The sequence below is a fragment of the Sutcliffiella deserti genome (assembly GCF_020037475.1).
Lineage (GTDB): Bacteria > Bacillota > Bacilli > Bacillales > Bacillaceae_I > Sutcliffiella_A > Sutcliffiella_A deserti.
The window spans coordinates 1037392-1095062 of the sequence record NZ_JAIQDB010000001.1 but is presented as its reverse complement, the minus strand read 5'-3'; the positions used below and the strand labels follow the sequence as shown (position 1 = coordinate 1095062).

At 38.1% G+C, this 57671-nt stretch carries 59 protein-coding genes and 1 riboswitch (2 of these 60 only partly in view); of the genes, 38 read left to right on the top strand and 21 right to left on the bottom strand.

Annotation, left to right across the window (positions count from 1 at the left end):
* Window positions 1-208: the 3' portion of a DinB family protein gene (locus K9B36_RS05310; RefSeq protein ID WP_223700938.1), read on the top strand. Its footprint begins 284 nt before the window's first position; the window shows 208 of its 492 coding nt (coding positions 285-492); its start codon lies beyond the left edge, outside the window; it ends in the stop codon at window positions 206-208.
* 116 nt (window positions 209-324) lie between these two features.
* On the opposite strand, the gene K9B36_RS05305 is transcribed toward K9B36_RS05310, so the two are convergent.
* Window positions 325-633, bottom strand: coding sequence for a putative periplasmic lipoprotein (locus K9B36_RS05305; protein ID WP_223700937.1), 309 nt, complete (start codon window positions 631-633; stop codon window positions 325-327).
* Window positions 634-811: 178 nt separating this feature from the next.
* Here K9B36_RS05305 and K9B36_RS05300 point away from each other — a divergent pair, with 178 nt between their 5' ends.
* Entirely contained in the window at window positions 812-1669 is an 858-nt protein-coding gene (locus tag K9B36_RS05300) for a VOC family protein (RefSeq protein ID WP_223701010.1), read from the top strand.
* Window positions 1670-1738: 69 nt separating this feature from the next.
* Here the strand turns inward: K9B36_RS05300 and K9B36_RS05295 are convergent, their stop codons facing one another.
* Window positions 1739-1918: a hypothetical protein gene (locus K9B36_RS05295; RefSeq protein WP_223700936.1), complete on the bottom strand. Its 180-nt coding sequence runs from the start codon at window positions 1916-1918 to the stop codon at window positions 1739-1741.
* A gap of 154 nt (window positions 1919-2072) precedes the next feature.
* On the opposite strand from K9B36_RS05295, the gene K9B36_RS05290 reads away from it, so the two are divergent.
* Window positions 2073-2765 (top strand): DUF1538 domain-containing protein, encoded by a 693-nt coding sequence (locus tag K9B36_RS05290; RefSeq protein WP_223700935.1) that lies wholly within the window; start codon window positions 2073-2075, stop codon window positions 2763-2765.
* A complete protein-coding gene (locus K9B36_RS05285) occupies window positions 2762-3484 on the top strand; it encodes a DUF1538 domain-containing protein (RefSeq protein ID WP_223700934.1) in 723 nt (240 codons plus the stop codon). Before K9B36_RS05290 ends, K9B36_RS05285 begins: the two co-directional genes overlap by 4 nt.
* Before the next feature lie 676 nt (window positions 3485-4160).
* Here K9B36_RS05285 and K9B36_RS05280 read toward each other — a convergent pair.
* A complete protein-coding gene (locus K9B36_RS05280) occupies window positions 4161-5129 on the bottom strand; it encodes a ring-cleaving dioxygenase (protein ID WP_223700933.1) in 969 nt (322 codons plus the stop codon).
* A 202-nt stretch (window positions 5130-5331) separates the two neighbouring features.
* Here K9B36_RS05280 and K9B36_RS05275 point away from each other — a divergent pair, with 202 nt between their 5' ends.
* The 3 genes from K9B36_RS05275 to proC all read left to right on the top strand — a co-directional run bounded on the left by K9B36_RS05275 (window position 5332) and on the right by proC (window position 8617).
* On the top strand, window positions 5332-6600 hold the full coding sequence (locus tag K9B36_RS05275; protein ID WP_223700932.1) for a hemolysin family protein: 1269 nt from the start codon (window positions 5332-5334) through the stop codon (window positions 6598-6600).
* 141 nt (window positions 6601-6741) lie between these two features.
* Entirely contained in the window at window positions 6742-7725 is a 984-nt protein-coding gene (locus tag K9B36_RS16960) for a sodium:calcium antiporter (protein WP_223700931.1), read from the top strand.
* Window positions 7726-7801: 76 nt separating this feature from the next.
* Entirely contained in the window at window positions 7802-8617 is an 816-nt protein-coding gene (gene proC / locus K9B36_RS05265) for a pyrroline-5-carboxylate reductase (protein ID WP_399201353.1), read from the top strand.
* Window positions 8618-8689: 72 nt separating this feature from the next.
* On the opposite strand, the gene msrB is transcribed toward proC, so the two are convergent.
* On the bottom strand, window positions 8690-9823 hold the full coding sequence (msrB, locus tag K9B36_RS05260; protein ID WP_223700929.1) for a peptide-methionine (R)-S-oxide reductase MsrB: 1134 nt from the start codon (window positions 9821-9823) through the stop codon (window positions 8690-8692).
* Window positions 9824-10049: 226 nt separating this feature from the next.
* Between msrB and K9B36_RS05255 the strand changes: the two genes are divergently transcribed.
* Window positions 10050-11114: an SDR family oxidoreductase gene (locus K9B36_RS05255; protein WP_223700928.1), complete on the top strand. Its 1065-nt coding sequence runs from the start codon at window positions 10050-10052 to the stop codon at window positions 11112-11114.
* Between the two features lie 40 nt (window positions 11115-11154).
* Here K9B36_RS05255 and K9B36_RS05250 read toward each other — a convergent pair whose 3' ends face one another.
* Both K9B36_RS05250 and K9B36_RS05245 read right to left on the bottom strand, forming a co-directional pair.
* The gene (locus K9B36_RS05250) at window positions 11155-11532 is read right to left on the bottom strand and encodes an RDD family protein (protein WP_223700927.1); all 378 of its coding nucleotides are present in this window, start codon (window positions 11530-11532) and stop codon (window positions 11155-11157) included.
* Window positions 11533-11792: 260 nt separating this feature from the next.
* A complete protein-coding gene (locus K9B36_RS05245; protein ID WP_223700926.1) occupies window positions 11793-12041 on the bottom strand; it encodes a hypothetical protein in 249 nt (82 codons plus the stop codon).
* A 191-nt stretch (window positions 12042-12232) separates the two neighbouring features.
* On the opposite strand from K9B36_RS05245, the gene K9B36_RS05240 reads away from it, so the two are divergent.
* Both K9B36_RS05240 and crcB read left to right on the top strand, forming a co-directional pair.
* Window positions 12233-12631: a fluoride efflux transporter FluC gene (locus tag K9B36_RS05240; protein WP_223700925.1), complete on the top strand. Its 399-nt coding sequence runs from the start codon at window positions 12233-12235 to the stop codon at window positions 12629-12631.
* A 4-nt stretch (window positions 12632-12635) separates the two neighbouring features.
* Complete coding sequence (crcB, locus tag K9B36_RS05235) at window positions 12636-13022, top strand: fluoride efflux transporter CrcB (protein WP_223700924.1); 387 nt, start codon at window positions 12636-12638, stop codon at window positions 13020-13022.
* Between the two features lie 136 nt (window positions 13023-13158).
* Here crcB and K9B36_RS05230 read toward each other — a convergent pair whose 3' ends face one another.
* Window positions 13159-14445: a LytS/YhcK type 5TM receptor domain-containing protein gene (locus K9B36_RS05230; RefSeq protein ID WP_223700923.1), complete on the bottom strand. Its 1287-nt coding sequence runs from the start codon at window positions 14443-14445 to the stop codon at window positions 13159-13161.
* A 111-nt stretch (window positions 14446-14556) separates the two neighbouring features.
* Between K9B36_RS05230 and K9B36_RS05225 the strand changes: the two genes are divergently transcribed.
* Window positions 14557-14847, top strand: a complete 291-nt coding sequence (locus tag K9B36_RS05225; protein WP_223700922.1) for a hypothetical protein — start codon at window positions 14557-14559, stop codon at window positions 14845-14847.
* A gap of 15 nt (window positions 14848-14862) precedes the next feature.
* On the opposite strand, the gene K9B36_RS05220 is transcribed toward K9B36_RS05225, so the two are convergent.
* Complete coding sequence (locus tag K9B36_RS05220) at window positions 14863-15369, bottom strand: MerR family transcriptional regulator (RefSeq protein WP_223700921.1); 507 nt, start codon at window positions 15367-15369, stop codon at window positions 14863-14865.
* A 291-nt stretch (window positions 15370-15660) separates the two neighbouring features.
* On the opposite strand from K9B36_RS05220, the gene K9B36_RS05215 reads away from it, so the two are divergent.
* From K9B36_RS05215 to wrbA, 4 genes are all read left to right on the top strand, one after another.
* The gene (locus K9B36_RS05215) at window positions 15661-16962 is read left to right on the top strand and encodes a helix-turn-helix transcriptional regulator (RefSeq protein WP_223700920.1); all 1302 of its coding nucleotides are present in this window, start codon (window positions 15661-15663) and stop codon (window positions 16960-16962) included.
* A gap of 129 nt (window positions 16963-17091) precedes the next feature.
* Entirely contained in the window at window positions 17092-17241 is a 150-nt protein-coding gene (locus tag K9B36_RS05210; RefSeq protein ID WP_223700919.1) for a hypothetical protein, read from the top strand.
* A 199-nt stretch (window positions 17242-17440) separates the two neighbouring features.
* Window positions 17441-19366 (top strand): S8 family serine peptidase, encoded by a 1926-nt coding sequence (locus K9B36_RS05205; protein ID WP_223700918.1) that lies wholly within the window; start codon window positions 17441-17443, stop codon window positions 19364-19366.
* A 235-nt stretch (window positions 19367-19601) separates the two neighbouring features.
* A complete protein-coding gene (gene wrbA, locus K9B36_RS05200; RefSeq protein WP_223700917.1) occupies window positions 19602-20213 on the top strand; it encodes an NAD(P)H:quinone oxidoreductase in 612 nt (203 codons plus the stop codon).
* A gap of 22 nt (window positions 20214-20235) precedes the next feature.
* Here the strand turns inward: wrbA and K9B36_RS05195 are convergent, their stop codons facing one another.
* Entirely contained in the window at window positions 20236-20583 is a 348-nt protein-coding gene (locus K9B36_RS05195) for a hypothetical protein (RefSeq protein WP_223700916.1), read from the bottom strand.
* A gap of 122 nt (window positions 20584-20705) precedes the next feature.
* Between K9B36_RS05195 and K9B36_RS05190 the strand changes: the two genes are divergently transcribed.
* Window positions 20706-21536 (top strand): aldo/keto reductase, encoded by an 831-nt coding sequence (locus K9B36_RS05190; RefSeq protein WP_223700915.1) that lies wholly within the window; start codon window positions 20706-20708, stop codon window positions 21534-21536.
* A 92-nt stretch (window positions 21537-21628) separates the two neighbouring features.
* Here the strand turns inward: K9B36_RS05190 and K9B36_RS05185 are convergent, their stop codons facing one another.
* Entirely contained in the window at window positions 21629-22411 is a 783-nt protein-coding gene (locus K9B36_RS05185) for a FixH family protein (RefSeq protein WP_223700914.1), read from the bottom strand.
* A 154-nt stretch (window positions 22412-22565) separates the two neighbouring features.
* Here K9B36_RS05185 and K9B36_RS05180 point away from each other — a divergent pair, with 154 nt between their 5' ends.
* A complete protein-coding gene (locus tag K9B36_RS05180) occupies window positions 22566-22988 on the top strand; it encodes a GNAT family N-acetyltransferase (protein ID WP_223700913.1) in 423 nt (140 codons plus the stop codon).
* Window positions 22989-23003: 15 nt separating this feature from the next.
* Here the strand turns inward: K9B36_RS05180 and K9B36_RS05175 are convergent, their stop codons facing one another.
* A complete protein-coding gene (locus K9B36_RS05175) occupies window positions 23004-23897 on the bottom strand; it encodes an RluA family pseudouridine synthase (RefSeq protein ID WP_223700912.1) in 894 nt (297 codons plus the stop codon).
* 272 nt (window positions 23898-24169) lie between these two features.
* On the opposite strand from K9B36_RS05175, the gene K9B36_RS05170 reads away from it, so the two are divergent.
* A complete protein-coding gene (locus K9B36_RS05170; RefSeq protein WP_223700911.1) occupies window positions 24170-24583 on the top strand; it encodes a DUF5365 family protein in 414 nt (137 codons plus the stop codon).
* Between the two features lie 21 nt (window positions 24584-24604).
* Here the strand turns inward: K9B36_RS05170 and K9B36_RS05165 are convergent, their stop codons facing one another.
* Entirely contained in the window at window positions 24605-25087 is a 483-nt protein-coding gene (locus K9B36_RS05165; RefSeq protein WP_223700910.1) for a thioredoxin family protein, read from the bottom strand.
* A 2-nt stretch (window positions 25088-25089) separates the two neighbouring features.
* The gene (locus tag K9B36_RS05160) at window positions 25090-25524 is read right to left on the bottom strand and encodes a disulfide oxidoreductase (RefSeq protein ID WP_223700909.1); all 435 of its coding nucleotides are present in this window, start codon (window positions 25522-25524) and stop codon (window positions 25090-25092) included.
* A 202-nt stretch (window positions 25525-25726) separates the two neighbouring features.
* Between K9B36_RS05160 and K9B36_RS05155 the strand changes: the two genes are divergently transcribed.
* The 3 genes from K9B36_RS05155 (at window position 25727) to K9B36_RS05145 (ending at window position 30634) form a co-directional block, all read left to right on the top strand.
* Window positions 25727-26020 carry a thiamine-binding protein gene (locus K9B36_RS05155; RefSeq protein ID WP_223700908.1) on the top strand — a complete coding sequence of 98 codons (294 nt, stop codon included), beginning with the start codon at window positions 25727-25729 and terminating at the stop codon, window positions 26018-26020.
* A 1004-nt stretch (window positions 26021-27024) separates the two neighbouring features.
* Window positions 27025-28707 carry a glycoside hydrolase family 13 protein gene (locus tag K9B36_RS05150; RefSeq protein ID WP_223700907.1) on the top strand — a complete coding sequence of 561 codons (1683 nt, stop codon included), beginning with the start codon at window positions 27025-27027 and terminating at the stop codon, window positions 28705-28707.
* 427 nt (window positions 28708-29134) lie between these two features.
* Window positions 29135-30634 carry a bifunctional GNAT family N-acetyltransferase/carbon-nitrogen hydrolase family protein gene (locus K9B36_RS05145; RefSeq protein ID WP_223701009.1) on the top strand — a complete coding sequence of 500 codons (1500 nt, stop codon included), beginning with the start codon at window positions 29135-29137 and terminating at the stop codon, window positions 30632-30634.
* 148 nt (window positions 30635-30782) lie between these two features.
* Here the strand turns inward: K9B36_RS05145 and K9B36_RS05140 are convergent, their stop codons facing one another.
* Window positions 30783-31214: a DUF4395 domain-containing protein gene (locus K9B36_RS05140; protein WP_223700906.1), complete on the bottom strand. Its 432-nt coding sequence runs from the start codon at window positions 31212-31214 to the stop codon at window positions 30783-30785.
* Between the two features lie 226 nt (window positions 31215-31440).
* Here K9B36_RS05140 and K9B36_RS05135 point away from each other — a divergent pair, with 226 nt between their 5' ends.
* The 10 genes from K9B36_RS05135 to K9B36_RS05090 all read left to right on the top strand — a co-directional run bounded on the left by K9B36_RS05135 (window position 31441) and on the right by K9B36_RS05090 (window position 42512).
* The gene (locus K9B36_RS05135; RefSeq protein WP_223700905.1) at window positions 31441-32082 is read left to right on the top strand and encodes a hypothetical protein; all 642 of its coding nucleotides are present in this window, start codon (window positions 31441-31443) and stop codon (window positions 32080-32082) included.
* A gap of 43 nt (window positions 32083-32125) precedes the next feature.
* Window positions 32126-32752 (top strand): hypothetical protein, encoded by a 627-nt coding sequence (locus tag K9B36_RS05130; RefSeq protein WP_223700904.1) that lies wholly within the window; start codon window positions 32126-32128, stop codon window positions 32750-32752.
* A 143-nt stretch (window positions 32753-32895) separates the two neighbouring features.
* Window positions 32896-33798 (top strand): AEC family transporter, encoded by a 903-nt coding sequence (locus K9B36_RS05125; protein ID WP_223700903.1) that lies wholly within the window; start codon window positions 32896-32898, stop codon window positions 33796-33798.
* An 82-nt stretch (window positions 33799-33880) separates the two neighbouring features.
* Window positions 33881-35371, top strand: coding sequence for a glycerol kinase GlpK (glpK, locus tag K9B36_RS05120; RefSeq protein WP_223700902.1), 1491 nt, complete (start codon window positions 33881-33883; stop codon window positions 35369-35371).
* Window positions 35372-35529: 158 nt separating this feature from the next.
* Window positions 35530-37200: a glycerol-3-phosphate dehydrogenase/oxidase gene (locus K9B36_RS05115; protein WP_399201343.1), complete on the top strand. Its 1671-nt coding sequence runs from the start codon at window positions 35530-35532 to the stop codon at window positions 37198-37200.
* A 195-nt stretch (window positions 37201-37395) separates the two neighbouring features.
* Window positions 37396-39153 carry a phospho-sugar mutase gene (locus tag K9B36_RS05110; protein ID WP_223700901.1) on the top strand — a complete coding sequence of 586 codons (1758 nt, stop codon included), beginning with the start codon at window positions 37396-37398 and terminating at the stop codon, window positions 39151-39153.
* Window positions 39154-39399: 246 nt separating this feature from the next.
* The gene (locus tag K9B36_RS05105; RefSeq protein ID WP_223701007.1) at window positions 39400-40539 is read left to right on the top strand and encodes a GAF domain-containing sensor histidine kinase; all 1140 of its coding nucleotides are present in this window, start codon (window positions 39400-39402) and stop codon (window positions 40537-40539) included.
* Window positions 40536-41171, top strand: a complete 636-nt coding sequence (locus tag K9B36_RS05100) for a response regulator (RefSeq protein WP_223700900.1) — start codon at window positions 40536-40538, stop codon at window positions 41169-41171. Before K9B36_RS05105 ends, K9B36_RS05100 begins: the two co-directional genes overlap by 4 nt.
* Window positions 41172-41310: 139 nt before the next feature.
* On the top strand, window positions 41311-41850 hold the full coding sequence (locus K9B36_RS05095; protein ID WP_223700899.1) for an NADPH-dependent FMN reductase: 540 nt from the start codon (window positions 41311-41313) through the stop codon (window positions 41848-41850).
* A 200-nt stretch (window positions 41851-42050) separates the two neighbouring features.
* Window positions 42051-42512, top strand: a complete 462-nt coding sequence (locus tag K9B36_RS05090; protein ID WP_223700898.1) for an SAM-dependent methyltransferase — start codon at window positions 42051-42053, stop codon at window positions 42510-42512.
* Between the two features lie 178 nt (window positions 42513-42690).
* Here K9B36_RS05090 and K9B36_RS05085 read toward each other — a convergent pair whose 3' ends face one another.
* Window positions 42691-42954: a YhdB family protein gene (locus K9B36_RS05085; protein WP_223700897.1), complete on the bottom strand. Its 264-nt coding sequence runs from the start codon at window positions 42952-42954 to the stop codon at window positions 42691-42693.
* Between the two features lie 137 nt (window positions 42955-43091).
* On the opposite strand from K9B36_RS05085, the gene K9B36_RS05080 reads away from it, so the two are divergent.
* Window positions 43092-44108 carry a M14 family zinc carboxypeptidase gene (locus K9B36_RS05080; protein WP_223700896.1) on the top strand — a complete coding sequence of 339 codons (1017 nt, stop codon included), beginning with the start codon at window positions 43092-43094 and terminating at the stop codon, window positions 44106-44108.
* A gap of 167 nt (window positions 44109-44275) precedes the next feature.
* Window positions 44276-44440, top strand: a riboswitch (M-box (ykoK) riboswitch).
* Between the two features lie 221 nt (window positions 44441-44661).
* The gene (mgtE, locus tag K9B36_RS05075; RefSeq protein ID WP_223700895.1) at window positions 44662-46026 is read left to right on the top strand and encodes a magnesium transporter; all 1365 of its coding nucleotides are present in this window, start codon (window positions 44662-44664) and stop codon (window positions 46024-46026) included.
* A gap of 184 nt (window positions 46027-46210) precedes the next feature.
* On the opposite strand, the gene K9B36_RS05070 is transcribed toward mgtE, so the two are convergent.
* Window positions 46211-47068: a sulfite exporter TauE/SafE family protein gene (locus K9B36_RS05070; protein ID WP_223700894.1), complete on the bottom strand. Its 858-nt coding sequence runs from the start codon at window positions 47066-47068 to the stop codon at window positions 46211-46213.
* A 153-nt stretch (window positions 47069-47221) separates the two neighbouring features.
* Between K9B36_RS05070 and K9B36_RS05065 the strand changes: the two genes are divergently transcribed.
* Window positions 47222-48637 carry a SpoVR family protein gene (locus tag K9B36_RS05065; RefSeq protein ID WP_223700893.1) on the top strand — a complete coding sequence of 472 codons (1416 nt, stop codon included), beginning with the start codon at window positions 47222-47224 and terminating at the stop codon, window positions 48635-48637.
* 283 nt (window positions 48638-48920) lie between these two features.
* Complete coding sequence (locus tag K9B36_RS05060; protein WP_223700892.1) at window positions 48921-49505, top strand: YdhK family protein; 585 nt, start codon at window positions 48921-48923, stop codon at window positions 49503-49505.
* Window positions 49506-49905: 400 nt separating this feature from the next.
* On the opposite strand, the gene K9B36_RS05055 is transcribed toward K9B36_RS05060, so the two are convergent.
* From K9B36_RS05055 to K9B36_RS05035, 5 genes are all read right to left on the bottom strand, one after another.
* The gene (locus K9B36_RS05055) at window positions 49906-50565 is read right to left on the bottom strand and encodes a ferric reductase-like transmembrane domain-containing protein (protein WP_223700891.1); all 660 of its coding nucleotides are present in this window, start codon (window positions 50563-50565) and stop codon (window positions 49906-49908) included.
* Entirely contained in the window at window positions 50558-51490 is a 933-nt protein-coding gene (locus tag K9B36_RS05050) for a F510_1955 family glycosylhydrolase (protein ID WP_223700890.1), read from the bottom strand. Before K9B36_RS05050 ends, K9B36_RS05055 begins: the two co-directional genes overlap by 8 nt.
* 21 nt (window positions 51491-51511) lie before the next feature.
* Window positions 51512-52207: a response regulator transcription factor gene (locus K9B36_RS05045; RefSeq protein WP_223700889.1), complete on the bottom strand. Its 696-nt coding sequence runs from the start codon at window positions 52205-52207 to the stop codon at window positions 51512-51514.
* Entirely contained in the window at window positions 52204-53565 is a 1362-nt protein-coding gene (locus K9B36_RS05040; protein WP_223700888.1) for a sensor histidine kinase, read from the bottom strand. The genes K9B36_RS05045 and K9B36_RS05040 overlap by 4 nt, the downstream gene beginning before the upstream one ends.
* A gap of 189 nt (window positions 53566-53754) precedes the next feature.
* A complete protein-coding gene (locus tag K9B36_RS05035) occupies window positions 53755-54039 on the bottom strand; it encodes a four-helix bundle copper-binding protein (protein ID WP_223701006.1) in 285 nt (94 codons plus the stop codon).
* Between the two features lie 399 nt (window positions 54040-54438).
* On the opposite strand from K9B36_RS05035, the gene K9B36_RS05030 reads away from it, so the two are divergent.
* The 3 genes in view from K9B36_RS05030 to K9B36_RS05020 are tightly spaced (at most 15 nt apart) and all read left to right on the top strand, a layout consistent with a single transcriptional unit that may run on beyond the window.
* The gene (locus tag K9B36_RS05030) at window positions 54439-55191 is read left to right on the top strand and encodes a DeoR/GlpR family DNA-binding transcription regulator (protein ID WP_223700887.1); all 753 of its coding nucleotides are present in this window, start codon (window positions 54439-54441) and stop codon (window positions 55189-55191) included.
* The gene (gene pfkB / locus K9B36_RS05025) at window positions 55188-56099 is read left to right on the top strand and encodes a 1-phosphofructokinase (protein WP_223700886.1); all 912 of its coding nucleotides are present in this window, start codon (window positions 55188-55190) and stop codon (window positions 56097-56099) included. Before K9B36_RS05030 ends, pfkB begins: the two co-directional genes overlap by 4 nt.
* Before the next feature lie 15 nt (window positions 56100-56114).
* A protein-coding gene (locus tag K9B36_RS05020) for a PTS fructose transporter subunit IIABC (RefSeq protein ID WP_223700885.1) crosses the window boundary here: on the top strand, window positions 56115-57671 show its 5' portion. Its footprint extends 315 nt past the window's final position; the window shows 1557 of its 1872 coding nt (coding positions 1-1557); the start codon lies at window positions 56115-56117; its stop codon lies beyond the right edge, outside the window.

Sequence of the window (57671 nt, the reverse complement as noted above, 5' to 3'; positions counted from 1 at the left end):
TCATTTATTAGATCAAACAGATCGTATCAAAAAAGATTTTACTGGTAGATTAGATGAGAAAATTGTAAAACCTTTTCAGATAGGAGACTACAAATTAGATACATTAGCGGAAGTACTTGGCTTTGCTAATTGGCATGAAGGATTACATCAAGGTGTTATGAACAGTATTAAGAGGGCTTCAGGTATAAATGATTTATGGGGAAAATAAAGCATCCAGGCTCTATTCATTATGCCTAGTGCTTTAAGCATAGCCGGGAGCCTCTACTGAATTATAGTCAGGGAGACTCCCGCGCTGGTCCGCGAAAAGCACTAAGGAATAATTTGTTAATTTAAGCGAAGCGTTTCTAACACAGTTTTTCCGTTAACTACTTTGGTAGAGAAGGCTATATTATCGCCTTCTTTTACTTTATCCAAATCTCCAACAACCTCGCCTTGTACTTCTATTGTTTCTATTTTGCCATTACGTTCGATTTTCACTTTGTTTTCTCCATCAAATCCTCGAAAAGTCCCTTCTACCTGTGTGGTTAGTTCAATTCCTGTTAGGCTATCATCCGTTGTTTCAGTTTCAGCATTATCTGTAGAACAAGCAGATAAAATAAGAGCGGTAAGGGCAAAGACGATTAACTTTTTCATTAAGGTTCATTCCTCCTTTTACATGTAGACGAAGGGGAGAGAAAAAAAGTTACGAAAACTGCCCCAGGGTTTATTAGACATGATTCTTCCAGTGGAATGCTATATTATATTAGAGGAAAGAAAATTGAAGTATGAGGCAATCTTTTTATTGTTTTATAGAAGGAGGAAGCGAAAGGTGATGGAATTTCATCAACGTCCACATGTTTATGTAGGGGAAGTAGTTATTAAAGTAGCAAACTTAGAGAAGTCGCTGTCTTTTTATAAAGAAATTATGGGATTTGGCATTCTAGAGCGAACCGACCAAAAAGCTACACTAACAGCCGATGGAGCAAAACCATTGATAACTATAGAACAACCAGAAATTATTAAACCCAAAAATAGTAGGACTACTGGCCTTTATCATTTTGCTTTGTTATTACCTGAAAGGAAGTTTCTTGGTTCTTTCATTCAGCACCTTATCAAAAAAAATTATCCTGTACAAGGGGGATCCGACCATTTAGTCAGTGAAGCTTTGTATCTGTCTGACCCTGATGGCAATGGTATAGAAGTATATATTGATCGACCGTGGAATACATGGGAGTGGGTCAACGGAGAAGTAAAGATGACTTCTGAGCCCTTAGATATTCAAAATCTTCTTTTCGATGCAGAAGGCTCAAAGTGGGAGGGGCTCCCCCCTGACACTTTAATGGGTCATATTCATTTACATGTTTCAGATTTGAATTCCATAGAGGAATTTTATACTAAAGCTCTTGGTTTTAAAGTGGTAAACCGATACGGGAATCAGGCGTTATTTATATCAACTGGTGAATACCATCATCATATAGGATTAAACACCTGGAATGGGGTTGGTGCTCCACAACCAGAAGACGAAAACGCAGGGCTACACTACTTTACCCTTATACTGCCGAGTGAAGAAGCGAAGGTAAAAGTGGTTGAAGAGCTTAATAAGTTCGGAGCGACCATCAGAAAGGATGGTAATTCTTTATTCACAACAGATCCTTCGGGAAATAAAATATGTCTTCGAGTAATAGAATAGAGAATAATTTCAAAGGGTGAGGGCTTGTTAGAGGCTTTCACCCTTTTTATATAAATTAAATGCTTGTAGCTACTTATTAATTAAACTTCGAACACCATAATAAATTAAGGCAAGTGAAAATACGAAAATCGTGATAACACCAATAATTGTTGCAATAGGTTCCAAAGGTGCAAATGTACCTGTCAATGGGACCCTTATTAAAGCGAAACCTGCTAGTATATTAGCTAAAAATAAAATAATTCTCTCCATGAAAACATCCTCCTCTCCTGTTTCTATCACTATATGCTCCTATAATTATTTGGTTGCGCAATCCGTTCGAAATGTAATTTTGGAAATAAAGGGAAGGATTTATTTTTGCGAAAAAGGGTATTAAATTTAAAAATAGCAGAGCAGGAGTGACTTCATGGAAGATATAAAGGATTCCATCAAAGAATCTTTGTTAGCGATATTACCAGTTTCAATTGTTATCGTTTTATTGCAATTACTGTTGGTAGGTTTACCGTTGGGGGAATTTCTTCAATTTCTTATCGGGTTATTATTAGTTACATTAGGCTTCATGTTTTTTTTAATGGGCGTAAATATTGGATTGCTACCTGTAGGGGACTTAATAGGTAAAGCTCTTCCAAAGGCAAATAAAAAGTGGTTGATTATTTTGGTGGGACTAATCTTAGGGATAGTTGTCACAGTGGCAGAACCGGATGTACGAGTTTTGGCAACTCAAGTGGATGAAGTATCCGAGGGAGCGATTTCTTCTTTTGTGTTAATTCTATCCGTAGCACTTGGGGTTGGAATATTTGTGGCTTTGGCTATGGTAAGAACTATTTTTAAAATTCCTCTTCCATATATATTACTACCTGGATACTTACTCGTATTTCTTATCGCTTTTTTCAGTCCTGAGACTTTTGTACCGATCTCCTTTGATGCAGGGGGAGTTTCAACAGGACCGTTGACCGTTCCGTTTATTTTAGCTCTAGGTGTTGGTGTGGCATCTGTAATGCGAAAAGACGATTCAGCAAGTGAAGGCTTTGGCTTAGTGGCACTGGCATCTATTGGCCCAATCCTTGCTGTTTTATTGTTAGGGGTGATTTACCAATGATGGATGCAGTACTTAAAGGGTTTGGAGATGTATTGTTAGAAGTCGCCCTCGCCTTGATACCGCTTTTAGTGTTTTTCCTCATTTTTCAGTTTATCTTTCTGAAGCTGGATTGGGCAAAAATAAAGAAAATATTTTTAGGATTTATTTTGTCTTACATTGGTCTGGCCCTTTTTCTACAGGGAGTTCATATAGGATTTATGCCAATAGGTGAAAAAATGGGAGAAACTCTCGGAAACCTTTCATTTAAATGGATTATCATTCCGATTGGATTTGTTCTTGGATTTGTAGCGACTTTCGCTGAGCCTGCTGTACGTGTTTTAAATAAAGAGGTAGAAGATGTAACGAAAGGTTACCTTACAAAGAAAACAATGCTTTATACCCTTTCATTAGGGGTTGGAGTAGCCATTGCGTTATCGATGTTACGTATTCAATTGAATTTTTCCATTTGGTATTACATCATACCAGGTTATCTACTAGCGTTCATCTTAATTTTCTTTACCAAAAAACAATTTGTAAGCATTGCCTTCGACTCAGGTGGTGTTGCAACGGGACCGATGACCGTCACTTTTATCGTAAGCATGGCAGTGGGGATTGCTGCTGTGACAGAAGGAAGTGATCCATTGACAGATGGTTTTGGAATGATTGCACTTGTTGCACTTGCACCTATTATTTCTGTTTTAATTTTGGGGATTATTTATAAGCAAGAAGTTGAAGAATGATAGGTGGTTTGGATTAGTTTTTGAGTAAATAAGTAGGTTACGTTGAATTTAATAAGTTGGGTTCCTCGTTTACACCCCTGTTGCTTTCAGTTTCAGGTGTTCGGTTTCCAGGGGCGGTGCGGGAGCCTCCCTGGGATGCTCCTATGGGGTCTCACACCTGCCACTCCAAGCAACAGGGGTAGCAGGCTTATGTGGGCGTTATCTCCTTTCTTCCTTGGTTGAGTGAATAGTGCGGGATGAATTCCTAGATGGTCCTTGAAGATTTTAGATGAGCCCAAAAAGCCTTTGGTGCATAAATCGTGAGTTCCGTGCGCAAGTTTTGAGAAGTGGTGCATAAAATGCATGTTCCGTGCGCAAATCTCCATTGTGATACATAAAAGTGATATTCCGTGCGTATCTTCTGAAATCTCGAAATTCCCGAGTCTTTTCCCGCTATAAATAGGTCGTAACCTCGTTAAAGTTGCTATCTTTTCCGAAGAAATAGAGAAAAAGGTACTCACTATTACTCATGAATAGGCCAGCTAGCCGATTTCTTCATGCCACCAACATTTCTACCAAGAAGCTACCTGGGTGGAGGACTTTGTAACTTCATGGACAGGGTGAGTCTTCTATAAACATAAAAAAACAGCCCCATAATTACCATAAGAGATAAGGTAATTACGGGGTTTTTATTATGTTAATTTAGTTCCAGTGGACGTAATTCGGCTTCGATTTCTTTTCGTTTTGGTTCCAGAAATGGAGGGAGTGCCAGGTTTTCTCCTAGTGTTTCCAACGGCTCGTCTGCAGCAAATCCGGGAGTGTCTGTGGAAAGTTCAAATAAGATACCGTTTGGTTCTCTGAAGTATAAGGCTTTGAAATAATATCGTTCCACTTCCCCTGAGTTTGGCAAACGTGTTTCACGTAACTTTTTCACCCAAAAGTTAAATTGATCTTGATCTGGTACTCTAAAAGCAACATGATGCACCCCGCCGCGCCCAATACGCTCTTTAGGAAGATCAGTTCTCGTCTCAAGATGCACTTCTGCACCTGAACCGCCATCTCCAGTAGAGAATACTAAGATGTCTTCAAACTTACCTTTTGTAGAAGGGTAGGAGCCTATAAACTGAAAGCCCATTATCTTTGTTAGAATTTCGCTTGTTGGATCTGGATTTGAAACGGTCAATGTTACTGGACCGAGACCAATAATAGCGTGTTCAATAGGAATATCATCTTTCTTCCAAGGCTCACCAGCACTTACACCCCGTTCACCGTTATCTGCCACTAGTAATAGCTTTGTACCTTCATAATCCTCAAAAGGAAGGGTATCTCTGTTTGCCCTTTTTTCCATATTAGAATGTTTAATTCCCAGTGTTTCAAAACGCGACTTCCAAAAATTCAAGGAATCTGTACTTTTGACACGTAAAGAAGTGGACGAAATGCTCGAAATCCCTTCATGTGTACGACCTAATCCTGGTATATCAAAAAAAGTTATTTCTGTTCCTGGGTTCCCCTTGGCGTCTCCGTAAAATAAATGGTAGGAGCTTGTATTGTCTTGGTTTACGGTCTTTTTAACTAGTCGCATACCTAATACCTGTGTGAAAAAATGATAGTTTTTTTCAGCTTTTCCAGTAAGTATAGAGACGTGATGTAGTCCTAATAGTTTCATGACCATTCCCCTTTATCATTTTTTATTTATCTCGAATTCAAGATAATTATATCATAAAGTATTTATAGATGAAAATAGGGATTGGACAAATGGGCTTTTTATAGAAAATTAAAAAATTTTAATAAAAATCTGCATATTTATTGCTAAAATCGCCATTTCAAAATATATTAGTAGTATCAATATGTAGGAGAGTGATGGAAACTTGGACAGTATACCCTATGACTCGATAATTTTATTAGGGGCATTGTTAATATTATCAGGATATTTTTCAGCATCTGAAACGGCTATTACGAGTGTTAATAAAATGAGACTTCGTAATCAAGCTGACAACAACAATGCAAAAGCAATACGCTCACTGAAAATGGCCGAAAATTTTGATCAGAGCATATCTACTATATTAATAGGTAACAATATTGTGAACATTGCATTGGCGGCCATAGCAACCAATATTGCGACCCAACTTTATGGTAGTCAGGGCAGCACCCTGCTGATCTCAACAGCGGTAATAACCATTGTAGTGCTTATATTTGGTGAGATTTTGCCGAAATCACTAGCGAAACAGTATGCTGAAAAATACCTATTATTAGCTTCTGCTTCTTTAATGACAGTCATGAAACTCTTTTATCCGATTACATGGTTGTTCGTCCAGTTAAAAGTAGGTATAAACAAAGTTATTGGTGCTGGTAAAGAGGAACCTACCTTTACTGAGGAAGACGTAAAAGCGATGGTGGAAATCGGTGAAGAAGAGGGGATTTTTCTCACTCAGGAACGCGAATTGTTACACAATGCCATTGCGTTCGATGATATTATCGTTAAAGATATTTTAACGCCAAGGCCGGATGTTGTAGCTATATCAATGGAAACATCCATTGAAGAAATTAAAGAAATATTTATAAAAGAAAAATATTCTAGATTACCTTTGTACGATGGTTCAATAGACAATATTATCGGTATTATTTCACACCGCGACTTTTTTGCTCAATATGTCCAGAATCCTGAGTTTTTATTAAAGGATATTAGCCGTAGTCCTTTTTATGTTATAGGATCTGCAAAGATATCCAACCTTTTGAAAGAGCTTCAAAGTACTCAAAATCATATAGCTATTGTGTTAGATGAATATGGAGGTACAGCAGGGATAATTTCAATTGAAGATATTATTGAAGAAATTGTCGGTGAAATCTGGGATGAGCATGATGAGAATGAAACATTGGTTGAAGTTTTAGATGATCGGAAGTTTCGGATGGATGGTCGTCTACCAGTAGAAGAATTTTCTGAGCTCTTACATTTAGCTACTGATGAATCCTCAGCAAATACACTGGGTGGTTGGATTTCAGACACATTGGGTTATTTGCCGAAAAAGGGTGAAATAGTAGAATGTGCAAACTTTACCATTCACATTGAAGAAGTGAAAAAACACCGAATACAAAAAGTTGTCGTAGAAAGAAATTTAGATATCGTCTTTTCAGCTTAACGAAGAATTTAAATTAAACCTTAACCTTGTTTTTATAGGTTGAGGTTTTTTTGATGTATTTGGTTTGGAAGAGGTGATAAAAATAATTATTTAAGGGAAAGTAATAAAAGTAGTAAATAGGAAAAGAAAGAGGCTGAAATTGTGGTTTTTATTTTATTTGGGGTAAGTGTCCTTCTTACTGTGTTTGTTGCAGTGAAATTATCAAAATATGCAGATATTATCAGTAAAAAGTCAAAAAGCGGTGGTGCGTTCCTAGGTGCTGTACTACTTGGTGGGGCAACGTCCTTGCCAGAAATCACAACAAGTTATACAGCTGCTATCATAAATAACTCCGATCTGATCTTAGGGAATATTTTAGGCAGCAACTTGTTTAATCTTTTAACGCTTGCTTTTATCAATCTTTATTTTATTAAAAGAAGAATTTTTCAACATAAAACAAAGGAGCATTTATACGCTAGCCTGGTGGGATTAGTGCTCACAGTCTACTTGCTGTTTGGTTTACACATCGAATCAGGCTTTCAACTTTTTGGGATCGGGCTCGATTCGATTTTGTTGTTAGTGGGTTATGGTGCAGGAATGTGGTTTTTATCGAGAATCCAAGTACCTGAAGTCCCTTTAAATACAGTTAACGCTCAAAAGATAATTGATTACAATGTTATCTCCATGAAGAGGACTGTTTTCTTTTTCGTCGTTAGCTGCTTGGTAATTATGGCTTCAGGAACAGTGTTAACCATAACGGGTGATGAAATTGCAGTGATAACCGGACTTGGTTCAAGCTTTGTTGGAATGTTTATGATAGCCGTCACAACTTCTCTTCCTGAGGTCGTAGGGTGTATTGTGGCTGTAAGGTTAGGAAATCCAGGTTTAGCGATAGGAAGTATTCTAGGAAGTAACTTGTTTAATCTTTTTGTCCTGGGGAGCTCGGATATTTTTTACAGAGGTGGACTATTACTTTCATCGGTCGAGATTTTTCACTACATTTCGATTGTAACCTTGATTGTAATGAACCTTATTGTAATCATTACACTTATTCATCGTTCTAAACATGCTCCAAGATATTTAATTGTCTCGATTGTCATTATCCTAATTTATTTAATAAATAGTGTTTATTTATTCTTTAGATAGTAAGTAAGCAGCTATTGTTGTACATGCTATAACCATCTTATATAATACGTACATACAAGTATTAGGAAGTGACATGATGAAAAATAGTAAAACAATTGGTTTTCTTGGTTGTGGGAAAATGGCACAAGCAATTATTGGGGGATTAATTCAGTCCAGGCTTGTTCCTTCCAATCAGATCTTTGCGAGCGCTGTAACAGAAGAAACGGTATTGAAGGTGTCAGGTGAATTTGGTATTCAGATCGGTCAAAATAATGGTGATGTTGCAAGTAATGCTGACTTTTTAATCCTTGCAGTGAAACCTGATTTACACTCGAAGATTATTGAAGAAGTAAAAGATCAAGTAAAAGAGGGAGCAGTCATTATCACCATTGCTGCCGGAATCACGCTTGATTTTCTTGAAAACACGTTCGGAAAAAAGATTAAAGCAGTTCGGGTTATGCCCAATACTCCTTCCTTGGTTGGAGAAGGTATGAGTGTAATATGTGCAAATGATAGGGTGGCGAGCGAAGAACTACAAGATGTAATAAAATTATTCGAAAGTTTCGGGAAAGCGGAAGTTATGCCGGAAAAGTTAATGGATGCGATACCTGCTGTTAGTGGTTCTTCCCCGGCCTATGTGTATATGTTTATTGAAGCATTGGCAGATGGGGCAGTTCAACAAGGAATCCCAAGAGATCAAGCATATAAGCTGGCTTCCCAAGCAGTGTTAGGAGCGGCAAAAATGGTGCTTGAAACAGGAAAACACCCTGGAGAGCTGAAGGATAATGTTTGTACACCTGGAGGAGCCACAATTGAAGCTGTCACAACTCTTGAAAAGGAAGGCTTTCGATCTGCGGTTATGACGGCGATGGAGGCTTGTACGAAAAAATCGAAGGAATTGGCAGGGCAATAATTATCCCTCAAGGAAGCGTTTTAGTGAACAGAGTAAAATAAGCACGCTTCTCGTTATTAAAGAAAGCGTGCTTTATTCTTCATCAAACAATTCAACAAACTCAGCATAGCCCTCTTTCTCAAGTTCTCCTTTTGGAACAAAGCGAAGGGCTGCAGAATTCATGCAATAGCGTAATCCTGTTGGTTCAGGGCCGTCATCAAATACATGACCAAGATGTGCATTACCAAGCTTGCTTCTGATCTCGGTTTGGACTGTGAAAAAACCGCGGTCCTCAAGTTCAACGATATTATCCTCTACTAATGGTTTTGTAAAACTAGGCCATCCTGTACCTGAATCGTATTTATCTTTAGAGCTGAATAAGGCCTCTCCAGAAATAATATCCACATAGATGCCTTCCTCTTCTAAGTCCCAGTACTCATTATTGTAAGGTTCTTCTGTCCCATCCTCTTGGGTAACATAATACTGCTCATTTGTAAGTACTGACCGAAGTTCTTCCTTTGAAAGATGAAGGAGACTGTTATTATTTGTGTTTACTTCTGGAGTGATGTGACGATCTTCACCCCACACTTTATCTAAGAAAGCATCCCGCCCAGAGTTATTACGGTAATAATCATAGCGAAAGGTATTTTTAAGATAATAATCCTGGTGATAATCCTCTGCAATATAAAACGTTTCCACTTCTTTAATTTCCGTCACTAGTGGCTGATTAAAGCGACCGGAATCTTCTAAAGCTTTCTTTGATGCTATAGCTGCTTGCTGCTGTTCTTCATTATGATAGTAAATAACAGACAGATAAGGTGTGCCCCTGTCTACAAACTGACCTTTATCATCTGTTGGATCGACCTGTCGCCAATAAACGTCCAAAAGCGTGGAGTATTCAATGACGTTAGGATTATAAGTAATAATTACTGCTTCAACGTGTCCTGTTGTGCCTGTGGTAACGTCGTTATACGAGGGATTTTCAAGCTGTCCACCAGTATATCCTGAGATCACTTCATATACTCCAGGTAATTTTTCAAATGGAGGTTCCATGCACCAGAAGCATCCGCCTGCAAAAGTAGCATAGGCCATATTTTCACTAGGTGTTATTTCAAAAGGAACACTGCCAATAGACTTTTCGGTTACTGTGGCATAAATTTTGGGTATAATAAAATATGCTGCAACACAAATAAATACAAGAAAAACTAAGCCCCATTTATTTCGCATCCTAGACCCCTTTCTCGTACATGTGTATATCCTAACTATATTGATAAGTTTAAGTCTTATAGATATCCTTTTGAGTATTATACATGAAGTGACACGTTTTCTACCAACATTGAGGTGCTCTCGTGTCGTCATCAATTTTTTCCATGCTTTGATTTAATTCTGTAACTATATTAAGATTAAATAGTGATTTGAATGAAAAATTGCGTTCAACAATGGAGGAGCTTCTATGAATATATTTTTAACCGGTGCCACTGGATTTCTAGGAGGGAGACTTATTCGTAACTTACTAGAAGAAGGTCACACCGTCTATATACTGGCTCGAAATTTAGACAAAGCAAATAAACAGAAGGAAAATCTTCCTTTTTTATTGCAAGAAAAGGTTCATATATTACAAGGCGATATTATCAAGCCAGACTTTGGTTTTACAAAGGATACTTTAAACCTAATTAGTGGTCAGGTAGATATCTTCTATCATCTAGCTGCATTAGTTAAGTTCGATCATGAATTACGTGAGCAGTTAATGGAAATGAATTTTCATGGGACAAAAATAGCATTAAAAGTAGCAGATAAAATTGGAGCATCCAAGTTTATACATGTCAGTACAGCTTATACGGTTGGAACATCCAACCAAGGCTTAGAGGAGTTATACGAGATAAGTCAAGGATTTAATAATCCATATGAGGAAAGCAAAGCACTAGCAGAACACGAAGTTTTTCAATATCAAGACAAGATGGAAGTATCTATTTTTAGACCGGCTATTATCGTTGGCGATTCGAAAACGGGAGAGGCGGATTCTGCCTTCACCTTATACGGTTTCATGAGAGGCTTGGAGTTATTTAAGCGACGTTTAGATCGAAAGCTGAGCATTGAGAAAGTGCATTTGGTTGGTTCTAAACATGGAACTTCCAATCTAGTACCCGTCGATTATGTGGCAGATATACTAACAATCGCAGCAACAAAAGCGAAAAGCAGAACCATCTATAATGTCACAAATCCTGCTCCGCCAACCAATAGAGAGATATTGGAGATTATCAAATATCATCTGCAATTTGATACACTGGGCATCTATCAAAAAGGAACAAGCTTTGTGCTAACACCAGTAGAAGAGCAGTTAAATGGAATGTTAAATGTGTTTGCACCTTATCTTGACCGAAGCATATCTTTTAATGACGCAAATACACAGGAGTTGCTTAATGGAAGTCCGATAGCACACTTGAATATGACAGATGAAATAATAAATATCATTGTTCAGGCTTATTTTGCCCCTACAATGGAAAAAGCTCATGTATAAAAAAAGTTGACTCCTAAATGGGGTCAACTTTTTTAAATGTTTACTTATAAATTACATAGGTGCTTGCAAGTTTATCATGTAGTCCTTGCTTTCTTTTTGTCCATCCCACCATCATGTATCCGATAAGCAGGATGATTGCAGAAAGAATTTGACTAAAATATCTACCAATCGATTGACCAACAGAGATTTTTTCTCCTTCCAAATCGATTATTTTAAGTCCAAGCACAGATTTCCCAAGTGTAGCTTGCAGGTTAGTAACAGGCATGATGATATAATATAGAAGTCCTAAAATACTAGAAAAAACATAGTCTTCTACTCCTGATAAAGCCCCAAGTAAATAGGAAATGGCACCTATTATGACTCCATCAATAATTAAAGCTAAAACACGCATCCAAAATCCAGCATAACGATGTTCCAAAGCAATCGCCCTCTCTAAACATAATAATCTATCTCTCTATTTTATATTAAATCTGCTTGGATATTATTACAAGCAGTGTTTGTGGTTTTTTGTCAAAATTTATAGAAATTTGCAACTTCAGTTGCTACTTAATACAACAGCAAAGAGAAAGAAACTTTACGATAAGGACGTGTTGGGAAAAGGCAAAGAGGAACAGTGTGGGACTAGCTGTTCCTCTTTGGCTATTTTTATTTTGTCTGTAAACTACACGAAAGGAAGTTTTATGCTTCTTCACTATGAATATCTTCATTTATTAAAAGGGAAAGTTTCTTCCTATGTATTGCAATTACTCGTTGAGATAAGGCTTGTTTAAGTGAAGCAGGATAATCCTTCGAAACTTCTTGGCGAAGTAATGAGAGATGTTGATGCATTCTTTCCTGAAGTATTGGATTTACATCCGCGGACCTGGCATTTTTCAGTTCATTGGCAGATGGACCGTCGAATAATAGCTTTCCTTTCGAATGCTCCATAAGTTTCTCCTCCTACAAATACTGATTCTACTCTATATTATTCCCAACAAAGCAACAGCAATACAAACAGAGAAAATAATAAGTAGCAAAAAACACTTCCCCCACGGACCCTCCACCATACTGGTTTCTTATTACGAATGTTACAATAGGATTAAATTAAAGTTTGGGGCCAGACCCCGGAAGGTGATTCGATGAAGATGGCGAATGTGCTAGCGGTGTTTGTTGGTGGGATGTTGGGTTCTGCTTTGAGGTATTGGGTCTTTTTGGGTTTTCAAGAAGTTGGTTTTTGGTACGGTACGGTGGTTGTGAACGTTGTGGGGAGTTTTTTGCTGGGCGCACTAGCGGGCAGCGTGTTGCAACTAAAAGGTAAAGAATGGTTGAAGGTTGGTCTTGGTGTAGGTTTTTGTGGGGGCTTTACAACGATGTCAACAGTTGGTGCAGATACCTATTTGCTTGCCGTCGAATCGATTTATTATGCAATACTTTATGTGATGTTAACAGTTACAGTTGGGGTTGCGCTTGCCTTCATGGGGTTATATGTAGGAGGTAGGGTGATGAACAAATTTATACAGAGGAGAAGGTTGGTGTAGGATTGTGAACGAGGGATATGAATCATTTATAGTAGCGATCGGAGGGGGAGTTGGTGCGGTTCTACGGTATATTACTGGCATATTTTTAATGAAGAGATTCCCTGCACCCCCAATACCAATTGCAATGGTGATAGTAAATATAATAGGCTCCTGTGGATTAGGACTTTTGATGGGGCAACTTATACACCATCCAGACAGTAGTTATCATAATTATAGCTATTTATTCCTTGGGCTCGGTTTTTTTGGAGGATTTACCACTTTTTCAACCTTCAGTGTGGAAGCAGTTCAGTTATGGAAAAAGAGGTTATTTAAGAAGTTTTTTCTTTATATATTAATAAGTATTATTGGCTCGATTATTGGTTTCATGGTTGGAGTTACTATTTCTTTATAGAAGGCAGGCACTTTTCTTCTAGATTGTTTCTATAAACTTAAAAAATCCAACTGTCGATTTTTTACGGGGACACAGGAACAATCTTTGCGAAAAGAGCCTTATTGAAAAAGGCTTTTGATTTGAAAAAAAGGAATTTTTAATCCGATACACTTCGTTTTTTAACGTATGCTGGAAGTGAAATAATAATTTTATTTTTTTTGAGAAATTTTTCTTTTACAGTAAATACACCGTTGTGGGCAAGGATGACAGATAAGGCTGTTTGTATTTGATCGTTAGAAGAGGTTTCTGTATAAAGCTTGTTCCTCTTTAGTTGTACTAGAGTTTCACTGTTCATCTTTCCGTCTTTATCCGATATTTCAAAATGAACATCATGCCCTTTTATAAAGGTTCTAATTGAAAGTATTCCATTAGAAGAGGAAAATGCATCAATGCAATATTTTACTACACTAGTGAATGCGTCTGTTAGAAGATCGATGTTGCCATGAAGGCGTAAATTTTTGGATTGCTTATCTTGGAGCTCCACCCCATGATTTTTAGCATAAGTTTGTAGCCCTTCCATTACCTGTTCTATAAGAATTTTGGAGGAAAGGTACCGTGCATGGGAAATTTCAGAATGAGTGATATTCATATACGTATCAATAATTGTTTCGGCTTTATGTAGTTCAGAAAGAATGATTGGTACATATTCCTTATTTGCCTGGTTCTGTTCCGCACCTAATAATTGAGTAAATCCTTTTACCATAGTGAGGGGTTTGTTAACTTCTTCTGAAACATCATTTGCCAGATTGCTTACATGCTCAAATCTCCTTATTCTTCTCATTTGCATCTGTAAACGATTCAAGTCAAAATAGTATTCAATAAGATATATAATCAACATCATTACAATGATAAGAATAATTCCACTGAATGTGAAGAAAAGAAAACTGTTATAAATGGTGGAAAAACCTTGCCACATATTCTGGAAGAACAAGGATAAATATAGTAGCAGTAACTTTATTACCATTATGACAGATGCTACAATGTACTTTTTATTAATAGGTAGACTCTTCCACTTGGGTTGGAGTGCAGCCGGTAGAAGGACTAATAAAGGGACTGCTATGTACGTGAAAAGATAACCGTTTGCTCCATCAAAAAATATTGGGTACAAAAACAAAACGGAAATAGACAAAAGGCCTGATAAATACCCTCCATATAAAATTGCGATTATTATAGGGATGGTACTTAAATCAAAGAAATAACCTTCACTCATTTTAATAGGAAAATGCAGACACAAAATTATTGATGCAGAACAGTGTAAAAAAGCTGAAAGTTGTTTTTTGAATGGAGACATTCTATGATGAAAGCGATAGTCTAGATGATAGTAAATAAAAATAGGTAGAATTAAAAAAAATAATTGTAGTAATAGATCTTTTAATAGATTCATCCTGAGACCCCTTAGCTAGTTGCGATATGTAAATATTCCCTTTCAAAGTATCATAAGTTAAAAGAAAATTCTATATATATTTGGCGGAATTGTAAGAAGGAAGGCGAAAAAATGACAGATTCGACAAAATTATTGGTAGCCTATAAACTTTTATGGAGTAGCAGGTCGCTGGCAAGTGAAGGCAAAAGTGAAGAAGAACAGCTAATTGAGGCGATTAGAGTAGAATTAAAAGATGAACTCACCCATCCTAGATTACGCAAGGATCCAAAGGCAAAGTATTTTCTAGCGATTAAAAGAATAACCACTTCAACATTAACAGATAGGGAACAAATATCATTAATAAAACAATTTAATGTGGTCCTTGAACAGATTCTTGGCGAAAAAAAAGAAGTTAACTTGTAAGGCAAGTTAACTTTGCTACAGTCCAAAGATAGAGCGGAACATCCCCCGACGCTTCATCTTCATCGGTTGATCAAGTATTAGCGGAGGTTCATACTTTTTAGCGGGTTCTTGAAGATTGATCATCATATCTTCTAGTTCTTGTATTCTTTTTGTTAAATCTTCTATCTCTTTTCGCTGTTGGAGTAGCTGATAGGAAACGACCTCATCCGCTTTTTGATCTAACAGCCATTCTGTTCGTTCGATTCTCTCCATTAATTCAGACATACTGTGCTCCTTTTTAACAGGGGATATGTTGGTGTCTTCAAGGTCTTTCATCTCAATTGATGTCTCATAAATATCAAGTGTGCCGGCGATCTCTGAGCTTGCTTTCAAGGATTCTAAAAAAGAAATAGCTTTCTCATCATAAACATAGTGTCCATAATCATTTTTGCTACAAGGGATATCATACTTTTTAACCCATTTTCGAATAGTTCTTGGAGCCATACCTAACTCTTTCGCTACTTCCTGTGTTTTTAATTTCATGTAAGATCCCTCCTGTAAAGAATCATATTAAACATATAATCTTTAAATCCTTTAAGGAAGACAAAACTAGTTATTGTTCGTCAAAAAAAGTATTAAAGTAACAAATATTTTGTGTGAAAAGAGAATAGGGGAAATTTCCTATTTTAAATATGCTTAGAAAACTATAAAATTAGTTTTACTAATTACATTGATCCCTTTTATAATGAAAGAAGAACTTACCATTAGTCTTAAAGACTTATGTGAAGAAAAATCGGAATTTTTGAAAAAAAGTGGTGCGGAGGATTGATCAACATGATAAAAACCGATCAGCAACCTGCTAGAGCTACGAAGATGGACATTGGAAGTAAATTAAAGTTCTTTCGTATACAGCGCAACTTAAAGCAGGATGATTTAGCTAGAGGCATCATATCCGTTTCGTATCTCTCCAAAATAGAAAACAACTTAACTTCTCCAAGTGAGGAAGTACTGAAGCTTTTGTGTGAAAGGCTGGGAGTAAGCTTAATTGAACGAAATGATGAAACTGTTTTAAACGAATTGATGTCATGGTACAAGCTAATGATGACAAGCAATAGTGTGGAAATAAAAAAGCGTTATGAAGAGCTTAGCATGAGCATCCAATCGGTAAATACACGGACGTATATGTACTTTGTCCTTTTTGAATTACGTTATTTTCTCTATTTAAATGACTTAGAACGGTCAAAATTGCAGATAGAAAAGCTTCAACAATTCCATGATATTCTAGATGTTGAAATGAATTATTATTTTGAAAAGTTTTTTGCGATTTATACTTACCGTCTAAATAATTACACAGGAGCGTTAGAACATCTGAAATCTGCCGAAAGATTGTTACAACGAAATACAATTTTCGAGAGTTCAGAAGAAGCAGACCTTTTTTACTTATTCGGTCTTACCTATAGCCAAACAACAAAAGTACCTATAAGTATCACCTACACATCCAAAGCACTTAACATCTTTCAAGCGAGTTATGACCTGAAAAGAAGTGCTGAGTGCCAGGTTCTGCTAGGTATCTGCTATCGTCGCATCGGGGAGTTTGACCGCTCAGAAGAAAGCTATTTATTGGCACAGAAATTATCAGAATCACTGAATAATACTTATCTGCAAGCATTGATATTTCATAACCTAGGGAAACTGTATAGCATGCAAAGTTTACATAAACAAGCAATCGAAGAATTTGAAAAGAGTTACTATTTAAAAGAAGATAGAAGTTTAGAAAGCAGGCTCAATTCCATCTATTGTCTCATTATAGAGTACGATTACTTAAAAGATAGTGGGCAATGCAGGAAATGGCTTGATACCGGGAGAACTTTGATAAATGAATCGAAAGAACTATTAGAATATGAGTATTATTTTTCCATATTTGAGTATCTATTAAGTGATAACTTTGAAGAGCTTGATGTTCAATTTCAAGAAGCTTTCTTGCCCTACTTTCAAGAGCAAGAATTAAATGAGCCGATTATAAAATATTCAGAAAGATTGGCTCTCTATTTTGAATCTTGTTATAAGTATAAAAAGGCAAGTTTCTACTATTCGTTGTGCTATCAAGAGTTAAAAAAGCAAACATTTTTGTATTAAGTTATCCTGAAAATGGGTGTGTCTTGTAAAACTCCCTGTTGCTTTCGTGTTAAGTTTCGCAGATAGCGAAGGCTAGCGCAAAATTCAACAGATGTGTTTAACATAGATTTATATTAAGGAGAGGATAGTGTGAAAAAAAGTCTATTGGTTTTAATGTTAGTGGTATGTTTTTTTACGGTAAGTCCGGCAAGTGACAATCCCATTTCATTACAAGTAGCCTCACATGAAGAAATCACTCCGTTAAAAGATGAACACCCAGACCCGCTGCCTACCGGTTGATTAAAAAGACTCTCTCTGCACTAAAGGGGAGAGTCTTTTTTGTGGTTTAGGCTCTTTGGAAGTGATTTTCCATTGGGAAAGTGTGATAAAAAAAGACTTATTATTAACACTATTTTATCTGAATTTTCCCAATATAAAGTTTTTGTAAGGTGTGATAAATTTAAACTGTCTTAAAATATTGAGAGGAGTTGAGCTTTAGATGGGGAAAAGAGGATCAAAAACCGTATTTTTATCCGTATTGTCCGCAGCTGCAATTTTATCTTCTGTTGCTTTAAGTAGTCCGGTAACAGGAGGAGCAACAAATTTTGATTTAGATTTTAAAGGGATTGAGACAACAACCGATGCAAAAGGAATCTATAAAAAAGGCAAATCAGGTGAAGCTACATTTCTAGTAAACACTGAAACTGTTAAAATCCCAAAAGGTATTCAAAAGAAGCTAGAGGTTGTCCCCGAAAATAACAAGCTTCATATTGTGCAATTTAATGGGCCAATCCTAGAAGAGACGAAGCAGAAATTGGAAGAGTCAGGAGTTAAGATACTTGACTACATACCTGACTATGCGTATATCGTTGAATATGAAGGAGATATCGCAGCAGCCACTAATTCTGTTCCATATTTAGAATCAGTGGAACCATATTTACCGCTATATAAATTAGATCCGCAGTTGTATTCAAAAGGTGCTTCAGAAATTGTAAAAGCAGTTGCTTTGGATGTAAAGCAGAATAGTAAAGAAGTACAGTTAAAAGGAATTGAGCAGATTGCTCAATATGCAGTGAGCAACGATGTTCTCTATATAACTCCCAAGCCGGAGTATAAATTAATGAATGATGTTGCTCGTGGAATCGTTAAGGCTGATGTTGCTCAAAACAACTATGGCCTATACGGTCAGGGGCAAATAGTTGCAGTAGCTGATACTGGCTTGGATACAGGAAGAAATGATAGTACCATGCATGAAGCATTTCGGGGTAAAATAACTGCGCTATACGCCCTTGGAAGAACAAATAATTCGAATGATCCAAACGGACATGGTACGCATGTTGCCGGCTCCGTTCTTGGAAATGCGTCCAATAAAGGGATGGCACCTCAAGCTAATCTAGTATTCCAATCCATTATGGATAGCGGTGGCGGCCTAGGAGGGCTCCCTTCCAACATTCAAACACTTTTCAGTCAGGCCTATAGCGCTGGAGCTAGAATTCATACAAACTCTTGGGGATCTCCGGTTAACGGTGCTTACACGACAGATTCTAGGAATGTGGATGATTATATTCGTAAAAATGATATGACCATTCTCTTTGCTGCCGGGAATGAAGGACCAAACGGTGGGACGATCAGTGCTCCTGGAACGGCGAAAAATGCGATAACCGTTGGTGCAACTGAGAATCTCCGCCCAAGCTTTGGTTCTTATGCTGATAATATAAATCATGTTGCACAATTTTCATCTCGTGGACCAACAAGGGATGGACGAATCAAACCAGACGTCATGGCGCCGGGTACTTTCATTTTATCAGCAAGATCTTCTTTGGCTCCTGATTCCTCCTTTTGGGCAAATCATAACAGCAAATATGCATACATGGGTGGAACCTCAATGGCTACCCCTATTGTTGCAGGGAATGTTGCACAATTAAGGGAGCATTTTATTAAAAATAGAGGGGTAACACCGAAACCTTCTCTACTAAAAGCAGCCTTAATTGCAGGTGCAGCAGACGTTGGTCTTGGATACCCTAATGGAAATCAAGGATGGGGAAGAGTTACGTTGGATAAATCCCTAAACGTTGCGTTTGTTAATGAAACAAATGCTTTATCAACCAACCAAAAAGCAACCTATTCATTTACAGCACAGGCAGGCAAGCCGCTGAAAATGTCCTTAGTATGGTCTGATGCACCAGGAAGTACCACAGCATCTACTACGCTAGTGAATGATTTGGATTTAGTAATTACCGCACCAAATGGAACCCAGTATGTAGGAAATGACTTTAGTGCACCATATAATAATAACTGGGATGGCAAAAACAACGTAGAAAATGTCTTTATCAATGCACCACAAAGCGGCACCTATACAATTGAAGTACAAGCCTATAATGTGCCAGTTGGTCCGCAAGCCTTTTCATTGGCAATTGTACATTAAGGCTTAAAAGAAGATGTGCAAGAGTTACCGGGAAGTATCCTGGTGGCTCTTTTGCCTTTACTGAGGTATCCGCAGAAGGATGTGGGTGTATTCAAGTTAAAAAATACACACTGCATAATATAATATAGTTTTAATTCGAGATATTTGGGGAATCTATAACTTAGAGCTTTAAAAGGTGAAAATTATTTTGGATAGTGGAGTGTAACAAAGCCTAAAGAAAAGGAGAGTGTGTAATATGTCAAACGTAAAATTGGGTATTTTTTATTATAGCTCGACAGGGACTAATTATAAGCTAGCTAAGCTTGCTGAAGAAGCAGCAAAGGAAGCTGGAGCGGATGTTAAACTTGTGAAGGTTCCTGAATTAGCCCCGGAGTCTGCTATTAATGCAAATCCTGCTTGGAAGGCACATCTGGAAGAAACTAAGGACGTTCCAACAGCAAGCCTGGATGATTTGGACTGGGCAGATGCTTATATTTTCAGTGCGCCGACACGCTTTGGAAATCTACCATCACAAATGAAGCAATTCCTTGATACAACTGGGGGATTATGGTTTGAAGGCAAACTTGCAAATAAAGTGGTAAGTGCGATGACTTCAGCAAGTAATTCGCACGGCGGACAAGAACAAACGATTCTTGCTTTGTATACAACAATGTTCCATTGGGGAGCAATTGTAGCGGCTCCAGGATACACGGATGACTCCCTATATACAGCTGGAGGAAATCCGTACGGAACAAGTGTAACAGTGGATCAGGAAGGCAATTGGAAGGAAGACGTTACAGCTGCTGTTAAGCATCAAGCAAAGCGAACGGTTCAAGTGGCAAGTGCAGTAAAGAATGGCATGCAATAGAAATGAAAACACCCACTTTACCCTATAAGGGAGAAAGTGGGTTTTCTTTTTGCTTTGCTTTATATTTTTGCATTAAATAAGGGCGTCTAACAAGTAAATACGCTAGATACACAATTAGTGTCAGCATCATGAATATCATATTAAACAGCATACCGCCAATATAAAGGAGCCCATCTAGGTGGTAAGTATGATAATACCATAAGCTAGTTGTCACAAACCAAGTGACTACTATTATAGTTAGACTAACAACTGTATGGAAGAAAAATGCTCCATTTTTTTTAATCATTTTAGAAGCATACAGATAACTGATGATGGATGAAGAAACAATGGCCATAACATTTATGAGCATATGAAATTCATAAATCTCCATAGTAAAACTCCTTTTAGTATATATATATAATAGGACAAAGCGAAGGGTGAATTTGAGCAGAAAATTTGCAACTGTATCTATTTCTTGCATAATTAATTTATAAGAAAGGGAAGGTGAGAGTTATGGTGAAAAGTTTAGCTTCAACAACTAAATTACATAATGGTGTCGACATGCCATGGTTTGGCCTTGGTGTTTTTAAGGTAGAAGAAGGACAAGAGGTAGAACAGTCAGTACAGATGGCTATTCAAGCCGGTTATCGTAGCATTGATACGGCAGCAATCTATAAGAACGAAGAAGGCGTAGGAAAAGCGATTAAAGAAGCAGGAGTTCCCCGAGAAGATCTGTTTATTACGACAAAGGTATGGAATGCGGATCAAGGGTATGAGACAACCCTAGCTGCCTTTGAAACAAGTATGAAAAAACTAGACCTTGAGTATCTGGACCTGTATTTAGTACACTGGCCTGTTAAAGGGAAATATGTGGACACTTGGAAGGCACTTGAAAAACTCTATAAGGATGGTAAAGTCCGTGCAATTGGGGTGAGCAACTTCCAAATTCATCAGCTACAGGATATTCTGGATGTGGCAGAAATAAAGCCGATGGTAAACCAGGTGGAATATCATCCGAAACTATCCCAATTGGAGCTGCTAAACTTCTGCAAAGAAAATGAAATACAGCTTGAAGCTTGGTCGCCTTTAATGCAGGGGAAACTATTAGAAGATGAAGTACTCACTGAACTTGGTGAAAAATATAATAAATCTGTCGCGCAAATCATTCTTCGTTGGGACCTTCAAAATGGAGTAGTGACGATACCGAAATCCGTAAAAGAACATCGCATGAAAGAAAATGCCGATATTTTTGATTTTGAGATTTCAGATGAAGATATGCAAAAAATACATGCATTAAATGAGAATAAGCGTGTCGGTCCAGATCCGGATAATTTTGATTTCTAGGAATGGTAGAGAGTGATCGTTAGTGGGTCACTCTCTTTTTTATGGTCGCATGAAAAAAAAAGGCACCTTGCAGGGCAAGGTGCCTTGAATTGCTACTCTACTTCAATCATATCTAATTGATGCTCGTGTAGCTCCCCTTTTTTTACATGAATTTGAACATGATGTTTTCCTGTATTCTGAAACGTAGCCTCAGCTTCATAGACACCTGCACTTCCTTCCTCAGCCTCCAAGTACTCATGCATGTCAGATCCATCTTCCCAAACTTCAAAGAGTACTTCAGCATCTGTGAAAGCGGCTTTTTCTTGTTCAATGGTAACGGAAAGAATTGTTTCTTCCTCCACTTGCAATGTGCCCTTTTTTTCTAAAGTCATTACAAGAGTCGTTTGGTGGTCGTGGTCATGGCCAGCAGAGTGTTCTCCATGTGCATGCTCTTCATGCTCTTCATGATTATGAGCGGATTCTGAAGGTTCAGGATGCCCTACCGTAACTTCAATCCGTGGCATAACGTGCATATCACGTGCGGTAGTATGTGCCACAATATAGTAGATTCCTTCTTCCTCAAAGGTTTTTGTAAAAGAATAGATACCAGATCCATCGTTAGTAGCTTCTATCATTTCGTGATCCACTTCTTGTCCCTGTTGCCATACTTCGAACATTACTTCATTTGCATCTTGCACTTTTTCCTCACCTTGAGTGACAAGAGCCTCAATTTTGACTTCTTCATTAGGTTCAATGCTTTCTGGTAGAAGAATTTCAACCTCAACAATCGTTGGAATTCCATCACCAGTTCCACTTTCTTGATTGTTGGAAGTATTTCCACAAGCAGTTGTCATAAGAATTGCGATTAGGCTTATAAATAATAAGTATCTTTTCATTACCAGCACTCCTTTTTTACTATGTAGTTAGTATATCTAATAATGGAACGGATATTTTTTAAAAAAAGATCAATCTTGTGAATTTTTTCATGTACTATAATCTTAATTACCATTCTCGATTTTAAATATACTTTTTAAAGGCAGGGGAGTACAAATGATAAAAAGACTGCATACAAAAGAAGAGCTACTCGCAGGATATAATGTTATGAAAGAATTGAGAACGCATTTAACAGAAGTAGCTTTTTTAGAGATGTATGAAAAAATGGAACAGGAAGGGTATGAGATAGTTGGCTACTATGCAGAGGGAAAAGTAGTGGCAGTAGCTGGCATCATTTTTTTAACGAACTTTTATGATGGATATCATATGTATGTTTATGATTTAGTGACACAAAGAGATGCCAGATCAAAAGGATACGGTGATAAATTATTGTCTTTTATTGAAGAATTGGCAAAAGAAAAAGGCTGCAGTACCATTACCCTTTCCTCAGGGACGCAACGTACTGAAGCCCATCGATTTTATCAAGAAAAAATGGGTTATGATAAAACAAGTTTTGTCTTTAAAAAGTCATTTTCTTAAAGTTCATTGCTGTAACTACAACTTTCCGATTAAAGCAGCCAGCGTTCTTGGTCCAAAATCAAATGGAATTGGCGCTTCTACAGTAATCACATCCTCTTTAAAAGGATGTGGAACCGTCAATTTCCATGCATGCAAACTATGGCGTTCCTGCTTAACGCTTGCTCCATATAATGTATCTCCGTAAAGGGGATGGCCCAAGCTGCTCATATGCACCCTAATCTGGTGAGTCCGACCGGTGTCCAAGCTAAGTTCCACAAGTGTCAGTTTTTCCTTTGGGAACCTTTTCCACACTTTATAATGGGTCACGGCTTTCTGACCATTTGAAGAGATGCGCCGTCTTGCTGCATGATGCCGATCTTTTCCGATCGGTTTATCAACTATGCCTGCAGAACAGTCCATAAGACCTTCTACAAGTGCAAGATAGGTTCTTTTAATTTTCCGTACTGTCATTTCCCGGTCTAATAAAGCACCACTTAGTGCATGCTTTGCAAAAAGAATGGTCCCGCTCGTATTTTTATCTAGTCTATGAATATGTCTGACCTTAGCAAGAATTTCCTGCTCTACAAAATATTCAGCAACACCGTTGGAAAGGGAAGCAGTATCTTCTTCAGAAGAAGGATGCGTTTCAATTCCCGCTTTTTTATTAATAATAAGAAGGTGTTCATCCTCATAGAGTACGTCAATTTCCATTTGAGTAGCAGATGGAGTTATCGTTTCCTTCAGAAAAGGTATCGAGAGGATATCCCCTTTCTGAAGAGGGAGGGTCCAAACAGGAATCTTATCATTTACTTTTACTTCCTTTGACATACGCAATTCATGTAGCAGCGATTTTGGAATGCCTATATTTTCCTTTAGGTATTCTTGAAGGGCAATGCCTTTATCTGATGTTACCGTTAATTCAATTTTCATCTAAACATATCTCCTTTATTACTGGCTGTTTTCACAGGGGGTGTACCCGTTACAAGCGTTGCGGTTATGCTACTTTTTAGGTTGACTAACGTTCGCTCGAATTACAGATTGCAACACCATATTTAAACCAATATGCACCTCAATTTTATATGTAAAATATAGCACTCTTTTATCGTTTCTAGTCGATTGATTCCATTAACTACCTACTCCAAATTACATTTATTTATGTTAATCTTTATTTTATAGAGAAGTTACAAAGGTGGGTTTAATTCGTGAAAGTCGTATATGCATCAACTCCAGAGCAAGAGGACCATATTGGGGAATTGGTCCAACACCTCTTAACGAACATTTTTCCATATTATTTCACAGACAAAGAGATTGAAAAACTCGAAAATCAATTATCTCTCCACACGGAAGCAGTCCATGACACATTTACAGATTATAATGGAACACTAAAAGAGGCATTCCATATTATTTCATGTCTGCAATCAATTATTGCCGTAATTGAGACAATTCAACACGAGAATATAATATCCGCTCATCGTGAAATTTTTAAAAGAAATGTAAACTTGTTAAGTGGATTTGGTTTCTCTTTTCCTTATTCGATTGATCAATTTGAGAAAAAGACGCAAAAACATATGGTATTAAGCAGATATGTAAAATCCACCAATCAATATTTAGTGTAACACCAAGAAACTCCCAGGCGATTATTCGCTGGGAGTTTCTTGTATTTCTTCAAACCAATTAGAATAGACACTATGATCCTGATGATAATTTTCAAGTCTGCTTACTTCTTGGCCGTCTTCAAAATGAATGAACGTAGGTGTCGAGCGAATATTATAATCATCCCATCCTTGTTCAAATTCAAGTATATTGTAAAGTTCCAAATCAATATCCATCTCTTCAGCCATTGGAACTACCACTGGACTTGTTTGAACACAGGCAGGACATTCTGGACTGTAGAAATATACTGTCGTCTTTTCGCCACTTTCAAGTTTTTCTTCTAATTCGTCTGGCAGAATAATGTTTTGATATAGAGGATCGTCTAGTTGCTCCTGAGTGGAAGGCTTTATTTTATCTTTGCCAAAAGGATTACCCTCGGAACTTTGCTTTTGTTGATAATTGGTGATAACTGCTAGCGCAATGAAAATCGCGACGATAACAGAAACGATAACGATTATTTTTTTCATGATTAGTTACCTACCTTTGTGGACAATTTTTTTACCATAAATAAAATAATGAAAATAGACGTAAAGCCAATAAGAGCTAAAAACGGTATGGTGATAAAACCTAACCAGTTAATATATTGTCCAGTACAAGGTACCACTCCACAGGAAATAGAATGTTCCCCGAAAAATGAAATTTTCTGCACAAGATAATGGTATAGGGAAATGGCTGCACCGATAACAGACAATGGCAATGTATAAACAACAATAGCAGCATCCTTTTTAACGGCTGCAATACCCAGTAGAAGCACTAGTGGATACATAAAGATACGTTGATACCAACATAGCTCACAAGGAATGTAGAGAAGTATTTCAGAAAAGTATAGGCTTCCTAAAGTAGCAATCAGAGCAATTCCGGAAGCCAACAATAAAAGATTTTCTATTTTTTTTGAATGATCCACTAAACCCGCCTCATTACTCTTAGATTCTTGACTAAAATTATAATACTTACCTGGAAACTTTGCAAAGCTAAACCGCTACTAAACTTATAACCTACTAAAAGATAGCTAGAAAACCTCCAATTAACATGAAAATTCGGAAGATCAATGGATGTTTATTATTTTCTAACAAAGGAAATTATATAATAAAGAGAATATAGAGAGGATGAGTAATTTGGCCGCAAATACAGTAGGGATTCAAATACTGCCCAACGGAAAAGATGTAGATACGGATGGAATCATTCCAAGTATCGTAAAAGTTTTTAAAGATTCGGGTCTGCCTTGTCATGTCGGTCCAATGGAAACAGTAGTGGAAGGCACACTAGATGAGATTTTTAGTTTAATCAAACAAGCTCAACAAGTCGGTATCGATGCAGGGGCTACAGAGGTTTTATCAAATATCAAAATTCATTATAAACCAGATGGATTGAAGCTTGAAGACAAACTTACTAATGTATAAGATTAGGCTCTTCTCTTAAAGAATGTTGGATCCTCTTCACTCAAAATTAAGGGTGATTTCTTAATGAAAGAGCACGTCAGAAAAGATTGTATCGAGTGGTACCAACTTACGTTAAAGCAACAATCAATGCGAAAACCCCCTATGATAGAGCGTTCCTTTATAAGGACGCTTTTTCTTTTTGCACATATGAAGCTGCGCTTTCTTACGAGGACACGGTTTGTTTGTATTAGGGTGGCGGATCAGCTGAAAGAAAGATCAAGAGAGTTGGCAGATTAGTTGCCCGAGGTTGTTAGATGAATAGGTCAATGTTGTTAGATGATTGGAGAAAGATGATAGATGAACTAGGGAGGTTGTTAGATGAATGAAGAAAGTTGTTAGATGAGCTAGGCGGGTTGTTAGATAAATCATGAGAATTGTAAGATGAAGTAGACAAAGTTGTTAGATAGATTATTAAAAGTAGGTAGATTGAGCGCCTAATCCTGCATTTTTCCCGTTTAAAGGAAAGGCTATGTTAAACGCCGCTGTTGATTTCCACAAAAGACTACGCGTTCCACGGGGCGGTGCTGGAGCCTCCCCGGCTGCGCCTGCGGGGTCTCCAGTCTACCGCTATCTCCCGTTGGAGTCTCCGCCTTTTGCTCCAATCATCGCTGGAATAGCCTTATTATCAACACACAACTTTAACAGAGCCAAAGGAAAAAAAAGCTTTATTTTCTTCGACCTGCCCCCAAAAAACTCCGATTTGCTATTTGATAATGACTGTTTGGGCATTTTTATGTTGCTTCTGAGTAGTTTTTCAAGAAGATTGTTACTATCCTGCTTTTAACGGGCATTTTTCAGAAAGCGCAAATTTGTGAAACGGTAAACCTCTGACTATTAAACCACTACCTATTCCTAGAGCAGCGACTCTTAAAGAAAGCGGTTTCTATTTATAAAGAAATCCTGTACAATAGTTTATGGAATCGATTTCATTCGTATAACACACAGAGATAAAAGGAGAGGAAATTATGACCCGTAATTGGTGGAAGGAAGCAGTTGTTTATCAAATTTACCCTCGCAGTTTCAAAGATTCTAATGGGGATGGCATTGGTGATATCAAAGGTATTATCGAGAAATTAGATTATCTGAAAGAGCTTGGTGTAGACGTGGTTTGGCTCTCACCTGTATACAAATCTCCTAATGATGATAATGGATATGACATTAGCGACTACCGCAGAATAATGGACGAGTTTGGTACCATGGGTGATTGGGAAGAAATGCTTGAAGAGATGCATAAAAGAGGAATAAAGCTGATTATGGATTTAGTGGTTAACCACAGTTCAGACGAGCATGAATGGTTTGTGGAATCCAAAAAATCTAAAGATAATCCTTACCGCGATTATTACATATGGAGACCTGGAAAGAATGGGAAAGAGCCAAACAATTGGGAAGCGGCTTTTAGTGGATCAGTTTGGGAGTATGATGAGCAGACGGAAGAATACTTTTTGCACCTTTTCTCTAAAAAACAACCTGATTTAAATTGGGAACACCCGAAGCTTCGTCAAGAAGTTTACGATATGATGAAGTTTTGGCTAGATAAAGGCATTGATGGTTTCCGAATGGATGTTATTAATTTCATTTCGAAAGTGGAAGGCCTGCCTGACGGAGAAAATCCGGACGGGAAAAAATATGTTTCAGGTCACCAATATTTCATGAATGGCCCTCGTATTCATGAATTTTTACAGGAAATGAATCAGGAAGTACTTAGGAAATATGACATTATGACAGTGGGAGAAATGCCTGGAGTTACACCTGAGCAAGGAAAACTCTACACAGGAGAGGAACGCAAGGAGCTTAATATGGTTTTCCAGTTTGAGCATATGGATTTGGATACGCAGCCTGGTAAAAATAAATGGCATCTGAAACCACTTGATTTAAGAGACCTCAAGCAATCACTGGGAAAATGGCAATCAGAGCTCGAGGATGGCGGCTGGAACAGTTTGTATTGGAACAACCACGATCAGCCTCGGATTGTTTCCCGTTGGGGTGATGACAAAGAATATCATGAAACTTCTGCAAAGATGCTTGCAACCTGCCTGCATATGATGAAGGGAACTCCTTATATCTATCAAGGAGAAGAGTTGGGCATGACCAATGTAAGATTTAACAATATTGAGGATTATAAAGATATTGAGACAATTAATATGTATAACGAGAGAGTACATGAGTATGGAGACAATCCTGAAGAAATTATGACTTCCATCTATACGAAAGGGCGCGACAATGCACGAACACCAGTGCAATGGAACGACCAAGAAAATGCTGGATTCACAGAAGGTACTCCATGGATTAAAGTAAACCCTAACTATAAGGAAATAAATGCGCAGAAAGCAATGGAGAATGATCACTCTATTTTTCACTACTATAAAAAGCTGATACAATTACGTAAACAGCATGATATTATTGTTTACGGGTCTTTCGAGATGTTGTATGAAGACCACGAGGAAATATTTGCTTATACTAGAACCTTACACGACGACAAGCTACTAGTTGTGACAAATTTCTCAGGAAATAAACATGATTTTAACTGGACCAACCCTCCAGAGTATAACAATCAAGAATTCTTAATTAGCAATTATGAGGTGAAAGATGTGGATGTGACAAATTTCACACTGCAGCCTTGGGAAGCAAGAGTATATAAACTGAAATAACCTCTTAAGACCAGAGTATAGCGATGCTCTTGGTCTTTTTTTCTGGGCTATATAAGCTATTAGTGTTTGGAATTGTTAAAAGCTTAATGACTCGCCTCCCCATAGAAGTCTGTCTCTAACAAACCAAATCACCAGCTAAAAACACTAAAATTCAACCAATTGCTTTAACATGGTTTATTCTGAAAATCAACTGTGGAAATATTAGAAAAAATTAACCTTCAAAATAAGACGTTTTCATTTATTATTTGACACGAAGTATGTAATACTAGGAGATGGATAACTGTAGTTTGTTTCTATTGGAATTTGGGAATAAGTAATATTGGGTTTAATAAAGAAAATACAGAAAAACTTATAAAAACTTTATATTGATAAGGTTCAGGAGATGGTACATTTGTCAAAAATCGATTTATCCAAATTTGAAAAAAAGATGATTATTAGAAAAATAGAAACGAATGATATAGAAGATATTATAAGGCTACAACATTTATGTTTCCCTGGAATGGATCCATGGAAGCCTGAACAATTGGAAAGTCATTTGAATATGTTTCCAGAAGGACAGCTTTGTGCAGAATATGATGGAGAAATTATTGGATCCTGTTCTAGCTTGCTTATCAACTTTGATGAGTATGATGATCGCCATACATGGGATGATATTACGGATGAAGGTTATATAACGAATCATAACCCTGATGGTTATAATCTCTACGGCATTGAAGTAATGGTGCATCCTGGTTTCCGACGTATGAAGGTAGGCCACCGGCTGTATGAAGCTCGTAAGGATCTAGCTAGAAGGTTGAACTTAAAAAGCATCATAATTGGTGGGAGAATTCCAAACTACCATAAACATGCTGACGAGATGGCTCCTCGTGAGTACGTTCGTCAAGTGATGAGACATAAAATATATGACCCGGTATTGTCCTTCCAATTATTAAATGAGTTTACTTTGATGCGTATTAATCCAGGGTATCTGCCAGACGATCTGGCCTCCAATAAATATGCAACGTTAATGGAATGGAACAACGTAGAGTATATCCCGCAAACGAAGCGGCATTTTAAAACTTCGTTTCCTGTACGGATTTGTGTTGTCCAATATATGATGAAACCGATTAAATCTTTTGAAGAATTTGCGACTCAGGTAGAATATTATACAGACGTGGCATCAGATGGAGGGGCGGATTTTGCAGTATTCCCTGAGATCTTTACCACTCAGCTAATGTCCTTCTTAAATGAAAAATCACCAAGCAGAGCTGTTCAACGGTTAACGGAGTATACCGAAGATTATATTCAGCTGTTTACAGATCTAGCTGTGAAGTATAATGTGAACATTATCGGTGGTTCTCACTTTGTAGAGGAAGACGACAAAGTTTTTAATATTGCCTATCTTTTCCGTCGTAACGGTACAATAGAAAAACAATATAAGCTGCACATTACTCCTAATGAACGTAAATGGTGGGGGATCAGTCGTGGAGAGAGTGTCAGAGTGTTTGATACAGATTGTGGTAAAATAGCGATTCAAATCTGCTATGATATTGAATTCCCAGAGCTTGCTCGAATTGCAACTGAAAAAGGTGCAAATATTATTTTTTGTCCTTTTAACACGGAAGATCGTCAAGGCTATCTTCGTGTCCGTTATTGCGCCCAGGCACGTGCAGTGGAAAATCAGATTTATACGGTTATTGCAGGTACATGTGGTAATCTTCCACAGGTGGAAAATATGGATATTCAATATTCGCAGTCGGCCATTTTTGCACCATCGGATTTTGAATTTGCCCGTGATGGGGTAGTAGGGGAATGTAATCCCAATATTGAGATGGTAATTATCGGAGATGTTGATTTGGAAATACTGCGTCGCCAGCGTCAGTCTGGTACGGTTCGACAGTTAAAGGATCGACGACGTGATGTATATGAAATAAGATATAAAAAATAATTAAAAGTGCTGTTGCTTACTATTTCAGGAAATAGCTTTATAAGGGCGGAGCCGAAGCCTGTTCGGTTTATACTTTTGGGTGAGATATTAGCCTGTTATGAACAACATGAAATAAAAAAGCGGAGTTGACATTTAGTCAGCTCCGTTTTTATTTCGTTGTGCGTCGGTATTGAAATTGCTGCCATTGATATCGGATAAAGCATCCTACACAAAAGCCTAAAAGTGCCACCCCAGATGCAACAGCTACCATAATGGAAAATATATATCCTAAAATTGGTAATCCAATATAAAATCCAATAAGAGATAGAGTTAAACAGCTAACTGCAATTGTTTGATTGAATTGTAGCTGTTTATAGTCTTCTTGGATGTTAGTAGAAGAAGGTTTGGACAAAAACGATTTAGCTAATCTGAGTACAGGGTTAAATCCGGTTAATAATCCAGATAATCCTGAAAGTAAAGGTACTAATAAAAGAAAATGGAGCCCTGTAACCAAGGAAACAGTCACAGATATTAGGATGAACCACTGATTAAATGTAACGAGCGGTTTAGGTATCGTCATAATTTTTTCATTCGTTGTCATAATACGTTAATCCCACCTGTCTTATAGGAATAGTTATAGTTTACTCCAAGACAGAAGAAGTGTGCAAGTTTATAGCAATTAGAAGTACAGTTCTTAAAAACTAGTATGTATTCTAGTAAAAAATAGTAGAAAACAAACGGATTACTTAGTCAAAGTAACCAAGCAAATTCTAGTAGTAAACATAGAATAAACCGAAAGAATTAATTTACTAGAAAGGTTGGATGTTATGAAGTATCGAAAGGAAGAAAATCTGGAACATTCTATTAATATTGGCAATCCTGTTGTCAATGTAAATGTAGGGGGGTGTAAAGAAGAAAAAAGAGAGAAAAAGAAAAAAGAATGTGAATGCAAAGGGATGGTTAATAGAATTATTTCTCCAACGAATAGACTCATAGTGGACATTTGTCCTCATTGTACGATCAAAGGTAGTAAAATTATTGACCAATCTAATAATAGTCTGTTTACGGCTACAACCTTTAGTTCACCGAGCTGCTTTATAACTGCACAAGGGTTGAATTTGGCTACAGGTGGTGCAGGAGAATATATCTTTTTCGGTACTACCTATATAGGTGCTTACGGCTTATTATTACAGGAAAGACCGGGAGCATTCGACCGTTTGTTGTTGACATTTGTTGGTGTAAGCGCTGCAGGAGGGATTTTAGCATCATTTACCGTGCTGAACTTACCTGATGCAGAACTTACTATTACTCCTTGCATCCATGACCATGAATGCTCGTGCAAAAATTCTACTGTAGCCTTTCCATTAGGGAATATGCAGAACTTTGCTAATGATTTGAATGGAGGACAAGATGTGGGAAGAGTTATTGTAACTAGTCCTGAAGGAGAAGTAGAAATTTACCAAAAATAAAACTGAACTAATATAAAAATAGTGAAAAAAGGAGCTGTTAAGAATGAATCAAAAATCAAAGGCACGATACTACTATCATTACGCGAATTCAAATCTGAACGAATTTTCACAAGAGAGTACGAATAATCGACCACAAAAAGAAGTCGGGGAAATAAATATAGGAAATCCGATCGTTAACGTTCATGTTAAAGGATGCTGTGAAGATTCTAAAAAAAAAGACAGTAAGAGTAAAAAGGGGAAATTGGTAGATTTCGCCTATGACACAGAATTCCCGACAAACTTCGGGATGCCGAATACTAGGTTACTAGTTAACATTCCAACAGTAATTGCCGAAGTTTCTTTGGATGAAGTAGAGGCTGGAAATGTTATTTGGTTAAATGGGATTTTCCATGTGTTTAACCAGACTACAACTCCGCAATTTTGTCGAATTAGAATGTTTAGAGATTCAATAAATTCGGCAAATCTAATCTACGACTCCTTGGTAGAAATAGACGATCAAGCTCAACTAGACGATAACTTTAACCAAATTATGACTTCCCAATATGTAGATCCTGTAAATGCAGATCAGACAAACAGAAGGTATTTTTTGACCGCTGAAACTACAAGTACTGCATCAAATATGTTTGTTAATGGACCTATCACCTTTACTGCTGCAGAGATTAAAGGATAAAAAAATACAAGAAAACTAGATAGAGCGTGAACCCCAGTCATGATGGCTGGGGTTTTGGTAGTAATAATTCGTAAAATAGGTCCAAGGTACGTTATTATAGAAAAAAACGGCATCGTGGTTATTGCAAAAGGTGGAGAGATATAATGAATTTTCTAAATGTGCTTTTACCTATTTTTCTAATATTTGCTATAGGGTTTATTGGTCAAAAGTCTCTTGGGTTTGATACGAAAACCTTGTCAAAGATGGCATTGTACCTGCTTTCACCTGTATTGGTGTTTCGAACCTTCTATACAAATGAGTTTAATAGCAATCATCTTTACATCATTTTATATACAATTATTCTATGTTTCTCTTTAATCTTATTTGTTTATCTGCTAGCATGGTTCAAAAAATATTCCCGCGTGGAAACATGTGGGCTAATTCTTTCTGCTAGCTTTATGAATAATGGTAACTATGGCACGCCACTGGCGCTCTTGCTATTTGGTGTTGCGGGTTTTGAGTATGCCATTGTATTAATGGTAGCACAGCAAATGTTGATGGCAACAGTGGGGGTATATTATGCAGCGAAAGGGAGTCCAGAGAATGACGGGGTTCGTTCAGCTGTAAAGGCTGTAATTAAAATGCCTATCATGTATAGTGCTTTGTTAGGGTTACTTTTTCAAGTGTTTTCTGTACCTGTATCTTTCGCTATTATGGAAGCGGTACATCTAGTTGCTGATGCCGCCATCCCTGTCATTATGATAATACTAGGGATGCAACTAGCGAAAATTTCTTTAAGAACAACGAAAAAGGAAAAATTAGTTTACGCAGTTGCGATAAAACTATTGATATCTCCTATTATTGCTTACTTCATTACCTTAGCCCTTCCGGTGGATCAGATGATTAAACAATTAATGATCGTTATGGCTGCTATGCCGGCTGCGGCAAATACTACGATGTATGCAGTAGAATTTAATACAGATCCAGATTTTGTATCCAGCGCAACCCTTGTGAGTACAGTATTAACTCTAGTGACCTTGCCTGTACTATTTTGGCTCATTTTATAGACACTCCATTTTTTTTTGCAGGAAATGGGGTTGCCCTTCTCGAAGATAGAATGATAAGAAAAATGGAAAGGAGTGGGTATTCGTGGAAAGGTATATTTTATCACTGGACCAGGGGACAACAAGTTCTCGCGCCATTCTTTTTGATAAAAAAGGAAAAGTGGTGTATACAGCCCAAAAGGAATTTCAGCAATATTTTCCTCAATCTGGCTGGGTGGAACACAATGCCAATGAAATATGGAGCTCCATCTTAGCGGTTATTGCATCCTGTTTATCAGAATCAGGTATTCAAGCATCTCAGGTTGCAGGAATAGGAATTACCAATCAAAGGGAAACGACGGTTGTTTGGGATAAGAGCACAGGTCAACCGATACATAATGCAATAGTTTGGCAATCCAGACAAACGGCACCTATATGTGAGGAATTGAAGAATCAAGGTCACGAGCGTCTTATTCGAGAGAAAACGGGGCTTTTAATTGACGCTTATTTTTCAGGAACAAAGGTGAAATGGTTATTGGATAACGTGGAAGGCGCAAGAGAGAAGGCGGAAAAAGGGGAGCTTTTATTTGGCACCATTGATACATGGCTGATTTGGAAGCTTTCCGGTGGAGCAGCACATGTAACGGATTATTCTAATGCATCGAGAACCCTTATGTATAATATTTATGAGTTAAAATGGGATAAGGAACTTTTAGAAATCCTGGATGTGCCTGCGTGTATGCTGCCAGAAGTTAGGGGTTCCTCTGAAATTTATGCAAAAACAGTTGATTTTCACTTTTTTGGACAGGAAATTCCGATTGCGGGTGCAGCAGGAGATCAGCAGGCTGCACTATTCGGGCAAGCTTGCTATGAGGAAGGTATGGCGAAAAACACTTACGGTACAGGGTGTTTTATGCTAATGAATACCGGTGAAAAAGCGATAAAGTCTAAAAGCGGTCTCCTTACTACCATTGCTTGGGGGCTTGATGGAAAAATTACGTATGCACTTGAAGGCAGCATCTTTGTGGCGGGCTCCGCTATTCAATGGCTCCGAGATGGTATGCGTATGCTGAAGCGTGCAGATCAAAGCGAGGATTATGCTACAAGAGTGAAATCAAGTGAAGGTGTTTATGTTGTGCCTGCATTTGTAGGACTTGGTACACCATACTGGGATAGTGATGTGCGAGGAGCGGTCTTTGGCTTAACACGCGGAACATCCAAGGAGCATTTTATTCGCTCAACACTGGAATCACTTGCGTACCAAACAAAAGATGTTTTAACTGCTATGGAGCATGATTCCAAAATTACATTAAAAGCACTTCGAGTGGACGGAGGTGCAGTGAAAAATAATTTCCTGCTACAATTCCAAAGCGATATGCTTCGCGTTCGTGTAGAAAGATCAACGATTAACGAAACAACAGCACTTGGAGCGGCATATTTAGCTGGGTTGGCTGTAGGTTATTGGACCAACAAAGAAGAAATCGCTTCACAATGGAGTGTCGAAAGAACTTTTGAGCCTCTAATGGAAGCAGAGCAGCAAGCAGAGCTTTATGAAGGTTGGAAAAAGGCGGTTAAAGCAGCTATGGCTTTTAAGTAATGCCACTCTATGCTATAATATATTCAAGTTAATGTACCGGTTTAAGACTAAGAGACGACAGAACATAATCAGAGCAAGTGCTTTGTCTTATGTTTGCTGTGGTCTCTTTTTATTTCTTTTCACATGGAATATTTTACAATAATGGAGGCTTACCTATCATGAAAAAATTAACATTCTCCAGTTTAAATCGTTCGATGCGCTTAGAAAAGATGAAAAATGAAACTTATGATGTGCTAGTGATAGGCGGTGGAATTACAGGGGCAGGGATAGCCCTAGATGCAGCTACTCGTGGAATGAAAACAGCGGTTGTTGAGATGCAAGATTTTGCAGGGGGAACTTCTAGTCGATCTACCAAGCTTGTACACGGCGGCTTGCGCTACTTAAAGCAATTGGAAGTGAAAATGGTTGCAGAAGTCGGTAAAGAACGTGCGATCGTGTATGAAAATGGTCCACATGTTACAACACCAGAATGGATGCTATTACCTATTCATAAAGGTGGGACTTTCGGAAAATTCAGCACTTCCATCGGACTTCTCCTTTATGATTTTTTAGCTGATGTTAAAAAAAGTGAAAGAAGGAAAATGCTTAATGCAACGGAAACGTCAGCACGTGAGCCATTGCTGAATCAAGAAGGCTTGATGGGCGGCGGTGTTTATGTGGAATATCGAACAGATGACGCCCGTCTAACTCTCGAAGTGATGAAGGAAGCGGCGAAACAGGGTGCAGATGCAGTAAATTATGCAAAGGTGATAAGGCTTCTTTACAAGGATAAAAAAGTTATGGGAGTAATGGTGGTAGATCAGCTTAGTGGGAAGAGTTATCCAATCCGAGCGAAAAAGATTATAAACGCAGCTGGTCCGTGGGTGGATTCCCTTCGTGAAATGGATGGTTCCAAAACAGGGAAACAACTTTTATTAACGAAAGGAATCCATTTGGTATTTGATCAACGTAAGTTCCCCTTAAAGCAAGCGATTTATTTTGATACAGAAGATAAACGGATGATATTTGCCATTCCTCGAGCAGGGAAAACCTATGTAGGTACAACAGACACGGTGTATAAAGAAGATTTGCTTCATCCTCGCATGACAAAGATGGATAAAGAATATGTGCTCGCAGCGATAAAGTTTATGTTTCCCTCTGTATCCTTAACGGACGCTGATATTGAATCTAGTTGGACTGGGCTGCGACCACTAATCCATGAAGAGGGAAAAGCGGCTTCAGAGATTTCTCGAAAAGATGAGATATGGATTTCAGATACAGGACTTATTACAATAGCTGGCGGAAAGCTAACAGGCTACCGAAAGATGGCAGAGATGGTGGTAAACCTGGTTAATAAGCAATTTGTTCATGCAGGAATAAGTAGCTTTGGAAAAAGCATAACGAAAAAATTACCAATCTCGGGAGGGAACGTTGGTGGTTCCAATAACTTTCAAAGCTTTGTTAAGGAAAAAACAGCAGAAGGTTGTAAATTTGGGTTAACAGAAAAACAGGCACATAAACTAACTTTACTATATGGTTCCAACGTAGATAAATTGTTCACCCTTGCAGAGATATCGAAAGAAAAAGCGAAACAGGCTGGTCTGCCGTTGGAAGTATACATTCAAATTATTTATGCTATTCATGAGGAAATGTCCGTTACACCTTTAGATTTTTTTATCCGCCGTACAGGGGCGCTATTTTTTAACATTCAATGGGTACAGCAATGGAAGGAAAAAGTATTGATGGTTATGGCAAGAGAACTGGCTTTGACAAAAGAACAAACAGAAAATAATCGCTCGGATCTTGAGCAACACATAAAAGATGCGCTTACAGCAGTGGATGAAACATAGGACAATATTGCTAAAAAAACGTAGGGGAGGAATTGTCGATGCGATTCCTTTCTTTTTCTAGTATAATAATGGTTGGAATCGCTCGTCCTTGCACATTTTGTCAGAAGTTGACGGTTTATTTTTGCAGGAAGCTACGGGTGTAAAAGAGAAGTAGATTTAGATAGTATCCTGAATATTGCTAGGAGGAAAAGACAGATGAACTGGATGGATAAATACGCACTTTGGAAAAATAATACGATGCTTGATGAGGAAATGGTCAAGCTACTAGCGGAAATGGATAATGATGAGAAAATAAAAGAAGATAGTTTTTATAAAGAATTAGAGTTTGGTACAGGTGGCATGCGTGGTGAAATTGGCGCTGGTACGAATAGAATGAATATCTATACAGTCCGCAAAGCTTCTGAAGGATTAGCACGCTACATAGAATCGTTTGGAGAAGATGCAAAAAAGGCTGGCGTAGCGATTGCGTACGATTGCCGTCATAAATCACCGGAATTTTCAATGGAAGCAGCGAAAACCTTGGCTACCCATGGTATTCAGACGTACGTATTTGAAAGTCTTCGTCCTACCCCTGTGCTTTCTTTTGCGGTACGAGAATTGAATGCCTTTTCAGGAATTGTTGTAACAGCAAGCCATAATCCTCCTGAGTACAATGGTTATAAAGTTTATGGTCCGGATGGGGGACAGCTGCCATTAGTGGAAGCAGATCAAGTTATTGCAAAGGTTCAAGAAGTGGAAAACGAATTGGAGATCACCGTGGATTCAGAGGAATCTTTAAAAGAAAAGGGCCTGATTAAAATAATTGGTGCAGAGATAGATCATGCTTATCAGGAGAACCTAAAAACGATTTCCGTTCATCCTAAATTAGGTTCCGAAATGGGTGAGAAAGTGAAAGTGGTTTTCACTCCTCTTCACGGTACAGCAAACTTACCAGTTCGTGCTGGATTGAAAGCTTTAGGCTATAATAATGTACAAATTGTCGCGGAACAAGAACATCCTGATCCGAATTTTTCCACCGTTGCTTCACCAAATCCAGAAGAGCATGCTGCATTTGAACTTGCGATTCGTGATGGAAAAAAGAATGATGCAGATATTTTAATTGCGACAGATCCTGACGCAGACAGACTGGGGGTTGCAGTGAAAAATAGTGCAGGCGAGTATGTGGTCTTAACGGGGAACCAAACTGGAGCACTGTTCCTCCACTATTTGTTAGCGGAAAAGAAAGCTACTGGAGCACTTCCAGGTAATGGAGTAATGCTGAAAACAATCGTTACTTCTGAATTTGGCAGAGCAATTGCTGAGAGCTTTGGGGTAGCAACTGTGGATACACTGACAGGCTTTAAATTTATTGGAGAGAAAATGAAGCAATACGAGGCAACTGGCGAATACTCCTTCCTATTTGGATACGAAGAAAGCTATGGCTCACTGATTGGCGACTTTGCCCGTGATAAAGATGCTGTTCAAGCAGCTTTGATGGCTGTTGAGATTTGTGCATTTTATAAAAAACAAGGAAAAACAATGTATGAAGCACTGAATGATTTATACGAACAATACGGATATTACTTGGAAGGTATGAAGTCATTGACTTTAAAAGGGAAAGAGGGAGCAGAACAAATTGCCAATCTCCTCACAGCCTTTCGAAACGCTGCGCCAACAGAGATTAATGGATATAAAGTAGAAGTTATAGAAGATTATGCTGTTCAGCAAAGAACCATAACAGAGTCCGGAAAACAGGAAAAAATTGAATTGCCAAAATCAAATGTATTAAAATATTTCTTAGAGGATGGATCGTGGGTATGTGTAAGACCATCGGGAACAGAACCGAAAGTGAAATTCTACTTTGGCATCCAGTCTGACAGCTTAGTCCAAAGCAAGGAAAAACTGGAGCAAATCTCTAACGCTTTTATGGTGAATGTAGAAGAACTATTAGAGACTATGAGCCCAACACGGTAACAAATCAATACATTTTAAAGCACATAATAACTAATCTATAATTTCAAATCTAGTCCAAATGGATAGATGGGAGGGGTTAGACCTAATAGGGGTCTGGCCCCTTTTTCCTTCATCTTCCAAAATTCACAATACCATCAGACTAAAGTTGTAGATGATTGTGGACTTTTTTCTAAGGTGAAGCAGGGAATGGCTTGGTAGAATAGAAAGATACGGATTAGGTGTATAGAGAGATGGAGGGGGAGTATGATGATGAGTGAGGAACAGAGGATACAGGAATTACGAGCTTTGAAAATCATAGCGGAGTCCTTAAATCAAGCCAACAATTTAGAGACAATGTTGGATGGTGTTCTTTCTGAGTTGCTGCATGTAACAGGACTTCAAACAGGCTGGATTTATTTAATTGATGAAAATAATAATTCTACCCTAGTAGCGGATCATAGGCTTCCAGAGGCTCTTATTCGAGAAAATAAAAAGCCGATGTGCAAGGGAGGATGCTGGTGCTTGGATCAGTATAAAGACGGTCGCTTAAAGCGTGCCTCCAATATCATTGCATGCAAAAGATTAGAAGATGCGATTAAGTTTCAACAGGGAGATACTGACAACATCACCCACCATGCAACGGTTCCACTCCGGGCCGGCGAGGAAAAGTTCGGATTATTGAACGTGGCCGCACCGAACAAAACACATTTTTCGGATACTGAGCTTGCTTTGTTGGAGTCGGTGGCGTTCCAAATTGGAACAGCAATCAAACGGATAAAGCTTGCTGAAAATGAACAACAACTTTTAGTCATAGCAGAACGCAATAGACTGGCAAGAGATCTTCATGATTCGGTAAACCAGCTTTTATTTTCATTGATGCTTACGGCAAGAGGTACAAAAGAGCTAACAGAAGATGCGAAAATAAAGGAAATGCTTAGTTATATGCAAGAGCTTTCTCAAGAAGCACTTAGTGAGATGCGTGCTCTTATTTGGCAGCTACGTCCACAAGGATTGGAAAATGGCCTCGTAAGTGCCCTCTTAAATTATGGCAAAGTACTCGGTATGGAGATAGACTATGAAGTCAAAGGAATTGTAGACATCCCAACACATATGGAAGAGTGCTTATGGAGAGTAGGTCAAGAGGCTTTTAATAATTGTAAAAAGCATGCGGACACACGTAAGGCGTTTTTAAGGATAAAAGTGGAAAACAAGCAATTAATTTTTGAAATTGAAGACTTAGGAACAGGATTCTGCGTTAGCCAAAGTGCATCTTTACCTTCCTTAGGATTAACAAGTATGAAAGAAAGAACAGAAGCGGCTGGTGGCGTATTTAAGGTATCTAGCAAGCTTGGTCAGGGAACAAAGGTACAGATTGAAATGCCAGTAAATAAGGAGGAGAAACGATGATACGTGTTCTGATTGCAGATGACCATCATCTGGTACGCCGCGGGTTATTATTTTTTTTGAAAACCCAAAAGGATATCGAGATAGTGGGGGAAGCCAAAAACGGAGAAGAAGCGGTGGAGCTTGCTGAAACTTTAAAGCCAGATGTAATCTTAATGGACCTTATTATGCCAGTTGTCGATGGAATAGAAGCAACTAGACGAATCATGGATAAAGGATTATCGTGTCGAGTGTTAATATTAACAAGTTTTTCCGATCAAGATCATGTGATACCTGCTATTCGTGCTGGTGCGTCCGGTTATCAGTTGAAGGATGTTGAACCAGATCAATTGATTGAGGCCATTCAAGCGGTACATCGTGGCGAAAGTCAGCTTCATCCAAAAGTTACTTCTCATGTTATGTCTCATTTTACGAGGGGAGCGGGTTCAAATAAATTACTCCATGAAGATCTAACAAAAAGAGAGCTAGAGGTATTACTCGAGATTTCAAAAGGGAAAAGCAACAAAGAGATAGCCGCCTCCTTGTTTATTACGGAAAAGACAGTGAAAACACATGTTTCAAATATCCTGGCCAAATTAGAACTGGCTGATCGGACTCAAGCAGCGTTATACGCAGTGAAGCATGGTATCAACTAAATCAGTACATCAATAGTTGTAGTGAAATGAGGACTATCTACTTCTAAATCTTCAGGTTATTTTAAACCTATTGAACGATATCGTTTTCTACATATAACGATATAATAATAATATAAACAATTAGAAAGGAGAGGTATTCATGAAAATAGTAGTAATTAACGGAAGTCCAAGAAAGAGCGGCCGGACTGGTGTTGCATCTAGATTTATCCAACGTTCATACCATACAGATCTGATCGATTTAAGCGAGGGTGAAATACCATTATACAATGGTGAAGCCTATCAAGATGAGCTGGAAAATGTAAAAATGTTGAGGGAGAAGGTAAAGGGCGCCGATGCAGTACTATTACTATCTCCTGAATATCACAGTGGCATGAGTGGTGCTTTGAAAAATGCGATGGATTACCTTGGTAGCGTACAGTTTCATAGCAAGCCTGTAGGACTGATAGCTGTTGCAGGTGGAGGAAAAGGCGGTATTAACGCACTTAATAATATGCGAACAGTGGGGCGGGGAGTTTACGCCAATGTGATCCCGAAACAATTAGTGCTTGATCCACATTGTTTTAACTTGGAAAATGATACCTTGAATGAAGAGAGTGCTAACTTGGTGGATGCTCTATATAAAGAACTGACGATGTATGTGGAAATGCATCAATATGTGTTAAGAAAAAAAGAGGCCTGATTGTGGATAACGGGTTCCGTTTCCTATCGCAAATAAAGAAAATGTAGGGAAATGCTTATCAAATTGTATGTAATTTGATAGGTGTTTTTCCTGATATAAAAACCAATTCAACTAACTGGGCAGATTAGTGCAATAAGAGGGTAAATAAAATACAATAATTTGAGTTGTACATATGTTTAGTTTAGAAAAGAGGAAACTAAATGATTAGATTAAACCCTATTGGTGTTGCTTATAATGAAAGGCAAGAAATTGAAGATGACAACTGGGGGGGAGTAGTAAGTAAGATTGTTTTGGATAGTTCTCTTCCGGAAGAAGCATTTAACGAAATTGAATCTTTTTCTCACTTAGAAATCATTTTTTATTTTCATATGGTTGAAAAAAATAAAATAGTTAAAGATGCAAGACATCCGAGAAATGACAAAAGTCTTCCGAATGTTGGGATTTTTGCTCAACGTGGAAAAAATAGACCAAATCAACTAGGTCTTACAACTGTGAAGATAATCAGAAGAGAAGGTAGAGAAATAACTGTGGCAGGTTTAGATTGCATTAACGAAACGCCAATTTTAGATATAAAACCAGTAATGCAAGAATTTCTTCCAAAAGAACCGGTTACACAACCTGAATGGTCACATTCAATTATGAAGAATTATTGGACTTTATGATAGGCCCTTTGATGTTAAAGGGGAAAAAGGAACAATCGTCGCTGTCATACTTTTTAGGGTTAAGATGAAATCTAAAAATTAAATTGCCGATTATTAGTGACTTTTTACGAAGGATCTTAAAAAGCAGCAAACCAGGTTCTCCACCCCTGATTTGCTGCTTAATTTAATGGTTAAAGCTCTATACCATATACCCATGGCTTACTTCTTTATCATGGTCCATATCGGTCGTACTTACATTAACGGCATGATCAATATACCGCAACAGTTGGTACAAATTTAGCTCAATGGATTTATAATCCTTTGAGAAATTGTACGAATGTAAAAAGTGTTCAATATACTTGGACAACAAATCATCTTTTGTTCTCACCATCAATATGAGCAGATTATCCCATTCAGAACGATGGGTGTAATACAATGCACGATCATAGTCAACTGTGTTCATATTTTCCCTCCTCCTCTTGGTAAGGAGTGTTATTATTTTGACCTTTTTGCGAGCAAAATCCTCATTGTAAATGTTGGTCGTATCTCCAACGGATACTTAGGCAAAATAAAGGAAACGAACCTATTGAGGTGACTAAAATGCCTGCCAAAGCAGTAATTTTGCTTATAATTATGATAAATATAATCCCTTCTACAAGTCATGCACATATTGTAAATGGGAATGAATGGTACACGTATGAAAGAATGGAAGAGGATCTCAGAGGACTAAAAAGAATATATCGGCAGGATATGAAAATTGTTTCTATTGGGAAAACAGAATGGGGTAAAAATATTTGGGCTGTAAAATTAGGGAAGGGAGAATCCAGTATCATTATTCTTGGTGGGCATCATGGCAGAGAATGGTTAACTTCTTCGCTAGTGATGAGTAAGCTTGAGCATTATTTAGATGCTTATAGCAACCATGAGAACTTATTTGGATATAATACCTCCATACTCAATGAGGTATCCATTTGGTTTATTCCGATGGTAAATCCAGACGGCATTAGAATCCAACAGGAAGGAATTGATTTCCTGCCAGAGCATAAGCAAAAAGAACTTTTACTGATGAACGAAAATAATAATGATTTTGATAGGTGGAAAGCTAATGGAAAAGGAGTAGACCTGAACCGTCAATACCCTGCAGGATGGGCGGCTATAAGAAAAAGGCAATCTCCTTCTTATCAATTTTATAAGGGTGAATTTCCGTTAGAAGCAAGGGAAACGCGAGCGATTGTATCCTTTACTCGAAAGCAAGCTCCGCTGATGGCAGTTACCTATCACTCATCAGGCAGGGTGCTTTACTGGAAGTTCAATAAAAACAAAACAGCGCTGGAAAGAGATTTGGCGATTGCAAAAAAACTCTCCGATATAACTGGGTACAAATTGGATTATCCACAAGAACATGCTGTTGGAGGGGGTTTTTCAGATTGGTTTGCTACCGAGTTTGACAAGCCCTCTTTTACTCCAGAGATTTCCTACCCAGTTGAAGATACGAACCCGCCCCTATCGGTTTTCAGGGAAGAGTGGGAGCGAAATAAAAAAGTTGGTTTATTTTTAGCAACTGAGGCTAAAAGAAGATTCTTACGCAAAGAAATAAACGGACAAAAAGAAGAGTAGTTAAGCCCCTTTAGAGTTGTTTATTTTATCAAAAAAAGAAATATAATTTTATTAAACGCTTACAAAAGAAAACGAAATAAAATTAGTGCAAGTGTAAGAAATCAGCGCTGCTAAAAAAGGTTGACAGAGCTGGTTTTTCCCTTGTAGAGTAGTATGTATGAAAACACTTGAACCTTCGTTAGGTGAGGCTCCTGTGCTGGAGATACGCTGCTGCCCAGAAACGTCGAAAGACGCCAATGGGTCAACAGATGCCATCGATTTAAGGTGGTATTTAATGCAGCTGGGTTAGTCCTATGCCACACAGTGCTAAAGCTCTACGAAAGAAGGGAAATTAAAGGGGAAAGTATGCCTTTAAGCACCTTCATTCGCGATGATGGGTGCTTTTTTGATGAGAAAATTAAGAAAAAGGAGCTGGTAACAAAAATGGATAGTAGTCCAAGTCCGAGGACAAAAACATTAGAGGTACAGGATTCATATTTATTTTTGACTACCGCCCTTCAGAAGGTCTAATAAATGATTCTTGTACTCCTAGCAAGCAGAGGAGGCAGTGCAGATGATGCATAATATGACAGAAGATCAAATTATTTTAAATATCATTAACTTTTTAAAAGACGGTAAACGAAAGGCTTTTCAGGATATTATCGAAGAATTGCAACCGTACGATACCGCAATAATGTATGAGAAGCTACCAGAAAAGCATAAAATTCGATTTTTAACTTATTTAACGATCGAACAGCTAACAGCACTTATCCAAGAATTAAGTCAAGAGCTGCAGTTGGAAGTACTGAAAAAGATTGGTGTAGAGAAATCAGCTAAGGTTATGGATCGCATGGACAATGACGACCTTGCCACACTGTTTGATGAGATGGATCCGGAAGTGAAACGTGCCTTTTTATCAAAAATGAATAAAGAAGAATCTTCTGCTGTCCAAGATCTTATGAGGTATGAGGCGGAAACTGCTGGTCGACTAATGACGAATCGTTATGTGTGGATTCCGCAAGCATATACTGTCCGTGAAGTGGTCGATAAGTTAAAATCATTTGCGGAACTTGCAGAGACAATTAACTATCTTTATGTTATTGATGAAGAGAAACGTTTAGTGGGAGTTGTCTCCTACCGAGATTTAATTTTAGCGGATGCTACGGAAAAAATCATGGACATTATGTTTTCCCGTGTTATTTCTGTTCATGTTGATACAGACCAAGAAGAAGTGGCGCATATCATTGAACGCTATGACTTTTTGGCGGTGCCTGTCGTAAATGATGAGAAAGAATTGATAGGAATTATTACAGTCGATGATGTGATTGACGTTGTCATCCAGGAAGCAAATGAGGATATTGAAAAATTATCAGCATCTGGTAAGGATATCGATTTTGATACCCCGGCACTTGTTGCATCTGTAAGAAGACTGCCATGGTTGATATTATTACTTTTTATTGGTCTTATTTCTGGAAGTATTATCAGTGGTTTTGAAGATACATTAGATACCGCGGTTGCTTTGGCATTTTTCATGCCGATGATTGCTGGTATGACTGGTAATACAGGGACACAGTCATTAGCTGTCATTGTTCGTGGCCTTATTTCTCGTGATATCGATAAGAAAGTCGTGACGAAGGTTATATTACGGGAATTTGGAGTTGGAATAACAATCGGAATTACCTGTGCCATTCTTATTACGATTATTGCCTATGTGTGGCGTGGAGATTGGGTACTAGGTCTGGTTGTAGGCTCTTCCCTTTTTATTACCTTGATTATCGGGACTTTGGCAGGGACAGTCATACCATTGGTTTTATATAAATTAAAAATTGACCCTGCGATTGCATCGGGTCCACTAATTACAACAGTAAATGATATTTTGTCTTTATTGATTTATTTTGGCATTGCTACAGCATTTTTATCTTATATTAGTACTTCATAATGGAGGGCCATTTCTTTCAGTTGATTTGTGGACAATTGAGGGGAGGGGCCTTTTCAAATAGCTGAAGGGTATTTTTGGCTAGGTTCTGATTTACTTCCAGGTGTTCGCTTTTAGCAGAAGCGGTGAGAGAGCTCCATGAACGAAGACAATGGAGTCTCCCTCCAGTCGCTCCCTCTTTGCAAGGCTATTCAGCTGCGAACACTTTTTTTTGGATTAATCGTACAGCAAGGTAGACATTAACAAATATAGTATAGCCTCCAAGCGTTATTAGTCCAAGGATAGTCTGATCTAGCATCTGTAGAATTAATCCTGCCATGGTAACGATATAAAGATAGCCAAGTAACTTCTGAATGCTTTTATTTTTGACATAATTGGTGGCACGGGCGCCTAGTTGTGATCCGATAACTGCGCCACCGATTAGTAAAAATCCGATATCGTATGGTATGGGATTGTTTACTGCATAGGTGATAAATCCGGCAGTAACTATCAAGATAACGCTCGCTAAGCTTGTGGCAACGGCTTGCCTTGAAGTTAATGAATAGAATGAAATAAGTAGTGGTACAATGATAAACCCACCGCCTACTCCAAGAGTTGTAGAAAGAAAGCCACCAATCACACCAATAATAATGAGCGTCATAATAGAGGAAGAATTTGTTTTTTGATTAACGCTTTGCTGGTTCTTTTTTAACATTTTGAAGGCAAAATAAGAAAGCAAGACCAGGTACATTATCGGAATGACTATTTCATCATAGTTTTTTGCTTCAAGCCAATTAACAAAAGGATAGGCAATTTGAGTTGCGACGACCCCGCTAAATCCTATGATAAGTGCTGCTTTCCATTGAATATTTTTCATTTTAAAATGAGCGTATACACCAGATATAGATGTTCCTATCGTATACATTAAGCTTGTTGAGATGGCCTCAATGGGACTGTATCCTATTAGTAATAATACTGGTGTTAAAACGAATCCTCCGCCAATTCCGAAAAACCCTGATAGCATACTAATGGAGAAACCAATTACTATAAATAATAAAAATTCCATAAACCCACTCCCTGTAAAATCCCTAAGAAAAGTATAACACGCCATAATTCTATTATTCCCTTAAAACATAAAAGTACTGTTTATGCCAATCCACTTTCATGATATCCCAACCTTGTTCATACATTGTGATAAGAGGTAAAGGGAGGTAGTAAAATGAGAGCAGATGAAGAAAAGGCATTATTTCGGACGATTGATGAGATTACCGAGATTGCAAAAAGCTTTGGATTAGACTTTTATCCAATGCGTTATGAGATTTGTCCTGCTGACATTATTTATACATTCGGTGCTTATGGAATGCCGACACGCTTTTCCCATTGGAGCTTTGGAAAGCAATTTCATAAGATGAAGCTTCATTATGACCTTGGCCTAAGTAAGATATATGAGTTGGTTATTAATTCGAATCCATGTTATGCCTTTTTACTAGACACAAATTCTCTTATCCAAAACAAGCTGATCGTAGCCCATGTTCTTGCCCATTGTGACTTTTTCAAAAACAACTGCCGCTTTCAGAATACAAATCGCGATATGGTCGAAAGTATGGCGGCGACTGCTGAAAGAATTAAGCAATATGAACATGACCACGGCAAAGAAGAAGTGGAGAATTTCTTGAATGCCGTTCTTGCAATTCAAGAGCATATTGATCCTTCTTTAATGCGATCCAAACTTTCCTGGAGCATAGAGGACATGGAAGAGGAAGAAGAGGTAACGAAAAAAGCGAATGATTATGATGATTTGTGGAATTTGGATGAAAGAAACAAACCGAAGGCTGTTCCGAAAAAGAAGAAAAAGAAGTTTCCACCACAGCCTGAAAAGGATATCCTTCTTTTTATCGAACATTATAGCAGTGAGCTGGAGGAGTGGCAGCGAGATATTTTAACGATGATGAGGGAGGAAATGCTGTATTTCTGGCCGCAGATGGAAACAAAAATCATGAACGAAGGCTGGGCTTCGTACTGGCATCAACGCATTCTAAGGGAGTTGGACTTATCAAGTGGGGAGGCGCTGGAATATGCGAAATTGAACGCAGGGGTCGTGCAACCATCCCGCACAAGTATCAACCCTTATTACTTGGGAATTAAAATTTTTGAAGATATCGAGGAACGCTATAATAACCCGACAGAGGACATGATTCGAGATGGAATCAAACCAGGGTCCGGCCGGGAAAGAATGTTTGAGGTGCGGGAAGTAGAATCCGATATCTCCTTTTTAAGGAACTACCTTAATAAAGATTTGGTTATGAGAGAAGACATGTACCTTTTCCAAAAGCAAGGAAAGGATTACAAGGTTGTAGATAAGGCCTGGGAAGGGGTACGCGACCAGTTAATTAATATGAGGGTGAATGGTGGTTTCCCTTATATCACTGTAAACGATGGAGATTATTTAAGAACGGGCGAGTTATATTTGAAGCATTGGTATGAGGGAATCGAACTTGATCTAAAGTATCTGGAAAAAGTCCTGCCATATATTTATCAGATTTGGGGAAGACCGGTGCATATGGAATCTGTTATTGAAACGAAGAATGTGTTGTTTACGTATGATGGGAAAAGTATTCATCGGAAGTATATTTGAGCAAAGAGGGCAGGGCTACTGTCCTCTTTTTTTGTGTTTTTACTGTTTTTTGCAGAAAGACTAATAACATAATCTGTGAAATAAAGGGAACATCTATGTAGTAAAAACTCTTAATAGAATTTCCTATATGACGAAAAGAGTATAACGAATTTGCAAAAACTTTAATAGTACACTGCTGGATCTATAACTTTTTTTTGAAGTGATTATATGAATGTGGATTCTCCATATTTTCTGCAAAATTTCCGGGTATATTAGATATATTACTATAAAGGAGGAAACAAGAATGAAATGGAATAAAATAATAATGTATGGGGTTCTTTCGGCTATGCTAGTTTTATCAGCTTGCTCGAATAATGGAAATGATATTGTTTCAAATAAGAACGTTGAGGAAAACTCAGAAGCCGATCACTCAGGAATGGATCATTCCGGAATGGATATGTCAGGATCTGGTGAGGTTCCTGAAGGACTTGAGCAAGCAGAAAATCCTGCATTCCCAGTTGGAAGTACAGCGATTATAACAGAGGCTCATATGCCAGGTATGAAAGGTGCAGAAGCTACGATTGTTGGTGCATATGATACCACGGTATATAGCATATCCTATGACCCAACAGATGGTGGAAAAAGAGTCGAAAATCATAAATGGATCATCCATGAAGAAATAGCGGATAGACAGGAAGAGCCGTATGAAGCTGGAGATGAAGTAAAAGTGGAAGCTAAACATATGGAAGGTATGGAAGGAGCGACTGCAGTTATTGATTCAGCTGAACAAACCACGGTCTATATGGTAGACTTCACCTTGAAAGACAGCGGGGAAGAAGTAAGCAATCATAAATGGGTAACCGAAAGCGAATTATCCTCAGAAGAATAAGTAATAAAATAAAAATAGCTTGTAGCTGTTATTCTACAAGCTATTTTTTACTGAGAACGCCAGTTTCTGTACTCATTGTAATAAAGAATTTATGCATAGTCACTTCTTTAAAAAGACCTTTTTCGGTTTCAGCCTTTAAAAGGGGGTGGGACTTCAGTTTGTTGTCCCCTAACAAGAAAAAGTTCAACATTCAAATGTCTTTGCGATGGGGACCGCCGATTAAAATCCTACAGATTCAAGTGATACAGAATTAAAGTTAGCCTGGGACAATAGAAAAAACACCACTAAAAGATGAACAATTTTAGTGGTGCTTTATATGCCGCTATTGATTTCCGTTCAAGACTCCGCCTTCCGTGGTAGCCTGTGAGCCTTCTCGACTCTGTATGCAGGGTTTCTAAGACTAAAACATTTTTGCCCTCCCCTCTTTTTTGTTTCGCTTTCGGATGGTCCATACAAATCCAGCTATTTGAAATAAGTAAATCAAAACAATAATGGCGATAAAAGGGCCTTTCATCCAGTTAGGATTTTCCGGCTTGTGAAAATACAAAAAATAAAGAGTATGCAGCAAAATTAGAAGATAAAGAGTGCTAGTTTTGCTCTGTAAATAATTCCAGGCAGAGTTACCTAATTTTTTGATACTCAGATTGTTCGATGTAATCATTAAAAGCAGGTAGTATAGTACAGCAATTATTCCAATTGCATTAGCGAGTGCGAAACCAGGGTGCAAAATCCACTCTTTTCCAAATGGAGTAAAAATGAAAAATAATCGAGCAACATCCCATTCCACCCATCCATCTAGAATGATAATCGTATGAATAAGCGCAAGAATTCCAGACCAAACTCCTAAGGATCTTCGCCATGTAACCATTCCCTTTAAGACCGGAAAGATACGTACGATAGGTCCAATAATCATGACTAGTCCAAGCATGAATAATGAAACATCTGCGAAAGCACGATTCCATGCGTGCAAAGGAGCCCATTCATTTCTGCTTTGTACAATAAGATAACTCATCAGAAGGGAACAGACTCCGATAATGATATGCTTCCTTCCCCTACTCATTCGAAACGTTTCCTTCTTCTGCTAGTAGCCTCCAGCTTCCTCCATTATTCTTCGATTGATAAATGTCATTATTCAAGGTCACAGCTGTTATCTCTGTCCTATTTTCAGGATTCGTAGCAATAAACATAATGGGATTTTTACTGGATATCCCTTCAGGTAGGGCCAACTCGTCAGTAGTTTCATTTTTCAAATTGTATGTTAGTAATTTGGTTTCATTGTTTTCCAAGATAAAGTAAATCAGGCTGTCCTCCTGGTATTCCACTGATGTCACTGGATTTGAGCTAGTGAGCAATTTAAATTCATTACCAAAGTCAGAAGAGATAAACAATCCTTTATTAGTGGAAATAGCAACATTTTCGGAAACGGTAGGATGTGTAGCAATGTTTCCAATCGCATTGGCAGAGACTTCTTGCATAGAACTTGTTTCCCATGTTTCACCTTCATCAAGCGAATAATGGAGACCGATTTCTAAAGAATTTTCATGCTCATTAAAAACATATAACGTATGACTTTTATAACCTGCGGCAAGATAATGGAAGTCAATTTCTCCGTAAAAAGCAATCTTTTCAATGGAAGCTCCCTGGTCTTTACTTTTTACGAGTCCAAGGGGATTTTTTAAGTCGGAATTTAGAGTTGGATGACCGCTGGAAAAAAATTGCTCATCTGTCGCTTGGAATCCCATATAATCATGATTATTTCTACTAGTCTTGTACCATTTTCCTTCAGAGTATCGTAAAAGGCCGTGATGGGTTGCTAAAAATAATTTTTTCTCATTACCTAAGTAACCAATCCCATGGATATGATTGATGGTTTCTTTCTTTACTTCTATAAAATATTCATCATTGTTGTTCTGACCTTTACCTGAACATCCAACAAACAGAATACTAATTAATGCTATCAGGATAAATTGTTTCACTTTTTCCATTGCGAACCTCCACTGGTTTTATTAATTTGACTCGAATTTATTATTCCACCTATAACCGATTCCCCAAATTGTTTTTAAATGCTTGTCCACATTAAAACCTGCTTGTCGTAGTTTTTCTCTAAGGTTGCGAATGTGGGAGTCGATGGTTCGGTTTTCAGTCTCTGCTTTCAACTCCCAAATTGTAGAAAGTAGATGATCCCTTGAGAAGACCTTATCCGGATAATTTAAAAATAATTCTAGTAAGGAAAATTCTTTGGGTGTAACCGCAATAGGACTCCCATTATATGATAGCTTGTAAGAGAAAGAGTCAAGGGATAAACCTTTAAATAGTAATGGCTTTTCCTTTGTCTTCTCTTTACCCGAGCGGCGGAGTACAGCTTCAATCCGAGCTACAAGCACGTCTTCATTAAATGGTTTGGAAATGTAATCGTCCGCACCATTCTTCAATCCTTTTATTATGTCGCTGTTATCGTTTCGAGCTGTCAGCATGATAATAGGAATTTCACTGAATTCCCGAATAGCAGCTAATGCTTCCCAACCATCCATGGTTGGCATCATGACGTCAAGAATAATAAGATCGACTTCATGATCTCCAAGGAACCGAATCCCCTCTGAAGCAGTAGTCTTTTTGATACAGGAAAATCCGTGCGGGGTTAAATAGAGATATAAGAGATCTAGCATTCTTTGTTCGTCATCTATCAGTAAGATTTGATTCATCTATTCTTTGCCTCCTTTAATAGAATTGATACAGTTGTACCGACACCAAATTCACTGCTTACCTTCAACTCCCCCTCGTGGGCATCTACAATTTCTTTTACGATGGATAACCCCAGACCAACTCCACCTGTAAGACGAGAACGGGACTTTTCCACTCGAAATAATCGATCAAATATATACGGAATTTGATCCTCAGGGATTCCTTTCCCTTCGTCAGAAATGGTGAGTTTACAGGTATTGTCCTTTTTGCTTAATTCGATGGTTGTGGTGCCTCCATCTGAATACTTCAGAGCATTGTCCAATATATTTAGCACTACTTGTTCAAATCGCAATGGATCTATATTCACGTAGCATTCCTCTTTACGATTAAACTTAAGTTCAATGCCTGAATTGGAGAATACAGGATAAGCCTTATCGTAAATAGTCTGTAAAAATTCCCTGAATTGGACTTCTTCATTCATAATCGAAAATGAATTTTGATCCATTTTGGCCAATTCGAAAAGATCTTCAAGAAGGTTTGAAACACGAATCGATTCTTCATGAATGATCTTCAGGTATTCATTCTTTTGGCTCTCCACTAAATTGGGCTTTTGACCAATGTCAGCATAACCTCTAATATAAGTGAGTGGAGTACGGAGCTCATGCGATATACTTGCCAGAAATTCCTTTCGCTCCTGTTTCAAGTAGTTTAGATTACTTGCCAATGTTTGGATGGAATTTGCCAATTCACCAATCTCATCCTTGGATTTTACAGGGAGAGTAACAGTGAAGTCTCCTTCACTAATTCTCTTCGTTGCCTCCTTCATGGATACTAAAGGTTTGGTTAAAAGCTTTACTAAGATGATGTTTGTAATTACCAGGAAAAATAAAATAATGATAACAGCAATGGCGAAGTGATGATTTAAATCGGTAATCAAGCCTTTCATCTGGTTTGTGCTTTTTAGCATATAGACGGTTCCGTTTTCACCACTATTGGATCTAAAAGGTGAAGCAGTAGCTATATAGGATTGGGACTCCCAATCTGCTTCGATGACCTGATCGTCATTCGTAATCTGCAAAATAAAGAAATTTATTTCTTCGTTAAGGGCAATGGATGATTCGATAACATCACCATTTTGGTCTGTTATCACCACTTCTGTATCGGTTTTTGATTCCATTAACACGATATGTTGAAGTGTATTGTCGGTAAACGAATCTTCAAGAACATCTCTATGGCTAGCGCCTCTTGCCAATAGAGCCTCCTTTTCATTATCAATGAGAGTTTGGACGACATTTTGGTGAAGAAATAGCATGGAACCAGTTTCAATAATTAGTATACAAAAGAAAAACCAAAGACCTAGCTTGGTTGAGAACTTCATGAACCTCACCTACTTTATAATAAATATAGAGTATACGGAAATTATCGAGAAAGTTTGCAGATTTACAGAATGTAATATAAAAATCAAAATGAATTTCTCGCTGGATTAGATGTATGTATTATAGGGGTAGTTATTAGAAAATACAAAAAAAGACACGTCAATAAACTGACGTGTCTTAAAAAATCTACATTATGCAGTAATCATTCTTCTACAAGCTTCTGCACATCGAAAACATGCATCTGCACACTTTTGACAATGTTCGTGACTATGCTTACTACATTCTTCTCCACAGGCTTCACATATCTCGGCACATAACTTACAGATTGAATCCAGGAATGGGCTGTCTGATTGAATGGCTTTCGCTGCAAGGCTACAAATATCTGCACATTCGCGATCCAATCTGATACAGGTAGCCATCATTTTTACATCATTCTCATCTAAACAGGCATTAAAACAAATATTACAGGCTTCCATACAGGCCAAGCAGGCGTCCAAACATTCTTGATATTGACTTTTAGATAACAAAGTGGAAAACTCCTTTCAAGATTTTTTAAACATTCATGGTGTACCCGGCTAGCTAACTTATTAATACTTAAAATTGAAAATCCTTAAAATCTGCACAATATTGTAAAACTCCTGCCTACATGTCCCACCATCAGGGAGGGGGACAGCGCTGCATGCATTTAATTGGTATATTTTATAAACCTTAATTATGGAAATAGGGACCCTCTATTTCCATAGACCGCCAAAAAAACATACAAACCGTGAACGTTTTTGAATGAGAGTGATTTCTTTTGAACGTTTTTGATTGATTTTTGTAAATGCTTACATTACAATATGGATACATACTAAAGTTCTAAAAAAGGTGATGTCATGTTAACACCAGAAAGACAGCATAAAATCTTAGAATTAATTAAACAAAACGATGTCGTTAAATTACAAGAATTGGTTGATATTACAGGTGCTTCAGAATCTACGATAAGAAGAGACTTAAGTCAGCTTGAAGAAGAGAATAAGCTTAAGCGGGTTCATGGGGGGGCAGCAAGACTTCACCAAAAAGGTGCAGAGCCGAGCATTCAGGAGAAATCGTCCCAGAACCTTGAGGCGAAAAACAGGATTGCCGTCGCTGCTGCGAATCTAGTGGAAGAGGGAGATTGCATTTTCCTAGATGCCGGTACAACAACCTACCAGATGATTAACCACTTGGCTACTAAAAAAATCACGGTAGTCACCAATGGGTTTGCGCATATCCAGGCACTTATGGAACAAGATATTCCGACTTACATTGTTGGCGGGTATATGAAAAATAAAACCGGTGCGATCATTGGTAAAAAAGCAACTGAAAGCATTGAGGCCTATAATTTTGACAAGGCATTTATTGGTACAAACGGGGTGCATCTAACTAGTGGCTATACCACACCTGACCCGGAAGAAGCAGCAGTTAAAAGCCTAGCGATGAAGCATGCACAACAAGCCTACGTTCTTGCAGACGACTCTAAAATAAACGAAGTAACTTTTGCCAAGGTAGGAATACTAAAAGAGGCAACAATTATTACCAACTATTGCGATCCAGAATTGTTACCAGCTTTTGAAGAAAAAACATCCGTTATGGTGGTGAGCAAATGATCTATACAATTACACTAAATCCTTCCATCGATTATGTAATGCAAGTGGCATCTTTCAAAGAAGGAGCAGTCAATCGAGCAGAAAACACAATGTACTATCCTGGTGGAAAAGGCATTAACGTATCGAGAGTCCTGAAACGTCTAGGAGCGGACAATACAGCTCTGGGATTTACAGCCGGATTTACAGGAGATTTTATAAAAGCAAGATTAATAGAGGAACAGGTTTCCGTCCAGCTCATTGAGGTAGAAGGGAATTCTCGTATCAATGTAAAGTTAAAGGCTGATGAAGAGACAGAAATCAATGGAACAGGTCCTATAGTAGATGAGGATGCCGAAATTCGTTTGATAGAACAATTAGACAAATTGAAACCAAGCGATTATGTAGTAATTGCGGGTAGCGTACCTAGTACAGTACCTGCCACTATCTATAGAACGATTATGAAGAAATGCAATGAACACGAAGCAAAAGTGGTGGTGGATACAGGAGGTTCTTTATTAAAAGATTTACTCGCCTACAAACCTTTTCTTATCAAACCTAACCATCATGAATTGGGAGACCTTTTCGGAGTATCCATTCGCTCCAAAGAGGAAGCCATTGAATATGCAGGTAAAATACATGAACAAGGCGTGGAAAACATTGTAGTTTCCATGGCAGGAGAAGGCGCACTTCTTTATTCAAATAGTGGTATTTTTATAGCCAAGGCACCTAAAGGTAACGTAAAAAATTCAGTCGGAGCTGGCGATTCCCTTGTGGCAGGATTTTTAGCAGGATACTTACAGCATAACAACATTGCAGAAGCGCTCCAATATGGCATTGCTTCTGGAAGTGCAACTGCGTTTTCTGATGATCTTTGCCAAAAAGAAGAAGTGGAAAATTTACTACAAGCTGTAACCATAGAGAAATTATAAGAGGGGGAAGAGAAAATGAAGATTACAGATTTATTAACGGTAGAAACCGTAACGCTTCGTCTGCAGTCCGGTTCAAAAAGCAGTGTAATCCGTGAACTAGTGGACACTTTGGATCGTGCAGGCAAGCTTAGTGACAAACATGCTTATGAAGAGGCAATACTTGCAAGAGAAGCTCAAAGTACAACCGGAATCGGGGAAGGCATTGCCATACCTCACGCCAAAACAAAGGCGGTAAAAACACCAGCCATTGCTTTTGGGTTATCTAAAGAAGGAATAGACTATGAGGCACTAGACGCACAACCAAGTCATCTTTTCTTTATGATTGCTGCGAGTGAAGGAGCAAACAATGCCCATTTAGAAACATTATCACGCTTGTCCTCTATGCTAATGGACACAGAGTTTCGTTCAAGTCTTCTTAACGTAACGACAAAAGAAGAGGTTATAAGCTTAATAGATAGAAAAGAAAAAGAATTGTACGAAGAGGAAGAAAAAGAGAAAGAAACTACTTCCGATGACAAAGGAATAATTCTTGCAGTAACGGCGTGTCCAACTGGTATCGCCCATACGTATATGGCGGCAGATGCCCTTAAACAAAAAGCAAAAGAATTAGGTTATACGGTAAAAGTGGAAACGAACGGTTCTGGTGGAGTAAAGAATGAGTTGACGAAAGAAGATATCGCGTCTGCTGCCGGAATTATTGTAGCAGCAGACAAACATGTGGAGATGGAGCGCTTCAACGGGAAAAAAATCATTCAGGTTCCCGTCTCGCAAGCTATTCGTAAGCCTGAAGAACTGCTCAACAAGGCAAGTAGAGGGGAAGGAACGACTTATACTGGAACAGGAAAGTCTTCTGATTCTGAAGGTGGAAAGGGACGTTCAGGATTTTATAAACATTTAATGAACGGTGTTTCCAATATGCTTCCTTTTGTTGTAGGTGGTGGGATACTAATCGCATTATCCTTTATGTTTGGTATCAACGCAGCTGATCCTAATGATCCAAGTTACCATTGGTTCGCGGAAGCATTAATGACGATAGGTGGCGGGAATGCCTTCGGATTAATGATTCCTGTATTAGCCGGATTTATTGCGATGAGTATTGCAGATCGACCAGGTTTAGCAGCAGGTATGGTTGGTGGATTGATGGCGGCTACTGGGGGAGCTGGATTTCTAGGTGGTATTATCGCCGGGTTCCTTGCAGGTTATACTATCTTAGCATTGAAAAAATTATTGAACGGCTTACCTTCCTCATTGGAAGGTATAAAACCTGTGTTACTATATCCGTTATTTGGTATCTTCATTACGGGTATGGTCATGCTTTGGTTAATTACGCCACTGAAAGCATTTAATGAAGGCTTGTCAACATGGTTAACTGGCTTAGGCGGAGGAAATCTTATATTACTTGGTTTACTCTTAGGGGCAATGATGGCTATCGATATGGGTGGCCCAATTAATAAAGCTGCCTTTACCTTTGGAATAGCGATGATTGATGCTGGAAACTATGCACCGCATGCGGCAATTATGGCAGCTGGAATGGTTCCACCGTTAGGATTGGCTATTGCTACAACTTTGTTC

Bases quoted from the DNA above. Each gene is read 5' to 3' on its own strand.
- K9B36_RS05150 (WP_223700907.1), top strand. From the start codon at position 27,025: ATGACCCGTAATTGGTGGAAGGAAGCAGTTGTTTATCAAATTTACCCT.
- K9B36_RS05070 (WP_223700894.1), bottom strand. From the start codon at position 47,068: ATGGAATTTTTATTATTTATAGTAATTGGTTTCTCCATTAGTATGCTA.
- K9B36_RS05030 (WP_223700887.1), top strand. From the start codon at position 54,439: ATGTTAACACCAGAAAGACAGCATAAAATCTTAGAATTAATTAAACAA.
- K9B36_RS05035 (WP_223701006.1), bottom strand. From the start codon at position 54,039: ATGGAAGCCTGTAATATTTGTTTTAATGCCTGTTTAGATGAGAATGAT.
- K9B36_RS05115 (WP_399201343.1), top strand. From the start codon at position 35,530: ATGAAAAAATTAACATTCTCCAGTTTAAATCGTTCGATGCGCTTAGAA.
- K9B36_RS05230 (WP_223700923.1), bottom strand. From the start codon at position 14,445: ATGAATCTATTAAAAGATCTATTACTACAATTATTTTTTTTAATTCTA.
- K9B36_RS05280 (WP_223700933.1), bottom strand. From the start codon at position 5,129: ATGAAACTATTAGGACTACATCACGTCTCTATACTTACTGGAAAAGCT.
- K9B36_RS05065 (WP_223700893.1), top strand. From the start codon at position 47,222: ATGAGAGCAGATGAAGAAAAGGCATTATTTCGGACGATTGATGAGATT.
- K9B36_RS05185 (WP_223700914.1), bottom strand. From the start codon at position 22,411: ATGAAAAGATACTTATTATTTATAAGCCTAATCGCAATTCTTATGACA.
- K9B36_RS05255 (WP_223700928.1), top strand. From the start codon at position 10,050: ATGAATATATTTTTAACCGGTGCCACTGGATTTCTAGGAGGGAGACTT.
- K9B36_RS05300 (WP_223701010.1), top strand. From the start codon at position 812: ATGGAATTTCATCAACGTCCACATGTTTATGTAGGGGAAGTAGTTATT.
- proC (WP_399201353.1), top strand. From the start codon at position 7,802: ATGAAAAATAGTAAAACAATTGGTTTTCTTGGTTGTGGGAAAATGGCA.
- K9B36_RS05095 (WP_223700899.1), top strand. From the start codon at position 41,311: ATGAAAATAGTAGTAATTAACGGAAGTCCAAGAAAGAGCGGCCGGACT.
- wrbA (WP_223700917.1), top strand. From the start codon at position 19,602: ATGTCAAACGTAAAATTGGGTATTTTTTATTATAGCTCGACAGGGACT.
- K9B36_RS05060 (WP_223700892.1), top strand. From the start codon at position 48,921: ATGAAATGGAATAAAATAATAATGTATGGGGTTCTTTCGGCTATGCTA.
- K9B36_RS05055 (WP_223700891.1), bottom strand. From the start codon at position 50,565: ATGAGTAGGGGAAGGAAGCATATCATTATCGGAGTCTGTTCCCTTCTG.
- K9B36_RS05305 (WP_223700937.1), bottom strand. From the start codon at position 633: ATGAAAAAGTTAATCGTCTTTGCCCTTACCGCTCTTATTTTATCTGCT.
- K9B36_RS05110 (WP_223700901.1), top strand. From the start codon at position 37,396: ATGAACTGGATGGATAAATACGCACTTTGGAAAAATAATACGATGCTT.
- K9B36_RS05155 (WP_223700908.1), top strand. From the start codon at position 25,727: ATGAGTAATTTGGCCGCAAATACAGTAGGGATTCAAATACTGCCCAAC.
- K9B36_RS05125 (WP_223700903.1), top strand. From the start codon at position 32,896: ATGAATTTTCTAAATGTGCTTTTACCTATTTTTCTAATATTTGCTATA.
- mgtE (WP_223700895.1), top strand. From the start codon at position 44,662: ATGATGCATAATATGACAGAAGATCAAATTATTTTAAATATCATTAAC.
- K9B36_RS05090 (WP_223700898.1), top strand. From the start codon at position 42,051: ATGATTAGATTAAACCCTATTGGTGTTGCTTATAATGAAAGGCAAGAA.
- K9B36_RS05175 (WP_223700912.1), bottom strand. From the start codon at position 23,897: ATGAAAATTGAATTAACGGTAACATCAGATAAAGGCATTGCCCTTCAA.
- K9B36_RS05225 (WP_223700922.1), top strand. From the start codon at position 14,557: ATGACAGATTCGACAAAATTATTGGTAGCCTATAAACTTTTATGGAGT.
- K9B36_RS05285 (WP_223700934.1), top strand. From the start codon at position 2,762: ATGATGGATGCAGTACTTAAAGGGTTTGGAGATGTATTGTTAGAAGTC.
- K9B36_RS05140 (WP_223700906.1), bottom strand. From the start codon at position 31,214: ATGACAACGAATGAAAAAATTATGACGATACCTAAACCGCTCGTTACA.
- K9B36_RS05050 (WP_223700890.1), bottom strand. From the start codon at position 51,490: ATGGAAAAAGTGAAACAATTTATCCTGATAGCATTAATTAGTATTCTG.
- K9B36_RS05195 (WP_223700916.1), bottom strand. From the start codon at position 20,583: ATGGAGATTTATGAATTTCATATGCTCATAAATGTTATGGCCATTGTT.
- K9B36_RS05085 (WP_223700897.1), bottom strand. From the start codon at position 42,954: ATGAACACAGTTGACTATGATCGTGCATTGTATTACACCCATCGTTCT.
- K9B36_RS05145 (WP_223701009.1), top strand. From the start codon at position 29,135: ATGATTATTAGAAAAATAGAAACGAATGATATAGAAGATATTATAAGG.
- K9B36_RS05080 (WP_223700896.1), top strand. From the start codon at position 43,092: ATGCCTGCCAAAGCAGTAATTTTGCTTATAATTATGATAAATATAATC.
- K9B36_RS05040 (WP_223700888.1), bottom strand. From the start codon at position 53,565: ATGAAGTTCTCAACCAAGCTAGGTCTTTGGTTTTTCTTTTGTATACTA.
- K9B36_RS05290 (WP_223700935.1), top strand. From the start codon at position 2,073: ATGGAAGATATAAAGGATTCCATCAAAGAATCTTTGTTAGCGATATTA.
- K9B36_RS05205 (WP_223700918.1), top strand. From the start codon at position 17,441: ATGGGGAAAAGAGGATCAAAAACCGTATTTTTATCCGTATTGTCCGCA.
- pfkB (WP_223700886.1), top strand. From the start codon at position 55,188: ATGATCTATACAATTACACTAAATCCTTCCATCGATTATGTAATGCAA.
- K9B36_RS05215 (WP_223700920.1), top strand. From the start codon at position 15,661: ATGATAAAAACCGATCAGCAACCTGCTAGAGCTACGAAGATGGACATT.
- K9B36_RS05165 (WP_223700910.1), bottom strand. From the start codon at position 25,087: ATGAAAAAAATAATCGTTATCGTTTCTGTTATCGTCGCGATTTTCATT.
- K9B36_RS05105 (WP_223701007.1), top strand. From the start codon at position 39,400: ATGATGAGTGAGGAACAGAGGATACAGGAATTACGAGCTTTGAAAATC.
- K9B36_RS05245 (WP_223700926.1), bottom strand. From the start codon at position 12,041: ATGGAGCATTCGAAAGGAAAGCTATTATTCGACGGTCCATCTGCCAAT.
- K9B36_RS05295 (WP_223700936.1), bottom strand. From the start codon at position 1,918: ATGGAGAGAATTATTTTATTTTTAGCTAATATACTAGCAGGTTTCGCT.
- K9B36_RS05130 (WP_223700904.1), top strand. From the start codon at position 32,126: ATGAATCAAAAATCAAAGGCACGATACTACTATCATTACGCGAATTCA.
- msrB (WP_223700929.1), bottom strand. From the start codon at position 9,823: ATGCGAAATAAATGGGGCTTAGTTTTTCTTGTATTTATTTGTGTTGCA.
- K9B36_RS05180 (WP_223700913.1), top strand. From the start codon at position 22,566: ATGATAAAAAGACTGCATACAAAAGAAGAGCTACTCGCAGGATATAAT.
- K9B36_RS05190 (WP_223700915.1), top strand. From the start codon at position 20,706: ATGGTGAAAAGTTTAGCTTCAACAACTAAATTACATAATGGTGTCGAC.
- K9B36_RS05220 (WP_223700921.1), bottom strand. From the start codon at position 15,369: ATGAAATTAAAAACACAGGAAGTAGCGAAAGAGTTAGGTATGGCTCCA.
- K9B36_RS05045 (WP_223700889.1), bottom strand. From the start codon at position 52,207: ATGAATCAAATCTTACTGATAGATGACGAACAAAGAATGCTAGATCTC.
- K9B36_RS05100 (WP_223700900.1), top strand. From the start codon at position 40,536: ATGATACGTGTTCTGATTGCAGATGACCATCATCTGGTACGCCGCGGG.
- K9B36_RS05135 (WP_223700905.1), top strand. From the start codon at position 31,441: ATGAAGTATCGAAAGGAAGAAAATCTGGAACATTCTATTAATATTGGC.
- K9B36_RS05240 (WP_223700925.1), top strand. From the start codon at position 12,233: ATGAAGATGGCGAATGTGCTAGCGGTGTTTGTTGGTGGGATGTTGGGT.